This window comes from Bacteroides sp. AR29 (assembly GCF_900217715.1).
Classification (GTDB): Bacteria; Bacteroidota; Bacteroidia; order Bacteroidales; family Bacteroidaceae; genus Bacteroides; species Bacteroides uniformis.
In genome coordinates this window covers 115,343-173,013 of the sequence record NZ_OBMS01000008.1, presented here as the reverse complement: position 1 = coordinate 173,013, position 57,671 = coordinate 115,343, and the positions used below count along the sequence as shown (strand labels likewise).

Here is a 57,671-nt window from a genome sequence, read left to right as displayed (position 1 = left end):
TTGAAAGTTGAGAGTTACTTTACGGCAATTCTCAATTCTCTATTCTCAACTCTCAATTACTTTATAAGGATATTATTAACAATTAAAATAAAAAGATATTATGGCTGTAAGTATGGCTGATATAACCAAGCTCCGCAAGATGACCGGTGCTGGTATGATGGATTGCAAAAATGCTTTGACTGAAGCTGAAGGCGATTTCGACAAGGCAATGGAAATTATCCGTAAGAAGGGACAAGCTGTTGCAGCTAAGCGTTCAGATCGCGAGGCTTCTGAAGGCTGTGTGCTGGCTAAGACTACGGGTGACTTTGCCGTTATCATCGCTCTGAAGTGCGAAACTGACTTCGTGGCTCAGAATGCTGATTTCGTGAAATTGACTCAGGACATTCTGGACCTTGCCGTGGCTAACAAGTGCAAGACTCTGGACGAAGTAAAAGCTCTGCCGATGGGCAACGGTACTGTACAGGATGCTGTAACAGACCGTAGCGGTATCACTGGCGAGAAGATGGAGTTGGATGGTTACATGACTGTAGAAGGTGCAAGCACTGTGGTTTATAACCACATGAACAGAAATGGCCTCTGCACTATTGTTGCTTTCAACAAGGCTGTTGAAGAAGGACTGGCTAAGCAGATTGCCATGCAGATTGCTGCCATGAACCCGATTGCAGTAGACGAAGATGGCGTATCTGAAGAAATCAAGCAGAAGGAAATAGATGTTGCTATCGAGAAGACAAAAGCTGAACAGGTACAGAAGGCTGTTGAGGCCGCTTTGAAGAAGGCTGGTATCAACCCGGCTCACGTGGACAGCGAAGACCACATGGAAAGCAACATGGCCAAAGGCTGGATTACTGCTGAAGACGTGGCAAAGGCAAAGGAAATCATTGCTACTGTTTCTGCCGAGAAAGCTGCACATCTGCCTGAACAAATGATTCAGAATATTGCTAAGGGCCGTCTTGGCAAGTTCTTGAAAGAAGTTTGCTTGCTGAACCAGGAAGACATCATGGACGGCAAGAAGACAGTTAGAGAAGTCTTGAAAGAAGCTGATCCTGAATTGAAGGTTGTTGACTTCAAACGTTTTACTTTGCGCGCTGAATAATTCCGCTTAGAAACGATTCTATAAAAAGAAGTGGCCGTATATGGGGTTGAATTCCTAAACGGTCACTTTTTTTATGCCTCTACAGTTGCAGTGAGACGGATGATGGTTTGGTTTATCCTACGGGCTTAGTTTGCGTGTATCCTTCAGCTTTCAGCAGGTCAATGACACGCTGTTTGAAGTCGCCCTGCACAATGATTTCTCCATCTTTGGCACTTCCACCCACTCCACATTTACTTTTCAGCAATTTGCCCAGTTCTTTCAGGCCATTGTCGGTGCCCACGAAACCGGTGACAAGAGTGACGACTTTGCCGCCCCGGTTCTTGCGGTCCAGCTGCACGCGCAAGCGTTGTTGTGCAGGGGGGAGGGTAGCTTGCTCCTCATCGTCATTCATCTCATATTTGTAGTCCGGGTTGGTGGAATAGACTATATTCAACCGTTCTTTCCAATCATTATTCTTCATACTTTTTTTTAAAAAACTTCCCAAAAGTACGATATTATGTGGAATTATGCAATTAGAAATTATGTTAAGCTTTTGTTGCATCCGTGTTACTGATTAGAAAAAAAGCACTACTTTTGTCAATCGCAATATTGAGAACTTAAATAAGAAACTATGAGCAGTCCGTTACAGAAAAAAGAAACCATGAAGGTGCCGGAACCTACTTTGCGCCGGCTTCCGTGGTACCTTTCCAATGTAAAGTTGCTGAAACAAAAGGGGGAACGATTCGTATCATCCACCCAGATTTCCAAGGAAATCAATATTGATGCTTCACAGATTGCCAAAGACCTTTCGTATGTTAATATCTCGGGCCGTACGCGTGTGGGATATGAGGTGGACACGCTGATAGCTGTACTGGAGGATTTCCTGGGATTTACCAATATACACAAAGCATTTCTGTTCGGTGTTGGAAGCTTGGGAGGTGCTTTGCTGCGCGACTCGGGTCTGAGCCATTTCGGTTTGGAGATAGTGGCTGCTTTTGATGTGAAGCTTGAATTGGTGGGTACGACATTGAGCGGCATCCCCATCTATCATTCGGACGAGTTCAAGCAGAAGATGCAGGAGTACGATGTCAATATAGGCGTGCTGACGGTACCTATCGAAATAGCCCAGCAGATAACGGATTCCATGGTAGAGGGTGGTATCAAGGCCGTATGGAACTTCACCCCGTTCCGTATCCGCGTTCCCGAGAACATTGTCGTGCAGAACACTTCCCTTTATGCCCATCTGGCCGTGATGTTTAACAGACTAAACTTTAACGAAATCAAGTAATGAAGATTATTGCTGTAGGAATGAACTATGCTCTGCACAACAAAGAGCTGGGACATACACACGAGAATAAGGAACCGGTTATTTTTTTGAAACCCGATTCAGCTATACTGAAAGATGGCAAACCTTTCTTTATCCCCGACTTTTCCAACGAAGTGCATTATGAGGCGGAAGTGGTGGTACGCATCTGCCGTTTGGGCAAGAATATTGCTCCTCGCTTTGCCCATCGCTATTACGATGCGGTGACGGTGGGCATCGACTTCACGGCACGCGACTTGCAACGTAAGTTCCGTGAGGCGGGTAATCCGTGGGAGCTTTGCAAAGGTTTCGACAATTCGGCAGCTATCGGTACCTTTGTTCCTTTGGAACAGGTGGGCGGCAATGTACAGAATCTGGACTTTCGTCTGACGATTGATGATAAGGAGGTTCAACGTGGCCATACAGCGGACATGTTGTTCCGGGTAGATGATATCATTGCCTATGTCAGCCGCTTCATGACCTTGAAAATCGGTGACTTGCTGTTCACGGGAACACCCGCGGGAGTCGCTCCCGTCAGCATCGGACAGCACTTGCAGGGTTATCTTGGGGAAGGGAAAGTACTTGACTTCAATATTCGCTGATTATCTTCGTCTTGTTTTTTCTTGTTACCTCGCTTTTTTTCCGTACTTTCGTGTCAACTTAAAGAAGCAACGATATGAAGATACGTGTAGGTTTTGGCTTTGATGTCCATCAACTGGTGGCAGGGCGCGAACTTTGGCTGGGCGGTATCCGCCTGGAACATGAAAAGGGATTGTTGGGGCACTCGGATGCGGACGTGCTCATCCATACTATCTGTGACGCATTGCTGGGAGCGGCGAATATGCGTGACATCGGCTATCATTTTCCTGATACTGCCGGTGAGTTTAAGAACATAGACAGCAAGATTCTGCTAAAGAAAACAATAGAATTGATAGCTACCAAAGGCTATTCGGTAGGTAACATTGATGCCACCATCTGCGCTGAGCGGCCTAAGTTGAAGGCCTATATTCCCGAAATGCAGCGTACGCTTGCCGCGGTGATGGGAATAGACGAGGATGCCATCTCCATCAAGGCCACCACCACGGAGAAACTCGGCTTTACGGGCAGGGAGGAAGGTATATCCGCCTATGCCACTGTATTGATAGTGAAGGAATAATAATATCAACTCAATTTAATCATCCACTTATATGAAGAAAATCTCCTTGGCCTTTTGTCTGGCACTTTTATCCTCCTTGTTCTGCCCGGCACAAGTATCGCCTTTGCAGTTCAACAAGAACGGAGAGTTTAAAATCGTCCAGTTTACAGACATCCACTTCAAGTATGGCAATCCGGCTTCGGATATTGCTTTGAAGCGTATTGGCGAGGTGCTTGATGCTGAGTGCCCCGATTTAGTAGTCTTTACCGGCGATGTGGTTTATGCCGCACCTGCCGATACAGCCATGCGCAAGGTGCTTTCCTATGCTACGGACCGTAAGATTCCTTTTGTCGTAACCTTTGGCAACCACGACAACGAGCAGGGAAAAACACGTGCTGAGCTTTATGACGTTATCCGTTCCATGCCTTTCAATATCCAGCCCGACCGTGGCGGAGTAGAATCTCCCGACTATGTCCTCACACTGAAATCCTCGGACGGCAAGAAGGATGCAGCCCTGCTTTACTGTCTGGATTCCCATTCCTACTCCAAACTACCCGACGTAAAGGGGTACGACTGGCTCACTTTCGACCAGGTGAACTGGTACCGCCAGCAGAGTGCCACTTATAAAGCAAAGAACGGTGGGCAACCTTTGCCTGCACTAGCATTTTTCCATATTCCTTTGCCGGAATATAACGAAGCCGCTTCCGACGAGAACGCCATACTGATAGGTACCCGCATGGAAAAGGCTTGCGCTCCGGAACTGAATACGGGCATGTTCACTGCCATGAAAGAGGCTGGTGATGTGATGGGTATGTTTGTCGGGCACGATCATGACAACGATTATGCCGTAATGTGGAAAGGTATCCTGCTGGCTTACGGCCGTTTCACCGGTGGTAATACCGAGTACAACCATTTGTCCAACGGTGCACGTGTCATTTTGATGAAGGAAGGTGCCCGTACTTTCACCACCTGGATTCGTCTGAAAGGTGGCGAAATTATTGATAAGACGGTCTACCCCGACAGCTATATGAAGGACGATTGGCGTAAGCGTCCGTTGGTGACGGAATAATGGTGAACTTAAAAAGAACGATATGGACAAGATAAGGACCGGATTAGCCGCTTACGGAATGTCGGGACGTGTTTTCCATGCCCCCTTCATCTCCACTAACCCTCATTTTGAATTGACTGCCGTTACGGAGCGCAGTAAGGAACTCTCCCGGGAGAAGTATCCCGACGCTTGTATTGTGCGGAGTTTTGAGGAACTTATCGAAGTGGAAGAGCTGGATTTGGTTGTCATCAACACGCCGGACAGCACTCATTATGAGTATGCCCGCCGCGCCCTCGAAGCAGGTAAGCATGTGGTTGTGGAGAAGCCTTTCACCACCACCGTGGCAGAAGCTGAGGAACTTGTGGCATTTGCCGCAAGCCGGGGGCTGACCTTGAGCGTTTACCAGAACCGCCGGTGGGACTGCGATTTCCTGACAGTTAAGCAAATACTGTCCAAAGGCTTGCTGGGGCATCTGGTGGAGTTTGAATCCACCTTCCCCCGTTATCGTAATTTTATCAAGCCGAATACTTGGAAGGAAACCGGACAAGATGGGGGCGGCTTGACCTATAACCTGGGTGCCCACGTCATAGACCAGGCTGTGCAGCTGTTCGGTATGCCCGAAGCCGTCTTTGCAGATATTGCCACGTTGCGCAAGGACAGCAAGGTAGACGACTATTTCATCATCCATTTGCTACGTCCCTCAAAGGCGCCCGAAGTGAAGATAACGCTGAAATCCAGCTATCTGATGTGTGCGAGCGAACCCCGTTTCGTCCTCCACGGTAGGGAAGGTTCTTACGTGAAATATGGTTTCGACCCGCAGGAAGCCGCCTTGACCGAGGGCGTATTGCCCGGCACTTCGCACTGGGGCGAGGAGGACAAATCCTCTTGGGGACTGCTTTATACGGAAAAAGACGGTAGAATTGTTTATGAACCCTATCCAAGTCTTCCCGGTGATTATGCAGCTTTTTATGAGAATATCTATCGGCATATCCACCACGGCGAACCTTTGCAGAGCGATGCCCGCGAGGTGGTCGGAGTCATCCGCTTGATTGAGGCAGCCTGGGAAAGCAGCCGTATGCAGCGTGTGGTTCGTATCTGATAGAAAATCTTTTACCCGGTAGGGACGTGTAACTTTACATGTGTCAATCGGGTGTATTTCGTACTTCCTATTATATAGGTACGCGCGATGCGTGCCGATGCTATCTTCATTACTTCTCCCATCTGGTAGGCATGTTCCACGGCGGGCAGCTGGCATGATTTCCGGCTTGCCGTGCGTGCATTCAGCCGGATGCTGACGAAGTTGCCGATGGAGTCTTTCAGTTTCAACACTTGGCGTACATAGAAATAAGGAGTGGTCCCTTTGAGCTGCGTCTTGTAGGGGTTGTCTTCCAGTCGCACGCTGAGTACGGTCAGTGTCAGGTTCTCCACTTTTTCCCCTTCCTTCCCCAGGAAACGTCCGCCGGTGGTTTGGTACGTTTTTCTTCGTTGTATGTCGAGGTGGACTGAATGGTAAATCTTGGCAATCTGTACGAAACGTTCCTGCTTGGGGATGCGTGGCTGGAATTTGAAGGCTATCCACGTAAGATAGGCAGGGTCTATACGGAGAATTTCGTGCAGGAAATGTCCGTGGTATTTGCCTATGGAGATAATGTCGTCCCCTTTGCTCTGCATTCTTTTGGCATTGTACTCCACAAGCAGCAGGCTGCGCGGTGAGTAGAAGCATAGCGTGCTTGCCATCCGCAACGTTTCGTGAATGTCGGTGGAAAGGTCGCAAATGTAGAAGATGGACTGTCTCCCGGGCAGTGGAGAGTAAATCCACAAAGTATATTGGAGATACTCAGGCCGGGGCAGTACGATAAGATAGGCCCCTACTTCCTTATAAGAGGCTCTCCCTTGATTGTATGCATTCAGTTTACTATACAATAAGTCTTGTTCAGTCTGCGGTATACCGGGTATGATTGGATTTGCCATAGCTCGGAATAATTTATTCCAAATATACATTTTTGGAATGAAAGAAACAAGGGGAAGCCAAGAAATATCAGAAGCGTACCATCAATTCCAATACTACTTTGTCTTGTTCCGACTCCTTCGCTATGCTGTTTTTGGCATAGAAGTATTTCTCGTAATTCAACCGGAGGTCTGTGCGGAATGCTTTGCTGAGGCTGAAGGTGATGCCGCCCGTTAGGCGTTGGCGTTTGTAGTCGGTCACCGTCAATCTGCCGGTTTCTTCATCGGCGGTTTTGGCGTCGCTCTGGTCGGTCATCATGTCGTAGCGCAGCAGGAAAGACATTTTGTTGAATACTTTCCGTAACGGCAGATCGTAGTTGATGAAGGTGTTGACAGCGTGTACATCTTTGAAAGCGTTGTCGGAATATTGCTTGTACAAATATTCGCCTTCGATATGGAAACGGCCGGTTTCATAGTAGGCACCGATGTCGTAGGATTGCATACGTACTTCTTCCGGCTGGATGCTCTGCACGCTCAGTGTTAGGTTCAGTCCTTTGGTGAAGAGAAATTGGGCTTTGGCGGAGTAGTTCACTTCCTTGTGCCATTCTTTCTGGTTAGTCAGTCCGGAACCGTTGAAAAGTCCTCCTTCCACAGTGATAGGTACACCGGTAGGCAGGGTATATCCTACTGTGAACCCCACGTCCCGTACATTGCCCACTTGCTTGGCGATGAACGAGCGGTTGGGGAAGTATTGCTGGTGCGGTGAGCGGTGGGCGTCGATGGTGAAGGGGACGCGCATTTGTCCGGCGGTGACTGTCAGTCCTTTTGTCGGGAAAAGCCGGGCGTAGGCATCCAGCATCTTGATTTGACCTTCGTCGGAGAGGTCTATCTCGGCTTTGTAGGCTACGCTGGGCAATACGTTACCCGTCACGCTGACGCGGGCATTGCGTACTTCGAAACGTCCTGCACCCATGGTGGTCTGATATTCGTATTTGGCGCGGATGGTTCCGTGGACTTCCGGCAGGTAGTCTTTGGTTTCCATCTTCTCCTTTTCAATCTTTTTTCCGTCCTCGTTGATGGAGGGCGTTTGGGCAATTGCGGCCAACGGCAGCAGGGCAATCAGTACTGTCAATGCACTTTTTTTCATAATCTGTTGTTGTCGAATGATTTGTCGGCGACAAAGTTCGGACATACGTGTTGTGTTTTTGTGTCATATATGTTGCATTGTTGTTACAAAAACTGTTAGAGAGAAGAACTGTGATAGGTGCCGTTTTAATCTTTTTATGGCTTGATTTAGTTTCTTGTTTTTATTAAAACGTTGGTTGTTAGGATTATATGTGCACTGAGCAAAAGTTTCAGTCTGAAATATCAATGAAATATTCCTATCTTTGAAGAAAATATCAAGAACGTTTGTTTTAGAACTCTGATGCTTATGAAAAGACAGTTGTTTTTAGCAGGAATAAGTTTGATGCTGGGGGGCATGTCAATGCTTGCCCAAGATATATCTCCGGTGAATTCCGTTTCTTACGAATGGAAGAGCGTACCGATAGTGGGAGGAGGCTTTGTGGACGGTATTGTTTTTCACCCAGAAGCTCCCGGTATCCGTTATTGCCGCACCGATATGGGAGGGGCCTATCGGTGGGATGCTGCTTCCTGCCAGTGGACGCCCTTGTTGGACTGGATAAGTCTGGATGAAAGCAATCTGCAGGGAGTGGAGAGCATTGCCATTGACCCGCAGAATCCACAGAACGTGTATATTGCCTGCGGTACGTATACCAGTAGCTCCAATGGGGCCATACTCTGTTCTTATGATGGCGGCAGAACCTTTGCTCGCGTTGATGTGCCTTTTACGATGGGTGGCAACGAGAATGGGCGTGGTAATGGGGAACGGATGATGGTGGACCCGCAGAATGGGAATATCATTTATATGGGAACCCGTTTGCATGGCTTATGGCGCAGTACGGATAAGGGGAGGAGCTGGGCACGGGTAGCGTCTTTCCCGAATGTCTCCGAGAAGCTTAATCCCGTCGACCGTGCCGCATGGGGGAATCGCGGCAGTGGTATTGTCTGTGTTGCCTATGATGCACAAGGCACTCGCGACGAGCGTGGCACCCGTGACATTTATGTGGCAGTGTCATTGATGGGCAGGGAAAATCTGTTTGTGAGTCACGACTATGGTGAAAGTTGGCAGCCGGTCGGGGGACAGCCGATGCAGTATCGCCCCACGCATATGGTCTTGACCGGTGACGGGCAATTGGTTCTGACGTATGGAGATACTCCCGGTCCAAGCCAGATGGGGGATGGAGGTGTGTGGAAATACGATATCCGTAAAGGCAAATGGACAGACATTTCTCCCGTCAGACTGCCAGGTGGCGAAAAGGCAGGATTTGGCTATGCAGCCGTATCTGTAGATTCTCGTAATCCGAAGCATCTGATTGCCAGTACACACAGTCTAGGGGGCAAGCACGGTTATAAAAGTGATGAGATGTTCCGTACGACTGACGGTGGCAAGAGCTGGAAACCGATTTTCAAGACGGGATATGAGTATGATTATTCCAAAGCTCCCTATACAAAGGTAGCGCCCCTACACTGGATGTTCGACATAGAGATAGACCCTACCGACGCTGAACATGCCATGTTTACCACCGGTTTCGGTGGCTGGGAAACTTTTAATCTCTCTGCCGTGGAACGCGAGGAACCGGTGAAATGGAGTATCATGTCTGCCGGTATCGAAGAGACCGTGCCTCTCGAACTTTATGCTCCCGAAAAAGGGGCGCGCCTGATTTCCGGTATCGGTGATTATGGTGGCTTTACGCATTTCGACCTCAATCGACCCGATTCGTTGGGCAGCCATGCCAATCCTCATTTCGGAAATACGAATGGAGTGACAGGCGCTTGGCTGAAGCAGGATTTGGTAGTCAGGGTTGGTACACTGTTTGGCCATCAGCCGGATGCAAAGACTATCTCATATTCAGAAGATGGGGGCAGGCACTGGACTATGTGTGCTACCGTTCCAACAGAGAAGTCTCGTAATGGGCATATCGCCGTGGCAGCAGATGGCTCTTCTTGGATTTGGATACCCGACCGCTCGAAGGCTTATCTGACCCGTGATAAGGGGGCTTCTTGGCAAGTTTGCCGTGGTTTGCCTAAGAATATCCGCGTCATAGCAGATAAGGTGAACCCCAAACGTTTTTATGCTGTAGATGCTGTGGCCGAAATATTGTATAGCAGCGAGGATGGTGGGGCGACTTTTCATGCCGACACATTGAATTTAACGGTTAAACGGTCCCAACGCGGTAATGCCGGTGCCGCTGTACGAAGAGGAGATCTGCGTGGAGGGCAAGACCGTATCTATGCTACTCCCGGTCGTGAAAAAGATTTGTGGATTGCAGCTTATGATGGTTTGTACCACTCTGTCACTTCAGAAAAATTTGATTTCCGTGTTTTGGATAAGGTACGTACCATCTATGCTTTTGGCTTCGGCAAGGCAAAGCCGGGTAATGATTATCCTGCCATCTATCTGATAGGCGTAATCAACGGGCAATATGGTTTCTTCCGTTCTGACGATGCGGCTAACTCTTGGGTACGTATCAACGATGATGCCCATCAATATGGCTTGGTATTGCATATCTGCGGTGACATGCAGGAATATGGACGGGTTTATATAGGGACACATGGCCGGGGAATTGTGACGGGAGTACCCGCGTCATAGCTTTTCTTCATGCAGTTCATGTAATCTCCTTTGTGCCTACTTTTCATCAAGTCCGTACATCTGCAGCCTTTATGGGCACTGAGATGATACGGACTTTTAGTTTCTTATATTGTCATTATGTACTGTAGGTTACTGCCGTCATTTCGGTATTTGCAGTCATTACCTCCATAATCTCTTCTCTTACGAATATTGTCTTTTCATTTAGTATAAATTTAGTCAACATCCGTTTGGAAAGTCTTGTGACTGTATGATATATTACTTTTTCAAAGAAAATATTTTTCGTTCGTTTATATTTTAATATATTTGCATTCCAATCTTCCCATCATTTGTTAATAAATGTTGGCTAGTGTTTGATGATGGTATTGCATAACCTTAAATGAAACCTAATGGTACACTTGTATAGATATATCATTTTTATAATTGGCCTTTGCACTACCCAACTGGTTTCCGCATACGGATTAAGATTTCGTGGCGCGGTCAGTCCTATTGATCAAAGAACATCCTATGATGTGTTTGCTCATAGTTATCCTTCTTTCAGAGACTATTTTGACTTGGAGTTCAATATAGCTTTGTATTCTACCGAGAGCGTCGGTTATATCTTGCGTGTTAAGGGGAAGGATGAAGGACAGATTTTCAATCTTTTTTTTGATTTTCGTGGTGATGATATCTTGTTCCGTTTGAATCAAGAGGGGAAGTGTGTGTTGATAGCCTTGCCTGTCAATAAGGCTGGAGCGATGAAATCCCATTGGTTTAGGGTGAAGATAGCCTTTAACTTGAAGCAGGATGAGATTACTCTCAAGATTCATGATCAGGAAAAAGTATGCAAGGGTGTAGCACTTGCCGATGAGTTCAGCCCGAAAATAGTGTTCGGTAAGAGCGACCACATTATTGACGTTCCAGAGATAGCTATTGATAAGTTGGTTGTGCACGCTGACCACACTTACACGTTTCCTTTGGATGAGGCGGAAGGAGAATCGGTTTTTGACCGGGAAGGGATTCTTTACGGTAAAGTGGAAAATCCGGTGTGGCTGATTAATGAGGCCTTTCACTGGAAGCGGGAGGGCGGTTTTGCGTCGGCTTCAGAAGCAGGTTCTTGTTATAATATTGGTAGAAATGAGATTTATTATTTCAATCGTGATTCGTTGTTTGTCTACAATATGGAGACGGGAAATATTTCTGCCAAGGCTTTTACCGAACGGTGTCCTGTGAAGTTGTTTCTTGCCGGTAGTTTCTTTGACAGTGCCAGTGAAAGGTTATATGTCTACGAGGTATATACAGAGAATGGGGATGCGGAGCCTATGATAGCAAGTCTAGACTTGAATACATTGGGCTGGAGAGTAGAGAGTTACAGTCGGCTCAGCATGCAGTTGCATCATCATTGTTCCTATTATGATGCAGTCCGCAAGCGTTACACCATCTTCGGTGGTTTCGGCAATATGTATTACAGTAATAAATTCTATATATTCGATCCGGAAGAAGCGCGTTGGGATACACTTGGTTCTCTATCCGGTGATTTTCTTTGTCCCCGTTATTTCTCTTCGGCCGGTTATTTGGACAGTAACCATTCTGTCTATATTTTTGGCGGTATGGGCAATGAGTCGGGTGACCAGGTAATAGGCCGCCGTTATTTTCACGATCTTTATAAGGTGGATTTGCAAGAGATGCATGTGCAGAAACTTTGGGATATTTCGGAAGGACAGCCCAATGTGGTGCCGGTGCAGGATATGCTGATACAGAATGATTCTTGTTTTTATGTCTTGCGTTATCCCGAGAGTGTGTCTAACTCGTTTTTGCATCTCTACCGTTTTCTTATAAAAGATGGCAGCTGTCAGATATTGGGTGATTCCATTCCCATTTACTCTGATAAAATCACGACAAATGCTCGTCTTTATTATAACGAGCGTTTAAGCAGGCTTTTTGTGACGGTGCAGGAAACACGTGATGACGTATCTTCCAAATTTTCTGTTTATTCGTTACTCTTTCCACCGGTTTCTCTTGAAAAATATATTGCGAATAACAGTGGAGGAAGTGTTTCACGTGTATGGCTAGTGCTGGCGGTCGCGGTTGTAGTTGGTGGAGGCGTATGGATAGTGTACAAGTGGCGCCGAAACTCCGGTAAGGGCGAGGCCGGCAAAGCTGTGAGACAAGACAAGGAACAGCTTCTTGATGCTTCTGATACCACTAAGATGGAGAGGCAGGCAGTAGATGCGGGAACTGCCAACTCCATGTATTTATTCGGTGATTTTTCCGTTTTCGACCGGAGTGGTCGCAACATCTCTTATATGTTTTCCTTGCGTATCAAACAAATATTCTGTCTCATTTTGCGTTATAGCGATGCCGACGGAATTTCTTCCAAACAACTGAGTGACTTGATATGGCCCGACAAGCCAAAAGATAAAGTGAAAAACTCGCGTGGAGTAGCCATCAATCATTTGCGCAAGATTCTGAAAGAACTGGATGGCATAGAACTGGTTTATGAGAAAGGATGTTTTCGTTTCACGCTGTCTTCTGTCTTTTATTGTGATTATCTGCGTTTTATGGCGATAGTTGCTGAAAACCGGGTAGAGAATTGCCGGCAAGAGTTCCTGCATATTGTAGGGCGTGGCAAGTTTGTCGGCTTTATGGACGATCCGTTGTTCGACGGTTTTAAGCAAGATGTGGAGTGCCGCCTGGAAGTGCTTGTTTTACAGTTGATGAAAGAGGCTTTTGAGGCTCAGGATTATTCGGAAGCTGTGAGTTTGGCTGAAGCGGAATTCAATATTGATCCGGTGAACGAAACAGCCTTGTCTTGTTGCATCAAGTCACTTTTCATGCTTAAGCATGAAAATGCTGCTATTGGTACTTATCAAAGATTTGTGGCAGAATACAAAAAACATACGGGGGAAGACTACCCTACTCCTTTCAGCCTTTATTGGAATTAGCTTTCCCGGTATGCTGCATCCGGTATTTTTTGTCTTTGCTTTTTCTTTTATTTTTCTGTCTGCTTTCCTGAAGTTCTTGTTGTTGTTCTTATATGCAATTGAAAAGTATTTATAAAATATTTTTAAGTTTAGGCACATATGTAGGCTATCTCAGTCGTATACTGAGATAGCCCATTATTTCTCCTCTGATAATTAGGCTCCCAAAATCGATGAATTCAATATGGTAAATGAAGACAAATGGGCTGTTGAAAATAAAGATTTAGTAGGACTTATACGATAATTGTTTTATTCGCGGCACTACTTTTGTGGCTTAAAGTGTTAGGCGAAGTCTGTACTTTCTTTTATGGGTTAAAATGATCTGGATTAATGTTTTTTTTATGCCATTATACCCAAATTAACCCTAAAATTAACCCATGTGGAATCAATTTTGCAAATAAGGGGGCGGTTTGCAACACCCTGAGGCTGATGTGGGCGATTGGCATCGGCTCCTTTGTTATATTAACTTCTAATTAATAATTTAAGCTATGAAACAGTTGAAAAAGCTGAAAGTTTTTGGACTGATGGCCATGCTTATAAGTATGGTCATCATGGCGAGCTCTTGTTCGGACGATGATACGGGCGGAAGGGCTTTATCTTATGGAAAGGTGACGGGTGTCGTCACGGATGATTTATCTTCCCCTCTTGAAGGGGTCACAGTTTTAGTCGATGGTTCCGGTATAACGGCTGCACCGGACGGTCCTCAGACCACGACAAATTCGCAGGGTGTATATACACTCGAAAATATTTCAATAGGTACACATATAATTACATTTACGAAAGCCGATTACCAGACGGTAAGTGTTACCGTTGTGGCAGGAAAATTCAATGAAGAACAAGTGGCTGAAGTTAGCCCTAAAATGGAGTATGCAGCCGCAAAAATCAAAGGAAAAGTAGTTGATGCAGGAAAGGGAAATACTCCGTTGGAAGGAGTGACGGTCAGCATCAGTTCCACACAGACTGCCACCACCGGAAGCGATGGTACATTTGAAATTGGTAATTTGCCATTGGCAGACTACACCGTTACTTTTACCAAAGCAGGCTATGCTTCCATTGCGAAGAAGGTAGCTATAGCTGACTTTGTGGATGGCATTGCCACTATAGAGGTTCGCATGGGTGGGACAGAAATATTGCGCGGACTAACTCTTGATGATTTGAAAGCTGCAGAAAAATGGTATTATAACGAATACCGTGGCGGACGAAACGCTGAAAGCTATCCCCACTGGGATTGGGCTTGCAACTACATGTGTACGATGGACTTCCGTGGCGACTGGGAAGAGCAGAACGAAGGAACCACTCTCCGCATTCGTAACAATGAAGAGGACCGCAAGAATCCTGCTGACTTGGAGATATTCGATTCCTTTGTATTCGGAAGCAAGCTGATTACAGAAGATAACTACATGATGACCCTCCAGATCCGTACGCACAGTGCCGACGAAGCTGCTCCGGTATATTATGGCGTGCAGGTGGTAGACCTGACTGCTACCGATCCGAAGGCTGAGATGGTGGGTGATGTCAGAACCTATGCCTCGGAAAATTACATTTCTGTTCCAGTAGACTTGAGCAAATACATCGGTAAGGAAGTAATCATTGCCATCGGTACATTCCGTGCCCAGACTGGTGATTACTGGAAGCAGTTGGTATTGCGCCGCATCGCTTTTGCTAAAGAAGCCGTTGAAGGATGGGGCTGGTTGCCCGGAACATCGGTCGAAGAGTTGGATGGTTGGGAGATGACCCGGGAAATGGTACGCTCTACCATGCCGCAAATGAAGTCGAAGTTCACTGGCTTGAGTCCGGTTGAGGGAAATCGCGATAACTATGTGGACGCCTATCGTGCATGGCGCGAGGTGGACCATATTTGTGCCGAGTGGTCGTATATGCCGCTCAGTAAAGATCCTGAGGTATTCCCTTCCGAAGGCTATCTGATAAAGACACGTAGTGGAAACAACGTAAGTACCACCGTTCCCGAATCTTATTTCTATGCCAAATTCTCCATTGCGTCTGGGTGTGATAGGATGACATTGAAGACTCGCAACTTCAGTGGAACGAATGCTACCTTCTTCAAGGTGACAGCTATCCGTATGGACGGAACTGTCGTACACTTGGCACCTGCATCCCATACGGCTCAGTTTGCTGAGGCTGCTGCCGACGGTTGCTGGAAATTTATCCATCAGGCCGGAGGAAAGGGGGATCCGGAGGCATATGCCGATTTTGTCTATGATTTGTCTCAGTTCAACGGAGAAGATGTAATGTTGACTATTGGTGTCTTTAAGGGAGAAGAGAACGGCGACGAGAACAAACTGGTGCTGCGTGACATCACAATGGAGTGACAAACTGCTGATATTTAATTTTTTTTGTTTTTCCCTCTTTATCTCCTTTTGCATCTTGTGAGGGGAGAGACGGGGACTGAAGAAACTAATTGTATGAATATAATGAAAAATTTATTTACTTTATTGACTTTGCTCTTATTGACGTTAGTGGCTTGCAGTAATGACTCTGCTGTTGATGAAAAGCCGGACAACGGAGGTACGTATGTTCCAGGTAATCTGCCGGTGCAGAATGTGGCACGTGCCATAGAGCTGATTGACAATGCTGTAGAGTGCTATTTTACGGGTACGGGCATGGCTATGTCACGTTATTATAACCCTTATACCGGAAACCGTTCCAGTGAGTTGGGCAGTGTGTGGATGTACACTAGCTCCATTGAGGCCGTGAATGCTGCGATGAAAGCCATGAAGACCGGGAAGACAAAGGGAGAGACGGCTCTTTATGACTCTCACTTTAACCGCTACAAGGAACTTTTAGCTCAACTTTATGACAATCTGGAGTTTTATGCAGGTACTTTTACGCTGACCTCTTATACGCAGACCAAACAGTGGACGGTATACGGCGTAAACCGCGGCAACGGCAAGGGAGCTGCACAAGTGGAAGGTACCCTCAATGTTTACGATGACCAGATGTGGCTGGTGCGTGAACTGTTGGAATCCTATCATATTACTGGTGAACAGCGCTATCTGGAAAAGGCAGAATACCTGACAGAATACGTGCTTGACGGTTGGGACTGCACCCTTGATGAGCAAGGTAGTCCATTGGGAGGCATCACATGGGGACCGGGGTATATCACCAAGCACTCTTGCAGTAATGGCCCTATTGTCAGTCCTCTGGTGTGGCTGCACGAAATTTACAAAGGAAAACCTGACGAAGTGACCTATGGCTACGTGGCTGCCGACAACAGTCGCAAGCTACGCACTGAGAAGAAATCTGACTATTACTTGAATTTTGCCAAAGCTGTTTACGATTGGCAGAAGAAATATTTGCTGAGACCAGACGGGGTGTACGACGATATGATGGGTGGTTATGATTCACCGGACATAAAATATGTTACCATTGATGGTGAACACTACCGGACTGGTTCCAAACTGCGTGATCGTGTAGGTCCGGCCATCACTTACAATAGTGGTACGATGCTTTCCGGTGCTGCCGACCTTTTCAGAGTTACAAGCGATGCGACTTATCAGACGGACTTGGCGGAATTGACCGATAATAGTTTTGCTTACTTTGCCAAACCTGAAGCTGCCAAACCGGGCTGTTATACATTTGATGTCAGCGGATTCTGCAACTGGTTCAACGGTGTACTGATGCGTGGGTATGTGGATGCTTATTCAACCCACACTGCTGCCGCAAGCTGTATCGAGGCATTCCAGAATAATCTGGATTATGCCTACGAAAACTATCAATACAAACATATGCTTCCCACCAATCTGCTGGTGGGGTGGTACAAAGCTGAAAAGAACAAGAACAACGTGGAAGGAATGTTCACTTTTGCTTTTGCCGCCGAATATGCAGTGTTGGCGAATTATGAATGGAGCAAGAAATAATTTTAAAATTAATGGACTATGAAGAATTTTAGCAAGATGCGACAAGGATTATCCTACATGGTAATGGCATTCCTTCTGATGCTGATTCCGGCAGGTGTTTTCGCACAAAACTCTATTTCCGTTTCAGGAATAGTTATGGATGACACCAATGAACCTGTCATTGGCGCTGCCGTTATGGTGAAGGGCACCACTATAGGTGTCATTACCGACATTGACGGACGTTACACCATCAGTACTCCTGCAGATGGTATTCTCAGTTTCTCTTATGTGGGATTGAAGGACAAGGAAGAGAAAGTGAACGGACGTACCACTATCAACATCATTATGCAGACTGACTCCAAGATGATAGACGAAGTAGTGGTGATAGGTTACGGAACACAACGCCGCGGATCGGTGACGGGTGCCGTTTCTGCCGTCAAAGGGCAGGATATGATAAAGACCAAGAACGAAAATCCGCAGAATATGCTGACAGGACGTATTCCTGGTTTGCGCGTATGGCAGAAGAGTTCTGAGCCCGGAACTTTCAATAACAGTTTCGATATTCGAGGTATGGGATCTCCATTGATTATCATCGATGGAATTCCTCGGAGTACGGAAGAATTCCAGCGTTTGAATGCAATGGATATCGATGATATTTCTGTGTTGAAAGATGCTTCTGCCGCTATTTACGGTGTACGTGCAGCCAATGGTGTAGTGTTGGTGACCACCAAAAAAGGAGGAGCTGGAAAAACGGAATTCTCTTACAATGGTTCCTACACTTTCCAACAACCTTCACGTATGCCTGAACTGTGTGATCCTTATGAATCTATGACGCTGTTCAACGAAATGTCGATGAATAACATCAATGGCGGTTCATGGGTCTTCAGCGAAGAGAGCTTTGAAGCATTCCGTAACGGTACGCGCCGTACGACGGACTGGAATGACTTGATTATCTCTAATGTGGCTCCACAGACACAACACGACATCAGCATTTCCGGTGGCAACGAGAAGACGAAGTTCTATATCAGTATGGGCTACTTTTACCAGGAAGGTATCTTCCGTTCGGGAGACTTGAATTATAATAAGTTCAACCTGCGTTCCAACATTTCAACTGAAGTTGCTAAAGGTATAAAATTCGAACTTGGTGTAAGTGGCATCTCCGACGAACGCAATACGCCTTACAGTAGCGCACAGGATATCATTCGTAACTATTGGCGCCAAGGTGTACTTTATCCTGCATACGCTGATCCTGAAGGGACGATGTTGAACTACAACGGTTTGGACATGGAACAGAATACTGTGGCTATGATGACGGCCGATATTTCCGGTTACAAGAAGTACAAGCAGAAATATTTCCAGTCTTCGGCTACTTTGACGGTAGATTTCAGTGAATACACACCGGTATTGAAGGGATTGACTGCCAAAGCTATGTTCAGTTACGATTATCGTGCTGACAACAACGAGGCTTTCCGCAAAGAGTACTACCAGTATGCTTATGACGAGCAGACCGGTACCTACAATCAGAAGGTTTATAACGAAAGTTCGCCCAGCAACATGCGTCGCGAGTTCTATGACAAATCACAGATGTTGGGACAATTCACAGTGAACTACGACCGCACTTTTAACGATGTCCACCATGTGGGTGGTGTTGTCGGTTGGGAGGTACAGAAGCGCAACGGTGACAACTTCTACGCTGTCCGCGACCTGGCATTCTCTATGCCTTACCTGCTGGCTGGTGTGACTGAAGGACAGATCGGCGCCATGCAGACTGGTAATAATGATTTGTATGAACAAGCTAACGAAGCTTTGATAGGTCGTGTCAACTATTCGTTTGCCGACCGATACCTGCTGGAAGCACAGTTTCGTTACGACGGTTCCAGCAAGTTTGCCAAGGGGCATCAATGGGGTTTCTTCCCTTCAGTATCGGCTGGGTGGAGAGTATCCGAAGAACCTTTCTTCAAAAGCATAGATGCTTTGAAGTTTGTCAATCAGCTGAAGCTGCGTGCCAGCTACGGTGTGCTGGGTGATGATGGTGACTTGAATTATGACTGGGCTATGGGGTACACTTATCCTGCAACCAGCGGTAACATGTCTAATGGCGACTATAACGGTTATTCACCGGGCTATATCTTCGGTGGCAAATTCATCAGTGCAGCAAGCCCGATGGCATTACCTAATGAGAACATCACTTGGTTCAAGTCGAAGACATTCGACGTGGGTTTCGATTTTGAAGCTTGGAACGGTCTGCTGGGTGTTTCGTTCGACTATTTTAATCGTCTGCGTACTGGCCGTTTCGCTCGCCGTACCGGTGATTTGCCTACGGTGGTAGGTGCTTCTGCTCCGCGCGAAAATTTGGACAGTGACCGCCAATTCGGTATGGAATTGGAATTGACCCACCGCAACAAGATTGGACAAGTGGCCTATAATCTGAAAGGTATTGCTACCGTTACCCGTCAGAAATACCTGACTGCTTCGGAAAAAGGTCCTTGGGCCAATTCCTACGATCGTTGGCGTAATGACAACTTGACGAACCGTTATCAGGGAGTACAGTTCGGTTATACTTCTGCCGGACGCTACACCAGCTGGAATGATATTTGGAGCTATCCTGGCTACAAGGAACGTGACATTCTGCCGGGTGACTACAAATATGAAGACTGGAATGGTGACGGTGAGATTAACGGTCAGGACGAACATCCGTTTGCCTTTGACCAGACTCCATGGTTGCAGTTCAGTTTAAATGCCGGCTTGCAATGGAAGAACTTAGATTTCAACATGCTGTTGCAAGGCTCTGCGCTGGGTTCTATGGAGTACAAAGAGCCTTTGCATGAAATTTGGGGTAAGAACGGTGGCGGTGCATTGACACAGTTTCTTGATCGCTGGCATCCCGTAGACCCGAAGGCCGATCCCTATGACCCTTCTACTGTCTGGACTTCCGGTCACTACGCCTACACAGGTCGTTGGGCGAAAAACAATTCAGCTTTCAATCGTGTAAGCACCGCTTACCTTCGTCTGAAGAGTATCGAGCTGGGTTATACATTCCCGAAATTGAAACAGATTCCCAATGCCAGTCTGCGTATTTATGCCAATGCTTACAACCTGCTGACATTTACGGGTGTGAAATTTGTAGACCCTGAGCATCCCGATGATGATTTGGGACGCATGTATCCGTTGAACAAGACCTATACATTGGGAGTTTCCCTTTCTTTCTAATTAATGATATAAACCTAAAAAATAATAAATATGAGACATAAACTGATATCCGCGATGTTGTGCATGACTCTTGCCACTTCATGTGTCGATATGGATATTGCTCCCAAAAATATCGTGACTTCCGAGTCGTTGCTTTCCAATGAGTCTGGTATGGACATCTATATGGCACGTTTGTATAGCAATATGCCATGGGAAGACTTTAAATACCTCTCACAATGGGGGGTGAACTTTAATGGTTGGTTGAATGCCATGGGTATTGACGGTACTGGTGAAGCCATGAACAGGGACGGTATTTGCTGTGCGTTTACCGGTGAAGACAATGCTTACTGGGGCAAGGCTTTTGAATTGTTGCGCGATGCCAACTTCCTGCTTGAGAACCTGCCGAAATATCAGAGTTCCTATGCAGAAATTACTTACAACCACTATTTGGGCGAAGCCTATTATGTGCGTGCCACAGTTTTCTATGCCATGGCCCGTCGTTTTGGAGGTATCCCTTTGGTGACAAAAGTCATCCAGTATCCTGGAGACGGAAATTTGGAGGTTCCCCGTGCCAGTGAGGAAGAAACATGGAACCAGGTTTTGGCAGATTATGACAAGGCCATTGAATTGATGATGTCTAGTAGCCCCAAGAGTGGTTACAGTAATAAGTATGTAGCATTGGCTTTCAAGTCAGAAGCAATGCTCTATGCCGGTAGTGTAGCTAAGTATAATGAAACGGTAACTGGACGTTTGACCGGTTTGGGTACCAAGACGGGAGTACGCGTGATCGGATTCGATGAGGACCGCTGGCAAGAGGCTTCCAAGAAGTATTTCACTGAAGCCTACAAAGCCGCTTCCGAGGTGATTAAAAGCGGTGTATACTCACTTTACAAGAAGAAATGGGCCGCTAATGATCCGGAAGCACAATATCAAAATATGGTGGATATGTTCTCCGATCTTAGCAATAATCCTGAGAACATCTATGTGAAGGAGTACGTTTACCCCACCAGTACTCATGCTTACGATTCTTACAACTTACCGCTCACCTTTAAGGCTCCGCTGAACTGTGGTGTTTGCCCGACAGCCGACTTTGTTGAGTTGTTTGATGGTTTCGACCGTTATCCCGACGGTACCTTGAAGGTGACGACAGGCAATTCTTGTACCGAAGGTAATTACGTTATGTATGATAGTCCCATGGACTATTACAAGAATGCTGAACCTAGATTGCGTGCTTACGTCATCTTCCCTGGTGATGTGTTTAAGGGTAAGGAAATTGAAATTTATGCCGGTGTTTATACGGGGGCCGCGCCTGTCAAACCGCTTCTTAGTGACTATTCGTATGGTGCTGCCACTACCAAGTACAATCATCTGAGTGCTTATAAAGAGAAGCCCAAAACGCTTTATCTCAGTCCGAAACCTGAAGATCAGCAGGAAATTGTAACCCTGCCTGATGGCTCTACGATGAAGGCTGCTGGCCAGAACGGTCCTTTCTATGAAGATGGTGGAAGTGCTATGACCGGTCTGCTGGCACGTAAATGGTTGAACCCTGATCCTGCATTTGTTCCTCGGGAAGGCAATAGTGCACAACCTTTTATTTTGATGCGTTATGCCGAAGTGCTGCTGAATGCAGCCGAGGCTGCTGTGGAACTTTCGTTAGCGGGCGTCTCTTCTCCTGATGGTACAGATATGTTGAGTGTGGCAACGAAAGCCATCAATGATATTCGTGAGCGTGCCGGTGCCCGGTTGTTGACTGCCTCGTTGACTGGTACAACAGACAGCCGTGATATCGTCCGCAAGGAACGTCGCAAGGAGTTGGCCTTCGAACATAAGACCAAATGGGACTTGCGTCGCTGGCGTGTGAATCACTATGAAGGTCGCGATGGATTCTGGGGTGAGCAACGCAATAAGGACCGTTTCAGCAACACGACTCGTTATCGTTTCCGTGGTATCTATCCGTTCTATTCGACGGCGACCGGCAAGTGGTTCTTTGATGTTTGTTTCAACTATACGACTGCCGGTGACAAGGACTTCGGTTACACTCCGGTGGACTATTATTTCTCGATTCCGGGTGGTGAGGTTTCTAAGAGTCCTGTGATTGACCAGCAGCCTAATCGATAAAACTCAATAATTAAAAAACTTAAAACGTATGAAAAAGACAATATTTTATAGCTTATTCAGCGCCTTGTTCATGTTAACCTCATGCAGCATGTTCGAAATAGACAACTATGAGGAACCGGCAGAAACAATTTGGGGCGAAGTGGTAGATGAAGCAACTGGTAAGCGTGTATTGACCGACCAGGGCAGTGAGGGTATCCGTGTCCGTCTGACCGAATTGAGTTGGGGTGACAATGTGCAACATAATCCCGATTTTTACTGTATGATGGACGGTACATTCCAGAACACGAAGCTCTTCAAAGGTGAGTATAATGTCCGTATCGACGGCCCGTTCATTCCATTAGTGCGTGAAAATACAGACGGTACCTTGCTCCATGATGGTTCCGTCAATACTGAAATCAGTGGTACGACGAAAGTGAAATTTGAAGTACAGCCCTTTCTGAACGTTGAGTTTGTAGGTGATCCGCAGGTGAGCAATGGGGTCATCAAGGCACAAGTACGCGTGACACGCGGTGTGTCGGATGAAGTTTTCCGTGAAAAAATCCAGCCGATGGGCAATTGGAAAGACGAATACTTGAATGTAACTGACATCCAGTTCTTCGTCAGCTACTCAAACACAGTAGGCTACCGGGCACGCGACGAGCGTTGGTCGAGCAGCATCAGCTATGAAGGTAAGAGTTTCGAAGATTTACTGGGTAAGGAAGTTATTGTCCAGTCTAACGGCAGTATACCTTCGGGCCGCAAAGTGTTTGTACGCGCTGCCGCACGTATTAACTACGACACACCTGTAGGTAGCGGCACACGCCGTTGGAACTACAGTGAGCCGGTAGAAGTACTTATTCCGTAGCTTGATGGCATACAGCCGAGGCTTTGCTGCTATAGTGCCAAAGCCTCGGCTGTTGAGCAATCTTTTGCCATTATAGTGGTAAGGACAATGATTAATACCATAAAAACAAGAAACCAATATGAAGCAAAAACATTTTTTGATAAGTTTGACTGTCTTGGCAATAGGCATCTCTGTAGATGCTCAGACCAAGGACAATGTTAAAACCACTTTTCAAACCTCACGCGAGTGGAAGCCTTCTATAGACAATAGGGCCGATGCGGTGATGGTGTATGGAGTAGGGGGAAATCCTTCGGATAAATCACGCAAACTATCTTTTGAGGAACGGGTGAAGTCCTGGAAAGAGCGTGGATATATCATACACTTTATGACCGGTATTGCTTGGGGTGAATATCAGGACTATTTTACCGGACAATGGGACGGGAAATGGCATTTGGATGAGGGACAAGTCACACAGACTGGAGATACGATATGGCACGGTCACATGGTGCCCTATATCGTACCGTCGGAGAATTTTTTAAGTTATCTGAAAGAGAGACATGTGAAGAGGGTAATCGACGCCGGTGTGGATGCCATCTTCATGGAAGAGCCTGAATTTTGGGCAAGAGCCGGTTACAGTGATTCTTTTAAGGAGGAATGGAAAAAATACTATGGCTTCGAGTGGAGACCGCAACACGAGTCTCCGGAAAATACTTACTTGTCGAGCAAACTCAAGTATTACTTGTACTATCGTGCACTGAATGAAGTTTTCACCTTTGCCAAAGAATATGGTAAAAGCAAAGGGATGGACGTGAAGTGCTACGTTCCCACCCACTCGCTGGTGAACTATTCGCAATGGCAGATTGTCAGTCCAGAAGCAAGCCTTGCCTCACTTCCTTGTGTGGACGGTTACATTGCTCAGGTGTGGACCGGAACTTCGCGTGAGCCGAATTTCTTTGACGGTCGCAAACGTGAGCGTGTGTTCGAGACTGCCTATCTGGAGTATGGCTCTATGGAGTCAATGACTGCTCCTACTGGTCGCAAGATGTTCTTTCTGACCGACCCTATCGAAGACTGGCCGCGTGACTGGGCAGATTATAAGAAAAACTATCAGGCTACCTTTACTGCACAATTACTCTATCCCAATATAGCCGATTACGAAGTGATGCCTTGGCCGGAACGTATCTACGAAGGACTATATCGGACAAGTGCCAATAGCGACAAGAAAGAACGTATTCCCCGTTTCTATTCCACACAGATGCAGGTGATGATTAATGCCTTGAACCGTATGCCTCTGACTGATAAAGAACTGACCGGAAGCAAAGGATTCAGCGTACTGATGGCAAACTCCTTGATGTTCCAGCGTTTCCCTACGCACAACGGATATGAAGACCCACAATTGGCGAATTTCTACGGTCAGGCGTTGCCTTTGCTCAAACGAGGGGTACCCGTCAAGACCGTCCACATTGAGAACCTCGGCTATAAGGAAGCGCTGGCTGACACAAAAGTGTTGTTGATGACTTATGCGAACATGAAACCGCTTGAGCCTGAAGCGCACAGCCACATAGCCGATTGGGTGAAGAAAGGGGGAGTATTGATTTATAGTGGAACGGACAACGACCCTTTCCAGAATGTAAGGGAATGGTGGAATACCAACGGGCATAACTATGCTACCCCTTCCGCACATCTTTTTGAGCAGATGGGGCTTCCTGCCTGGCCGAATCAGGGAGAATATAGTTACGGTAAGGGAACTGTATGTGTTATTCGTACCGATCCTAAAGATTATGTCCTGCATGAGGGTGGTGACAAATATTTTTTGTATCTTGCGGCCCGGATGTACGAGCAGAACGCGAAAGCGGGAAAGCTGGAGTTCAAAAACAACTTCTATCTGCAAAGGGGAGATTACGACTTGGCTGCTGTGCTTGAAGAGAGTGTGAGCGACGAGCCGTTTACTGTGGAAGGATGTTTGATTGACCTTTTTGATCCCAAATTACCGATATACACTTCCAAGCGGATAAATCCGGGTGAGCAAGCCTTGTTGCTGAATGTAGAACGTGTAGCCGGTAAGAAGAAGCCTCAAGTGCTGGCTTCGGCAAGTCGCGAAGAACAGGAAGAACGCGGAAAAGGCTGGTATTCCTATGTGGCGAAAAGTCCTGCCGAGACTTCAAACGTATCGCGGGTACTGTTGCCGAGTTGTCCTAAGAGTGTGACAGTCGATGGCAAAGAAGTATTCGATACCAAGCGTTGGCATGCAGCAAGTCATACCTATTTGATAGAGTTTGAGAATAATCCTGACGGAGTGTCGGTGAAGTTTTGCTGGTAATCTCAGACCTTTTATTTTTTAGCATTTAACAACATAAACAATTATATTATATAAACGATATGAGAAAAAAGCTTTTATACCCCTTGTTGGCATCATGCCTTTTTGCGTGCAGTGACAAGGATACGTCTTATGAAGTCGTCAAGAATGACTTGAGAGCTCCAGCCTACCCGCTTGTTACCATCGACCCTTATGCCAGTGCATGGTCCATGAGCGATAACCTTTATGACAGCCCCGTTCGCCATTGGACGGGTAAGGATTTCCCTCTGATTGGCGTGGTGAAGGTAGACGGTGTTTCCTACCGTTTTATGGGGACTGAAGAATTGGAGATGAATGCAATCGTGCCCACCTCTCAGCAAGGGGAGTGGACTGGACGGTATATCACAGACAAGCCCGCTGGCGACTGGACATCTGCCGATTACAATGATTCCGGATGGAAGTCGGACCGTGGTGCCTTTGGTACCAAAGAAAATGAGCCTACAGCCAAGACCCAATGGGGAACCCGCAATATCTGGGTGCGCCGTACGGTAAATATCGACCGCGATTTGACCGGCATACCTGTCTATCTGGAATTCTCCAATGATGATGATGCCGTATTCTATATCAACGGAGTGAAGATACACAGTACGGGAACCACATGCAATAAGAACAAGGTCGTGAAACTTTCCGATGAGGCTTTGGCTGCTTTGAAACAAGGAGACAACATCATTGCCGCCGAGTGTATCAATCCGGTCGGCAACGGTCTGCTCGACTTCGGCCTGCAGATTCCGAAACATCAGGAAACCGTGTTTGGCAACACAGCTGTGCAGACCTCTGCTGACGTGCAGCCCATGCAGACACACTACGCTTTTACCTGTGGTGATGTCGACTTGAAAGTCACTTTCACGGCACCTCTTTTCATGGAAGACCTGAAGCTGTTGAGCCGCCCCGTGAATTACCTTACTTACAGTGTTGCTGCCCGTGATGGCAAGGAACACGATGTGGAGGTGTACTTTGAGGCCTCGCCGCGCTGGGCGCTCGACCAGCCTTACCAGCAATCTGCAAGCGAGGGATATGAAGCTGACGGGCTGCTTTACTTGAAGAGCGGAAGCAAAGAGCAGAATATCCTGGCTAAGCAGGGCGATGACCTTCGCATTGACTGGGGATATTTCTACATGGTTTCCGGTAAAGAAAACACAGCATACAGCATCGGCAACAGTACCGAACTGCGCAAGAACTTCGTGAACGGCACCTTTAATTCAGCTTCGCTTGCGGGTGAGGACAGCAACGGGAATATGGCCTTGGTGCGTGACTATGGTAAAGTGAGGAAGGTTACCGACAAGATAATGCTGGGATATGACGACATCTATTCCATCCAATACTTCGGTACAAACTTGCGTTCTTACTGGAACTCGAGAGGCGACCGTACCATCGAGTCGGAAATGCTGGCCGCCTACAATGAGTATGACGAGTTGCTGGCACGCTGCTATGCCTTCGATAAAAAGTTAATGGAGGATGCTTCTGCCGTAGGCGGCAAGGAATATGCCGAACTCTGCGCGTTGGCCTACCGTCAGTCCATTGCCGCCCACAAGCTGGTGGAAGCTCCCAACGGTGACCTTTTGTGGCTGTCGAAGGAAAACAACAGTAACGGCTGTATCAATACGGTGGACCTGACCTACCCCTCGGCTCCCCTCTATCTGATCTATAATCCTGAACTGGAGAAAGGCATGATGAACGGTATCTTCCATTATAGTGAAAGCGGCAAATGGACCAAGCCCTTCGCCGCCCATGATTTGGGTACCTATCCTCTTGCCAACGGACAGGTTTACGGAGGCGATATGCCGGTTGAGGAGAGTGGAAACATGCTGATTCTTACGGCTGCCATTGCTGCCGTAGAAGGCAATGCCGACTATGCTGCCAAACATTGGGAAGTGCTCACCACCTGGACCGACTATCTGGTGGAAAAGGGACTCGATCCTGAGAACCAGCTCTGTACCGACGACTTCGCCGGACACTTTGCCCATAACACGAATCTTTCCATCAAGGCAATTTTAGGGGTGGCCTCTTATGGCCGGTTGGCCGAAATGCTCGGCAAGAAGGATGTTGCCGAAAGCTATACAACGAAGGCCCGTCAGATGGCGGCTGAGTGGGAACGTATGGCCAACGACGGCGACCATTATCGTCTGACCTTTGACAAGCCGGGTACCTGGAGCCAGAAGTACAACCTTGTCTGGGATAAATTGCTCGGACTGAACATCTTTGACACAAAAATTGCAGAAATGGAGATACCTTATTATCTGACGAAGCAGAATATTTATGGTTTGCCTCTGGACAGTCGTGAGACTTATACCAAGACCGACTGGATCATGTGGACTGCTACAATGGCTCCTGACCTGGCCACTTTCCGTGAATTCATCGTTCCTCTGCATAAGTTCATGAACGAAACGATAGACCGCGTGCCTATGTCCGACTGGGTGTTTACCGACAAGCCCAATTGGCGTGGCTTCAAGGCCCGCTCGGTAGTAGGCGGATATTACATGAAAATGCTTGAAGGCAAGCTGATTGGAAATAAACAATGACAAAATCTATTAAACGAATGAAAAGACTTTTTGCATGGGGAACCGCCCTCCTTCTTGTAGGCGGTATGCAGGCGGCCTTACTGCCGGTTGACGAGCCGATTACTCCTGTTGATTACGTCAGCACCTTGGTTGGCACGCAATCCAAGCATGCCCTTTCTACGGGCAACACTTATCCTGCTGTGGCAATGCCTTGGGGTATGAATTTCTGGACACCACAGACCGGTACTATGGGGGATGGATGGGCTTATACTTATGATGCCGACAAGATTCGCGGATTCAAGCAGACACACCAGCCCAGTCCGTGGATTAACGATTACGGACAGTTTGCCATTATGCCTATCACCGGAAAGGTGGCTTTCGACCAGGACGAGCGTGCCAGTTGGTTTTCTCATAAAGCCGAGACCGCCACTCCTTATTATTATAAAGTCTATCTTGCCGACCATGATGTGACGGCGGAGTTTGCTCCTACCGAGCGTGCCGCTGCCTTCCGTTTCACTTTCCCTGAAACGGAGGAAGCCTATGTGGTGGTCGATGCCATGGACAACGGTTCTTTTGTGAAAATCATTCCGGCTGAAAAGAAAATCATAGGCTACACCACCAAGAACAGTGGTGGTGTGCCAAGCAATTTCAAGAACTACTTTGTATTGCAGTTCGATAAGCCTTTTACTTATACTGCTGCCGTGAAGGACGGAAAGATTGCCCCCCGTACCACCGAGGCAAGTGCCAATCATGCCGGTGGCATCATCGGTTTTCATACCCTCCGTGGCGAGCAGGTGAATGTACGTGTGGCTTCCTCGTTCATCAGTCACGAGCAGGCCGAGTTGAACTTGAAGGAACTGGGTGACCGGACGCTTGAAGAGGTGGCGAAAGCCGGGCGTGACGAATGGAACCGGGTACTGGGCCGCATTGAAGTGCAGGATACCGACCTCGACCGTCTGCGTACTTTCTACTCTTGTTTCTACCGTTCTGTGCTTTTCCCGCGCAGTTTCTACGAGATAGATGCGCAAGGTCAGGTAATGCACTACAGCCCCTATAATGGTGAGGTGCTGCCCGGCTATATGTTTACCGACACCGGTTTTTGGGACACTTTCCGTTGTCTCTTCCCCTTTCTCAACCTGATGTATCCATCCATGAATGCCAAGATGCAGGAAGGATTGGCCAACACTTACAAGGAGAGCGGTTTCCTGCCCGAATGGGCCAGTCCGGGACACCGTGGTTGCATGGTGGGCAACAATTCCGCCTCTGTGGTGGCGGATGCCTGGCTGAAAGGTCTGCGTGGCTACGACATCGAGACATTATGGAATGCTGTGAAGAGCGGTACGGAGAATGTGCATCCCGAGGTTTCCTCTACCGGACGCCTGGGACATGAGTATTACAACAAGCTGGGTTATGTGCCCTATAATGTGGGTATCAACGAAAATGTAGCCCGTACGCTGGAGTATGCTTATGATGATTGGTGCATCTACCAGTTGGGACTTTCGCTCGGCAAGTCGAAGAAAGAACTGGCTCCTTTTGCCAAACGCGCGCTGAACTACCGGAATCTTTTCGACCCTGCCCATAAGTTGATGCGCGGCAAGAATGAAGACGGTACGTTCCAATCGCCTTTCAACCCCTTGAAGTGGGGTGACGCCTTCACCGAAGGAAACAGTTGGCATTATTCGTGGTCGGTTTTCCACGATCCGCAAGGACTCATTGACCTGATGGGTGGCAAGGACTCCTTCAACCAGATGATGGATTCCGTGTTTGTGTTGCCGCCTGTGTTCGACGAAAGTTATTATGGCAGTGTCATCCACGAAATTCGGGAGATGCAGATCATGAACATGGGCAACTACGCTCACGGCAACCAGCCCATACAGCACATGATTTACCTCTATAACTATTCCTCCCAGCCGTGGAAGGCGCAGTACTGGCTGCGTGAGGTTATGGAGCGTATGTACAGTGCCAATCCCGACGGCTATTGCGGTGATGAGGACAACGGCCAGACATCTGCTTGGTACGTGTTTTCAGCTTTGGGATTCTATCCCGTCTGTCCGGGTACAGATCAGTATGTGCTGGGTGCTCCTCTTTTCCGTTCTGTGCGTCTGCACTTGGAAAATGGCAAGACTGTGACGATTGAAGCTCCTGAGAATAGTCGTGCCAACCGCTACGTGCAGAAACTTACAGTGGATGGCGTTGACTATACACGCAACTTTCTGACACACGAGCAACTGACGAACGGCTCCTCGCTGCGCTTCACTATGGACAATGTGCCCAACAAACTGCGTGGGACAGGAGAGGAGGATGCTCCTTACTCCTTCTCGAAAACGCTTAAAAAGAAGAAGTGACCTCAAAGCCAAAACCATAGCAATTAATGATGAGGGTGTGCCGAATGTCTGACGGAGTGATAGCTGAAAAACGTTTTGACACACCCTCTCTCTCTTACGATAAATCACTGTTTGAAAACCCTATTTACCATGAAACTTAAGAAACTTACTATTTACTGCTTGGCATTGTTTTGCTCCTCTTCTTCTGTTTATGCGCAATCTGGTGAAGAAGTTCAAAAGAAACGTAGCGGCAATCCGATTTTTCCCGGTTGGTATGCCGACCCTGAGGGAGTAGTGCTGGACGGGAAGTTCTGGATTTATCCTACATATTCCGCTCCTTATGATGAACAGACTTTTATGGATGCCTATTCTTCGCCCGACTTGGTGCATTGGACCAAACATCCACGCGTGCTTTCAAAGGAAAATATCCCATGGTTGCGCCGTGCTTTGTGGGCGCCGGCTGTTATCGAGGCCAATGACCGCTATTATCTTTTCTTCGGAGGGAACGATATACAGAACAACTCTGAGATTGGCGGTATCGGTGTGGCTGTGGCAGACAATCCGGCAGGTCCTTTCAAAGATGTGCTGGGCAAGCCCCTGATTGATAAAATTGTGAATGGCGCACAGCCCATCGACCAGTTTGTGTTCCGTGATGACGATGGCACTTACTATATGTACTATGGCGGATGGGGGCATTGCAACATCGTGAAACTGTCTTCCGATTTACTTAGTGTCGTTCCTTTTGATGATGGCACAGTCTATAAAGAAGTGACTCCTCAGGACTATGTGGAAGGTCCTTTCATGTTGAAACGTAACGGAAAGTATTACTTCATGTGGTCGGAAGGCGGTTGGGGAAGTCCCGACTACCGTGTGGCCTATGCCATTGCCGACTCTCCTTTCGGGCCGTTCCATCGCGAGGGAATCATTCTTCAGCAGGATGCCGATGTGGCTACCGGTGCCGGACATCATTCAGTGGTGCGTGGAAAAGGTAAGGACGAATGGTACATCATTTACCACCGTCGCCCGTTGGGAGAAACGGCAGCAAACAGCCGTGCCACCTGCATTGACCGGATGTACTTTGACAAAAAAGGAAAGATAAAGCCGGTGCGCATGACTTTCGAGGGAGTGAAAGCTACCACCCCTCCACTTGACTAATAGCAATTTTCAATTCAAATTTATATAGAAGAAATATGAGTCTTAATTCCAAAAAGATTTGTTTCAGCCTTGTCCTGGCTGCGGCTGCCGGGATGGTTCAGGCTGTCAATAGTAGCTGCCTTCTTGCCGATGCGGGCTTTGTAGCCGTGCAGGATAATACGGTATCTGCCGGTAACTATACCTCTAACCGTCCTAAAGAGAAACAACGACTTTTCCGTTCCACTGCCGTGGAGAAAGAGATTGTCCGTGTACAGATGCTTTTGAAGAACCGCAAGCTTTCCTGGATGTTTGCCAACTGTTTTCCAAATACGCTGGATACTACTGTGCACTTCCGCAAGGGCAGCGATGGAAAGCCTGATACTTTTGTATATACGGGTGACATCCATGCTATGTGGTTGCGTGACTCAGGGGCGCAAGTATGGCCATATGTGCAGCTTGCCAATAACGACCCGAAACTGAAAGAGATGCTGGCCGGTGTTATTCTACGCCAGTTCAAATGTATCAATATCGACCCATATGCGAATGCTTACAACGATGGTGCGCTGCCCGATGGGCATTGGATGAGTGACCTTACTGACATGAAGCCCGAACTGCATGAACGTAAATGGGAAATCGACTCGCTTTGTTATCCTTTACGGTTGGCTTATCACTACTGGCAGGTGACGGGTGACACTTCGGTTTTCGGTGCTGAATGGCTGGAAGCCATCCGCAATATTTATACTACTTTTTGTCAGCAGCAGCGCAAAGAGGGTGCCGGTCCCTACAAATTTCAACGCAAGACGGAGCGTGCGCTCGATACGCTGAACAATGATGGTCTGGGTGCTCCTGTCCGTCCGGTGGGACTTATCGTGTCCTGCTTCCGCCCGTCGGACGATGCCACAACGCTTCAGTTCCTTGTGCCTTCCAACTTCTTTGCTGTCACTTCCTTGCGTAAGGCTGCCGAGGTTCTGGAAACAGTGAACAAGGAGACTGCTTTGGCTGCCGATTGCCGTGCCTTGGCCGATGAGGTGGAAATGGCTTTGAAACGCTATGCAACCTACAATCATCCTGAATTTGGTACCATTTATGCTTTCGAGGTTGATGGTTTCGGTAATCATTTGCTGATGGACGATGCCAATGTGCCTAGCTTGCTTGCCATGCCCTATCTGGGAGATGTAGACGTCAATGACCCTATTTATCAGAATACCCGCCGTTTTGTGTGGAGCGACAGCAATCCTTATTTCTTCTGCGGCAAAGCCGGTGAAGGTATCGGCGGACCGCATATCGGCTATGACATGGTGTGGCCTATGAGCATTATGATGAAAGCTTTCACAAGCCGGGATGATGCCGAAATCAAAACTTGCATCAAGATGCTGATGGATACGGATGCCGGTACGGGCTTCATGCACGAGTCGTTCCATAAGGATGATGCAACTAACTTCACCCGCCCTTGGTTTGCTTGGCAGAACACCCTTTTCGGTGAGTTGATATTGAAGTTGGTTAATGAAGGGAAGGTGGATTTATTGAATAGCATTGATTAAGATATAACATGAAGAACTTATATACATGGGTGGCTGCCTTCCTTTTCGTGGCATTGGCAATTTCGGTTATGGCTTGTACTTCTGCCTCTTCTGCTGGTACGGTGACGGTGGTTGACCGGCCGGATATACATGCTGTCAATACTAATTATATGGGTTACCGTGCCCCGCTTCGTCCATTGAACTTTATAAAATTGCCAGTAGGCAACATCCGTCCCGAGGGGTGGGTAAGGAAATTTCTGGAGTTGCAGCGCGACGGCCTGACCGGACATTTAGGGGAAATCAGTGCTTGGTTGGAAAAGGATGACAACGCTTGGCTTACGACCGGTGGGGACCATGGTTGGGAGGAAGTTCCCTATTGGCTCAAAGGGTATAGCAGTTTGGCATATATTCTGAATGATCCGAAGATGATAGAAGAAACCAAATACTGGATCGAAGGCGTATTTGCCAGTCGCCAGCCGGACGGTTATTTCGGCCCGGTCAACGAACGCAATGGAAAACGCGAACTTTGGGCACAGATGATTATGCTCTGGTGCCTGCAATCTTATTACGAGTATTCTCAAGACCAGCGTGTCATAGACCTGATGACAAACTACTTTAGATGGCAGATGACGGTTCCCGACGACCGACTTCTGGAAGACTTTTGGGAGAATAGTCGTGGAGGCGATAATATCATTAGCATTTACTGGCTTTACAGTCATACGGGAGATGCTTTTTTGCTCGAATTGGCCGAAAAGATTCATCGCAATACTGCGGACTGGACTCAGTCGACCTCTTTGCCCAACTGGCACAACGTAAACATTGCCCAATGTTTCCGTGAGCCTGCTACTTATTATATGCAGACCGGTGATTCTGCCATGCTGAAAGCCTCTTATAATGTCCATCGACTGATTCGTCGTACTTTCGGGCAAGTGCCCGGTGGCATGTTCGGGGCAGATGAGAATGCCCGTTTGGGATATATCGACCCCCGCCAAGGGGTGGAAACCTGCGGGCTGGTTGAGCAGATGGCTTCTGATGAAATTATGCTTCGCATAACGGGCGATCCCTTATGGGCCGAGCATTGCGAAGAAGTTGCATTTAACTCTTATCCGGTTGCCGTGATGCCGGATTTTAAAGCGTTGCGCTACATCACTTGCCCGAACCATGTCGTCAGTGATTCCAAGAATCATCATCCGGGCATTGACAACCGCGGACCGTTTCTTTCGATGAATCCTTTCAGCAGTCGTTGCTGTCAGCACAATCATGCACAAGGCTGGCCCTACTTTGCCGAGCATCTGGTTTTGGCAACTCCCGACAATGGAGTGGCAACGGCTCTTTATGCAGCTTGCAAAGCTGTGGTGAAAGTAGCTGATGGAAAGGAAATCACTTTGCACGAAGAGACGAATTATCCTTTTGAGGAAGACATCCGTTTTTCTGTCTCTACCGAGGGAAAAGTCGTCTTCCCGTTCTATTTCCGAATCCCTTCATGGACTCAAAAGGCGAAAGTGTGCGTGAATGGTGAGGAAGTGGATGCGGTTCCCGTGGCAGGGAAGTATCTCTGCATCCATCGCGAGTGGTCGGATGGTGACTGTGTGGAATTGACGTTTCCGATGTCTTTGTCCATGCGCACCTGGCAGGTCAATAAAAACAGCGTAAGTGTGGATTACGGTCCTCTCACGCTCTCTCTTAAGATTGCTGAGAAATATGTGGAGAAGGACAGCCGCGAAACGGCCATCGGTGATTCTAAATGGCAAAAAGATGCTGACCCTCAAAAATGGCCCACTACTGAGATATATTCCGGCAGCGCGTGGAATTATTCGCTGGTGTTGGACAAGACAGAACCCTTGAAACACTTCGAGGTAATCCGTAAATCATGGCCGGCCGACGACTACCCTTTTACGGTGGCCAATGTACCTTTGGAGGTGAAGGCTGTCGGCCGATTGGTTCCCGAATGGGAAATAGATGAAACCGGGTTGTGTGGCGTGTTGCCCGAAGAGGATGCAGCGAGAGGCGACAAAGAAGAAATCACACTCATCCCTATGGGAGCTGCGCGGTTAAGGATATCTGCGTTCCCGAATACAAGAGAATAAATTGATGAATGATGCGGACAGTAGTGAAGTGCTGACATCTTTAACTCCTGACTTGCATAAATAGAAAACTTAAAATAAAATGAAACGTATTGCTTTTTTGGATTACGTGCGCGTGTTTGCGTGCTTCTTGGTCATGTTGGTTCATGCCAGTGAGAATTTTTATGGAGCTGCCGGCTCTACAGATATGGTAGGACCGCAGTCTTTCCTTCAGAATGAGGGCGATAGGTTGTGGGTATCAGTTTATGATGGTTTCTCTCGTATGTCTGTGCCTCTGTTCATGATTGTTTCGGCTTATCTGCTTGCACCGATGAAGAAAGGACAAAGCTGTTGGCAGTTTTACCGCAAACGTTTCCTGCGCATCATGCCGCCGTTCGTCTTTTTCATGGTACTATATAGCACGTTGCCCATGTTGTGGGGACAGATAGACGGCGAACAATCTCTGAACGACCTTTCACGTATCTGGCTGAACTTTCCTGCGCTTGCCGGGCACTTCTGGTTTATGTATCCGTTGATAAGTCTTTATCTGTTCATTCCGGTCATTTCACCGTGGCTGGAGAAGGTTTCGGCCAAAGAAGAACGTTTCTTCATCGGATTGTTTCTGATTTCTACTTGTATACCTTTCCTCAACCGTTGGTTTGGTGAAGTATGGGGACAGTGTTTCTGGAACGAATATCACATGTTATGGTATTTTTCGGGTTATTTAGGCTATCTTGTGCTGGCACATTATATCCGCGTGCATCTTACTTGGGGGCGCTCCTTGCGTCTGCGGGTCGGTTTCTTGCTTATGCTGGTCGGCGCGGCGGCTACCATATGGTCGTTCTATGTCCAGGCTGTTCCAGGAGTGGTTCATTCTACACCGGTCATTGAGGTGGGATGGGCTTTCTGTACCCTTAATTGCGTGGCGTTGACGGCAGGCACATTTTTGTTGTTCGGCTGTATCAGCATTCCGCAGCCTCCGCGCATCATTGCCGAAATGTCTAAACTCAGCTACGGCATGTTTCTTATGCACATTTTCTGGCTTGGCTTGTGGGTGTCGGTGTTTAAGTCTACATTGGGATTGCCCACTGTGGCTGCCATTCCGGTTATAGCGGTATGTACGTTTATCAGTTGTTTCGTGGCAACCAAGCTCATCTCGTTGATACCGGGCAGTAAATGGATTATCGGGTAAAAACCTTGTATTCGCTTTCCCGTTGAAGGCTCGGGAGCTGTCAATTGCCTGCTGCTAACCTCACTGTAGTAGGGGCGTAGCGTCACTGCAAAATGGTTGCATTCTTTTTGCACTGATTATCTGCTGATTCATAAATGGTTATGCTAAGAGGAAAGGAGGTGTAATCAAAGACAGATGCGTAATTGATAAGAAAACGCCGGAACACCTATGAGGTGCGGTAGTGCGAAGGAAAGAGGTCTTACCGGAAAAGCCGATGAATAGGAAGGTTGAGGAAGAAGGTGAAGGCTGTGGAGGATGAAAATACTCTCTCTTTAGCTGAAAAGCTGTGTATTCTGCTTGAAAACGTGTACTTTTGCAGATTATATGAATGAATGGCAGAATATGAACAAATCCGAAAAGCGAGTATTAGTGGGAATGAGCGGAGGTATAGACAGTACCGCCACTTGCCTGATGTTGAGGGAACAGGGCTATGAGATAGTCGGCCTCACCATGTGGGTGTGGGGAGACGAACCGGTGGAAGCCCGCAACCTTGCCGACAGTATGGGAATTGAACACCATGTGGCAGATGAGCGTGAGGCTTTCCGGCAGATTATTGTTCAGAACTTTATCGATGAATATCGTCGGGGGCGTACTCCCAATCCTTGTGTGATGTGTAATCCGTTATTCAAGTTCCGTATCCTGACGGAGTGGGCGGACAGGTTGGGGTGTGCGTTCATTGCTACCGGGCACTACACCCGTCTGGAGGAACGGAACGGGAAGGTTTACATTGTTGCCGGGGATGATGATAAGAAAGACCAGTCCTATTTCCTCTGGCGACTGGGGCAGGAGGTGTTGAAGCGATGCATCTTCCCGTTGGGAGCATTCACCAAGATGCAGGTTCGCGAGTATCTTCGTGATAAAGGATATACGCTCAAGGCGGAAGAAGGGGAAAGCATGGAAGTCTGTTTCATCAAGGGAGACTACCGCGACTTCTTGCGCGAGCATTCCTCGGAGATAGACAGTGAAGTGGGGCCGGGATGGTTTGTCAATTCGGAAGGCGTCAAACTGGGGGAGCACAAAGGATTTCCTTACTACACTATCGGACAGAGGAAAGGCCTGGAGATAGCTTTGGGCAAACCTGCCTATGTGCTGAAAATTAATCCGCAGAAGAATACCGTGATGCTGGGCGATGCGGAACAATTGAAGGCCGGATATATGCTGGCCGAAGAGGAGAATCTGACGGATGAAGACGAATTCTTTGGATCGGAAGAACTCACCGTGCGCATCCGTTATCGCAGCAAACCTATTCCTTGCACCGTGAAGCGCCTGGAGGACGGGCGTCTGCTGGTGCACTTCTTGTCGGAGGCTTCTGCCATTGCTCCAGGACAGTCTGCCGTGTTCTATGTCGGCCGGCGTGTGGTTGGAGGCTCATTCATCGCTTCCCAACGGGGCATCGGGATGTTTCTTTAATTTTTAATTTATAATTTCTAATTGTGAAAAGACTTGTACTTCTTTCAGCCTTTGTCCTGTTTGCGGCGGGAGCATCGGCACAACAAGATACTTTGAAGTATCGTATCAGCCTGAAGGATAAGGCTGCCACCACGTATTCGCTGGAACATCCGGAAGCGTTCCTTTCTGAAAAGGCGATTGAGCGTCGCCGGAAGCAGAATCTTCCGATAGACTCGACAGACCTTCCGGTATGCCGTAAGTATGTGGATGAGATTCGCAGGCAAGGCGCGAAGATTGTCGTTACCGGCAAATGGGAGAATTTTGTTACAGTGTCCTGCAACGACTCTGCATTGATAGAGCGTATTGCCGCCCTGCCTTTTGTTCGGAAGACGGAAAAGGTCTGGATAGCTCCCGGAGGTGACGGGCCGTTCATGGCGACAGAGCGCGACTCTCTGATAAACCGCCCAAGCGTGCATCCCGACAGCATTTATGGATTGGCTGTCGACCAGATACGGCTGAGCAATGGCGATAAGCTGCACGAAGAAGGCTTCAAGGGACAAGGAATGACGATTGCCGTTATCGACGCGGGTTTCCACAATGCCGACAAGATAACCGCCATGCAGAATATCCGCATCCTGGGTACGAAGGATTTTGTGAATCCCCAATCGGATATATTTGCCGAAAGCAGCCACGGCATGGCGGTGCTCTCGTGCATCGCCATGAATCGCCCCGGTGTCATGACCGGTACAGCTCCCGAAGCTTCTTTCTGGTTGCTGCGTAGCGAAGACGAATACTCCGAGCATCTGGTAGAGCAGGACTACTGGGCTGCTGCTGTGGAATATGCCGATAGCGTGGGAGTGGATGTGCTTAATACTTCATTGGGATATTACGCTTTCGATGATAAATCCAAGAATTATAAGCTCCGCAATCTGGATGGGCACTATGCGCTGATGTCACGTCAGGCATCGCGCATAGCCGATAAGGGCATGGTATTGGTATGCAGTGCCGGAAATTCGGGCACCGGTTCTTGGAAGAAGATTACGCCTCCGGGCGATGCCGAAAATGTGCTGACGGTGGGTGCTGTCGACAAGGAAGCTGTTCTGGCTCCTTTCTCGTCTGTAGGGAATACGGCAGACCATCGGATAAAGCCGGATGTTGTAGCCGTCGGGCTGGGTGCCGACGTTATACGTACGGACGGCAACCAGGGAAGGGCGAACGGTACCTCTTTTGCCTCACCCATTATGTGCGGCATGGTGGCTTGCTTGTGGCAGGCTTGTCCCGAACTTACGGCAAAAGAAGTGATAGAATTGGTGCGCCGTTCCGGTGACCGTACGGATTATCCTGATAATATCTATGGCTATGGCGTGCCCGATATGTGGAAGGCGTATCAGGATTATCAGTCCGAAAGAAACAAATAACGAGAATTTCTGTTGGCTTGCCAATAGTGTATTGTCACTTTATCACGAATAAAGTACCGCTTTATTACGGATAAAATTTTATAAAGTTATAACTGGTTGAATGATAGCTATATGGAAGCCTTGTCTTTACAAGAGTTGAATGCCCTTGTGCGCCGTAGTCTGGAGCAGTGTCTCCCCGATGAGTTTTGGGTGCAGGCAGAGTTGAGCGATGTGCGTACCAACAGTACAGGGCATTGCTATCTGGAATTTGTGCAGAAAGATCCCCGTAGCAATAGTCTGGTAGCTAAGGCGAGAGGCACCATCTGGGCAAATGTGTTTCGGTTGCTGAAGCCCTATTTTGAGGAGGCTACGGGGCAGGCATTTGTTTCGGGCATCAAAGTGCTGGTTCAGGTCACTGTCAGTTTCCACGAACTTTATGGATATAGTTTGACAGTGCAGGACATAGATCCCACCTATACGTTGGGCGATATGGCGCGTCGCCGCAGGGAAATATTGAGGCAGCTTGAGGAGGAGGGAGTCCTCACTCTTAATAAAGAACTGGATATACCCCGCCTGCCGCAACGTATTGCCGTCATATCTTCACCGACGGCGGCGGGCTATGGTGACTTCTGTCATCAGCTGGAAAACAATTCCCGGGGGTTCTACTTTTATACGGAGCTGTTTCCTGCCTTGATGCAGGGTGACCGTGTGGAGGAGTCTGTCCTTTCTGCTCTCGACCGGGTGAATGCACGCTTGTCCGAGTTTGATGTGGTTGCCATTATTCGCGGTGGAGGCGCCACGTCCGACTTGTCCGGTTTCGATACCTATCTGCTTGCTGCTGCTTGTGCACAGTTTCCGTTACCTATCATAACGGGTATCGGTCACGAGCGGGACGACACGGTGCTGGATTCTGTGGCACATACCCGTGTAAAGACCCCTACGGCCGCTGCCGAATTCTTAATAGAGTCCATGGACAGCGCTGCTGATGAACTGGAAATGCTTGCTTCCCGCTTGCATGAGGGTGTCAAGAATCTGTTGCAGCAGGAACAGCGCAGACTCTCTGGTTACAAGAACCGGATTCCTTCTGCCGCATACCATCGTATATCTGATGCAAAAATGGCTTTGCTGACTGTGCGGAAAGATGTGATGCAGGCTGTGACTTCCTCTTTGTTCCGCCATCGCCATCGCCTGGAATTGTTGCAACAACGATTGGCAGATGCTTCACCGGAAAAGTTGTTGGCTCGCGGTTACAGCATTACGTTGAAAGATGGGAAAGTAGTGAAGAATGCAGATGAACTGCAGGAGAATGATATGATAACAACCCGTCTGCAGAATGGTGAAGTGGTTTCAATAGTACATATTTAACTCTCATTCATGCAGTGTTTTGCAAATCTCTGTATTTTATGAATATTGCTTAAATCATTTAAAATGAACAAAGATGAAAACACAAAATTTGTTTTTTATGCTGATACTGATAAGTATGGCATTTAGTTTTATTTCATGTACGGATGAGGATGATAAGGTCGAAATTCCTCAACTGGTAGGTAAGTGGATTGTGAAAGAACCAGTCCTGCAGGACGATTTTGTGACCTGCTATACGTTTAATGCAGACAAGACCTATGAAGTTTATACCGGAAGCCCGTTATCTAACGGAGTCCCTTTTCGTGGAACTTATATCATAAGTCTTGATGAAAAATTGATTACGTTGTATGATAAAGAGGGACATTATACTGAACAATATCATATTTTGAAACTGACGTCCAAGGATATGAAGTGGGAGAACGCATCGTCCAAAGACGGGAATTCTGACAAACGGCTTGAGAAGTACAACGATTAATTAATTTCAATTATGCCGGTAACCAAGAAAAAAGAGACCTACTCCGAAGCCATGGCGCGTTTGGAGAAAATTGTCAGCCAGATAGACAACAACGAACTGGAGATAGATGTACTTGCCGAAAAGATAAAGGAGGCAAACGGAATTATAGCATTTTGCAGCGATAAATTGACCAAAGCCGACAAGGAAATTGAAAAATTACTGTCGGAGAAGCGAGAATCTGAAGAATAAAAGCTATTTTTGTTGCAAATTGTACGTAATGCAGTAACTAATACTTTGAGATATGAAAGAACTTGATTGGGCTAATCTGCCGTTCGGATATATGAAGACAGATTACAATGTGAGAATTTATTATCGTAACGAACAATGGGGTGAACTGGAAGTTTGCAGTGAGGAAACCATTCCTATGCACATGGCTGCCACTTGTTTGCACTACGGTCAGGAAGCATTTGAAGGTTTGAAAGCTTTTCGTGGTAAAGACGGTAAGGTGCGCATCTTCCGTTTGGAAGAGAATGCGGCGCGTCTGCAGTCCACCTGCCGGGGTATCTTGATGCCGGAGCTTTCTACGGAGCGTTTCAAAGAAGCCATTTTGAAGGTGGTGAAGCTGAACGAGCGTTTCATTCCGCCTTATGAATCGGGTGCTTCTCTGTATATTCGTCCGTTGCTGGTGGGTACCGGTGCACAAGTAGGTGTGCATCCTGCCAGCGAATATCTGTTTGTGGTGTTCGTGACCCCGGTAGGTCCTTACTTTAAGGGTGGATTCTCAACCAATCCGTATGTCATTATCCGCGAATTCGACCGTGCTGCACCGTTGGGTACCGGTACTTATAAGGTAGGTGGTAACTATGCAGCCAGCTTGCGTGCCAATAAGAAAGCGCACGATTTGGGTTATGCCTGCGAGTTCTATCTGGATGCCAAAGAAAAGAAATACATGGACGAGTGTGGTGCTGCCAACTTCTTCGGCATCAAGGACAATACGTATATCACTCCGAAATCCACTTCCATCCTGCCCTCCATCACCAACAAGAGCCTGATGCAGTTGGCAGAGGACATGGGTATGAAGGTAGAGCGTCGTCCGGTTCCTGAAGAAGAGTTGCTGACTTTCGAGGAAGCGGGTGCCTGCGGTACGGCTGCCGTTATCAGCCCCATCGAACGTATTGACGACGTAGAGAACGGTAAGTCATACGTTATTTCCAAAGATGGAAAACCAGGACCGGTATGTACGAAGCTCTACAACAAGCTGCGTGCTATCCAGTATGGCGATGAGCCGGATACTCATGGCTGGGTGACTATCGTTGAATAATTAGAGATTCTCTTGTGTCGTGAAAGTTTCCCGAAACCAAGATGGCACACAGATGACACAGATTAAACGGATGACCACAGATAAAGAGAAAAAAAATAATCTGTGAAAATCTGTCTAATCTGTGTCATCTGTGTGCACTTCTGTTTTCGGGGCATAGCATATATATATATAGGACCAAGTAATTATGGGAAAAAACAAGTTAGAGAAGTTTGCTGATATGGCGAGTTATCCGCATGTTTTCGAATATCCGTATTCTGCGGTAGATGATGTACCGTTTGACATGAAAGGGAACTGGCACGGGCAATTTTTCAAGAACGACCATCCTATTGTCCTGGAACTGGGCTGTGGTAGGGGAGAATATACTGTCGGATTGGGACGCATGTTTCCCGACAAGAACTTCATCGGAGTGGATATAAAGGGAGCCCGTATGTGGACGGGAGCTACCGAGTCGCTGCAATCGGAAATGAAGAATGTGGCCTTTCTGCGTACGAATATCGAAATCATCGACCGTTTTTTTGCTTCGGATGAAGTGAGTGAAATCTGGCTTACTTTCTCGGATCCGCAGATGAAGAAGGCTACCAAAAGGCTTACTTCCACTTATTTCATGGAGCGCTACCGCAAGTTTCTGAAGAATGACGGCATAGTCCATCTGAAGACGGACAGCAACTTCATGTTTACCTATACCCGGTACATGATTGAAAGAAACCGGTTGCCGGTGGATGTGATGGCGGAAGACTTATACCATTCCGGCATGGCTGATGAAATACTCAGCATCAAGACCTATTATGAACAACAATGGCTGGATCGTGGTTTGAATATCAAGTACATCAAGTTCCATCTTCCGCAAGCAGGCGAGTTGCAGGAGCCGGATGTGGAGATAGAACTGGATGAGTACCGCAGTTATAACCGTAGCAAGCGTAGCGGACTGCAAGCCAGCAAGTGATGCGAATCAGTAGTAGTTTAAGCCACTGATTCGCATAAAAATAGTAAATAGTAAATTGTCAAATAGTAAATGCAATGGCATTATATCCAAAATTAATCCTTGATGCATTGGCAACAGTGCGTTATCCCGGCACCGGAAAGAACCTTGTCGAGGCAGAGATGGTAGCCGATAATATGCGAATTGACGGGATGAAGGTCAGCTTCTCGCTGACGTTTGAGAAACCGACCGATCCTTTCATGAAGTCGATGGTGAAAGCTGCCGAGACAGCTATACACACATATGTCTCTCCCGAAGTGGAGGTTGTGATTACCACAGAGAGCCGCCAGGCGGCGCGACCGGAAGTAGGCAAACTTTTGCCTCAAGTGAAGAATGTTATCGGAGTGTCTTCCGGAAAAGGTGGTGTGGGCAAGTCTACGGTTGCTGCCAACCTTGCTGTATCTTTGGCAAAGTTGGGTTACAAGGTAGGGCTGCTGGATGCAGATATTTTCGGGCCTTCCGTTCCTAAGATGTTCCAAGTGGAAGATGCCCGTCCTGTGGCGGAGAACATTGGTGGACGTGATTTAATTGTTCCGATAGAGAAGTATGGCATCAAGCTGCTTTCCATCGGTTTCTTTGTCGACCCCGATCAGGCCACCTTGTGGCGTGGAGGCATGGCAAGCAATGCTTTAAAGCAACTGATTGGTGATGCCGACTGGGGAGAACTGGATTATTTCCTTATTGACCTTCCTCCCGGAACGAGTGACATTCACTTGACCGTGGTGCAGACCTTGGCGCTGACGGGGGCTATCGTTGTCAGCACACCGCAGGCTGTGGCACTGGCAGATGCACGCAAAGGCATCAATATGTTCACCAATGACAAAGTGAATGTGCCTATCCTCGGTTTGGTAGAGAATATGGCTTGGTTTACACCTGCCGAACTGCCGGAGAATAAATACTATATTTTCGGTAAAGAAGGAGCCAAGAGGTTGGCGGAAGAGATGAATGTACCGTTGCTGGGGCAGATACCTATTGTACAGAGCATCTGTGAGAGTGGTGATAAGGGCACTCCGGTTGCTTTGGATGAGAATACAGTGACCGGGCGTGCGTTCCTGCAACTGGCTGCTGCCGTAGTCCGTCAGGTAGACCGCAGAAATATGGAAATGGCGCCGACACGGATTGTGGAAGTGCATAAATAAACATGGATATTTTCCTTATGAAAAAGGAGCAATTGCCCGTCGCCGGGTAACTGCTCCTTTTTCATTTAAACTTGTTTAGAGAGAAAATTAGTTTATTTAGTTGGAGTAACAGTGGCATTCTGGACAGCAGGGTTTTTCTCCGGTTCTTGCAGACGGAACATGATGGGGACTGTATATTTTACGTTTACAGCTTGTCCTCTTTGCATGCCGGGCTTCCACTTGGGCATGATGGTAGTCAGACGGATTGCTTCAGCGTCCAGCAGTGGGTCGGCACCACGGATTACTCTGGGGCATATGATGTTCCCTTCTTTATCCACTATAAACTGTATGACCACTCTTCCCTGAATCTTAGCTTTTTGTGCAGCTACCGGATATTTGATGTTTTTACTGATGAATGCCATCATTGCAGACATGCCGCCGGGATATTCCGGCATTTTTTCTACGACTTCGAAAACGGTTACTTCCTCCGGGTAGGTTGTCTCTTCGGGAGCGTAACCCACTACTACCATTTCATCTATCTTGTTTTCAATGGGAGCATACTTAACTTGTGTATTGTCTTCTGTCAGACGGAACATCACGGGAACTGTATATTTTACTCGTACGGCTTCTCCTTTTTGTGTACCGGGTTTCCATTTGGGCATGACACTGACTACGCGCACGGCTTCTTTGTCCAAATCAGGGTCAACACCACGAAGCACTTTCGCATTGGCGATGCTACCGTCTTTTTCCACCACGAATTGTACGGTTACCCGCCCTTGTGTACCTTTCTTCATGGCTGCTTCCGGATACTTGATGTTCTTTTTCAAATATTCCATCAGTGCTGACATTCCTCCGTCGGGGAATTCGGGCATGTGTTCTACTACCTCGAAAATACCATTCGCATCGGGGGCGAGTGTAGGTGGGGTGTACTGATGCTCATCCATGTTGATGGTGCGTGTGGTTTCTCCTTGAGAGAGAACAAAAATGAAGTTGTTCCCGGTTTGGGAGGTGGCATACATCGTGGCATGTTTCAGTCCGTTCATGTCTAAGGTGATGTCGGTCTTTCCATCTCCTCCGGTCTTGAAGTTCAGTTGCTTTCCCGCCAGCGTGGTTTGGATTTTTACGTTCGGCACAACTTTCCCTTGCTTGTCTATTATGGTGACGTGGAAGGTCGTTTCGCCTTTCTGTTCAGGATTTATAATACTGAGGGGCAGCTCTTCTATTGCCGTTAGGGTGGGCATCCATATCTCGGAAGTCCGTGCCACGGTTTCGATATTGCTGACAATCATAAGTAAGGCCGCTAAAGGAAGGAACATCAAATATTTGGTTCTTCCTATTTCTTTTGTTCTCTTTTTGTTCATCATCTTGATGCGTTTTTTTAGAGGTAAAACATTGAAACTGTTATAGATAGTTGCTGCAGCCTTTTGATGTGACAATCCTAGCAGATGGTACTGGTAGGTTTTGGAGTCATAGCCGTTCTCCAATACGCGGGCATCGGCCATATATTCCAGATTGGTGCGGATTTCCCGTTTCATGAGCCAGGCAAAGGGATTGCACCAGCAAAAAATGCACACTAGTTCACTGATGATGACATCAATGGAGTGCCATTGCCGGGCGTGTGTCTGCTCATGGGTCAATATTTCGTTGAATTCCTCTTCCGTATGCGAGGACGGATGGATAAAAATCCAGTGGAAAAAGGAGAAAGGCCCGTCTGCTTTGGGAAACAGATGTATATTTGTGTTGCCTATTTGTACCTTGCGGCATCGGCATGCCAGGTGGATGATGCCCGCCAGTTGCATGATGAGGCGTATCATCAGCAATGCCACTATTCCCCAATAGGCGATATTGGCATATTCTGAAAGGATGCTTTTCCAGTCGGTAGGAGCCGCTTCGGTGCCTATTGTGAGTTCCGGTAGCACAACGCTGGCATAGAGGTCTGCCATGGCCACCATCGGTTCCTGCTCCGTAATCCACGTTTGTATGTTCAGCAGAGGTACGGCGGCAGAAACGGCAAAGAAGCAGAGCAGTGCGGTTCTGCGCCAGCCGAAAAACGTGTCTTTGTAGAAGAACAGCCGATAGAATGCATAAAACAGTACTATCGCTACATTCACTTTCAGAAAATAGGCTAACATGTTTACTCCTTTCCTTTCTCTATCATGTCTATAATGTCTTTCAGGTCATTGGCCGAAATCTTCTGGTCTTTGGCGAAGAACGAAACCATTTCCTTATAAGAATTTTCAAAGTAGTTGCGCACAAAACCGCTCATAAAGGTACGTTTGTATTCGCTTTCGCGTATAAGCGGGGTATACTGGTAAGTGTTGCCTACACGTGCGGCACGGATATACTGCTTGCGCTCCAGGTTTTTCACAATAGATGCTACTGTTGTGTAGGGAGGCGCCGGTTTGGGGTATTTGGCAACAATGTCTTTTACGAAGCAACTGCCCAGTTCCCAAATGTACAACATTGCTTCTTCTTCTTGTATCGTTAACTTTTCCATGGATAAAGTATTTAAATGAATTCAATGCAAATCTACGAATATTTCGTAAAGTAGCATCAAACAGTGAGTTAATTAATCTAAATGCGTTTACTGTATGTATATTCTTTTGTCTGATTGAAAAGAACATGGCTGTTGATAATCTTCTTTTGGTTAAGATTATCTATCTTTGTTGCAATTAATTCTTTTACCTTAAATAAAGCAGAAATATGGGAACAGTTAAATCGTTGTTGCTGGGAATGTGCTTCGTATTGGGTGCATGCACAAGCCAGACTTCTACTGTGCAAACCACAGAGAAGGGAACTCAATGGGAATGGCAGAATGGTACCATTGTTGTCAAAACTCCCGAGCGTCCGGCAGGACAGAAGAGTGTATTGGGACTGACTACTCCGAAGTTGGAGGCAGTCCGTGTGGGTTTTGTTGGTTTGGGTATGCGTGGCCCCGGAGCAGTGGAGCGTTTCACTTATATTCCGGGTACGCAGGTAGTGGCTCTTTGTGATTATGAAGAGGCCCGTGCAGATAAATGTCAGGAGCTCTTGAAGAAGGCATCCATGCCCAAGGCCGCCGTCTATTCCGGTGACAAAGGATACGAGGAACTCTGCAAACGTGATGATATAGATTTGGTTTATGTTGCTGCAGACTGGCTGCATCACTTCCCCGTTGCCAAGTGTGCGTTGGAGAATGGAAAGAATGTAGCGATAGAAGTGCCTTCGGCCATGAATCTGCAGGAATGCTGGGATTTGATTAACTTGAGTGAATCTACCCGTAAGCATTGCTTCATTCTGGAGAACTGCTGCTATGACTGGTTCGAGATGAATACGCTGAACATGGCGCAGCATGGCGTGTTCGGTGAAGTTATCCGTGCGCAGGGTGCTTATATACATAATTTGAGCCCGTTTTGGGACCATTATTGGAAGAATGGAGAAAATGACAAGCTGGGCTGGCGTTTGGACTACAACATGAAGCATCGTGGTGACGTGTATGCCACCCATGGCCTTGGCCCGGTGGCGCAAGCACTGGATATTCACCGTGGTGACCGTATGGAAACGTTGGTAGCCATGGATACCAAGTCTGTAGTGGGCAAGGAGCTGGTAGAAAAAAGAACCGGCGAGGAGTGCAAGGAATTCCGTAACGGTGACCATACCACGACCATGATTCGTACAGCCAATGGAAAGGTGATTGAGATTCAGCACAATGTAATGACACCACAGCCTTATAACCGTTTGTATCAGCTTACGGGTACCAAGGGATTCGCCAACAAATATCCGGTAGAAGGGTATGCGCTTGACGCTGACCAGCTGAGTGCATCGGGCGTTCAGCCCAAAGTGGATGATTTGAATTCACACGGTTTCCTGCCGGAGACGGAGATGGAGGCACTCGTGGAGAAATACCAGCATCCCATTTTAAAGAAGTACGGTGAGATGGCGAAGGAAGTAGGAGGTCATGGTGGCATGGACTTCGTGATGGACAGCCGTCTGGTATATTGCCTGCAAAACGGTCTTCCTTTGGATATGGATGTATACGACCTTGCTGAGTGGTGCTGCCTTGCAGAATTGGGAGAACTTTCTATGGACAACGGTTGTGCGGCTGTGGCATTCCCCGATTTCACCCGTGGTGAATGGAATGTGGTGAAGGGCTACAAGCATGCATATGCAACTCCGGAAGAGGAAGCGGCTGCTATGGAGAAGGCAAAGGCATTTACTGCTAAACTGAAAGAGCAGGGAGCCAAGGAATGGGCTGAAAAGTAATAGCGGTATACTGATAAAACAAAAAAACAGCAGGTGATAAGCCTGCTGTTTTTTTGTTTTATCAGTTTGTCATTTAGTCACTTTCAGCAACTCTTCCTTCATCTTCTCTACTCCCGGAAAGCCGGTTTGTCTGAACGTGGTGTTTCCTTCGCGGTCTACAATCAGATAAGTCGGTACCCCTTCTATCTTGAATGCATCCGATAGGTATTTCCATTGGGCATCCGTCAGGCGGAAGTGTTCGCCGTGGATGTCGGGAATCATATTCTCCCAGGTCTTCAAGGGGGAGGTTTCACCGGTGATGTACAGATATACGATATCCTTGTCTTTCAGTTCCTCCTTCATGGGGGCCATCATCTTGTTTGCCATACGGCATGGACCGCACCAAGTGGCCCAGAAATCTACTAACAATACTTTTCCTTTGAATTTGCTGATGATAGAAGTGAACAAATCTTCGTTGCTGACGTTGGCGTCCACTTGGTTGATGGTATAGCCCGTCTTTTTCTTGTTGGCTTCGAGTTGTGCCAGCAGTTCGTCATTGGCGGCAGTCAGCATTTCACGGTATGCGGCGGGCATGGCGGCAACGGTGGCCTTTTGCTCGTCGGTGAGCGGGGTGAAGTTCTTGATACCCCGGTAGAGGGTGACATTGCGGGCTATGTCGAAGAAGATACCTTTGTCGGTTCCCCAGGCTTTGGCCAATTCTCCACTCCGTTCGACATTCCTTGAAGCCATTTGTACATACTGGTTGGACAAGACTGCCTGCGGCACATTCAATATACTCATATCTTCGTCGGACACGTAGTTGGCGGGTACTTTCCGGGCAAGTTCCTGATAGTAGTTGTTTGCTTCCTCCCGTTTGATGAGATTGGCGTGTAGGGCAGCCGATGTCAAGATGCTGGCAACGGAAGACAGCATGGCATTTGTAATCAGTTTGTTATTGATAGTCAAAAGTTGTCGGGTAGAAGCACTATAAGGCAACTTGTCTATTGCTTCTTGTGTTTCGTCGGATATTTGAAGTACGTATGCTTTGGCTGCATCAATATCCTTGCCAGCCAGTGCAGCTATGTTTTGATAGAGCTTGTCTTGCATGTCGATGCCGAGGTGGTTTCCGTTCAATTCTTGTGCCACGGTTTCCAGCGGTCCGTTGATATATACCATTTCTCCATAGGGTTTCCCTTCGCTGTGGAATTTAGACTTGCGCCGGGAAGCTTCGCGTAGATTGACGTATATTTCTGTTGTCTTGCCGGGTTCCATGAAGAACTGGAGCATATGCTCTCTACCCAAATATATGGTACATGGGGTAGTGCCGGGCAATGTTACTTCTTTGGTGAAACTGCCGTCAGGCTGGATGTCGAGTGGTATGTCCGTGATGTCTCCTTTGATATTCTCCCACACGGCAATACTGATTGGCATTCCCATATTGGGGCGTGAATCCAGGAGTTTTCCTTTCAGCATGGCTTTTCCGTATTGGATGACCGGTTCGGGAAGTTCGGCATTAGGGTCGGCTTTGTGTACTACGGCGTTCTGGGGAAGTGCCAGTTCCGGCAGTTTCTTGCTTTTCAGTTGTATTCCCCAGATGCTGAATCCGTTTTCCACCTTTTCGCCTTCGGTGAAGTCGAAGGAGGTAGCATTGTCGGATAGGGGAGGAAAGACCAACTGGAATTCCGCTTCGCCCGATTCGGGCATCCAAAATTCTTTACCTGGTATGATGCCTATACCGGAACGCAGTTGGTAGGTTTCTCCGTTATTGTCTGTCAGGTAGCTGTCGGGTGCAATCTGTATCCAGTACTTGGGACGATACTTGGCATAGATGTGGAGCACGGTTGCCGTGTCACTGATGACTACTTTACTCACTTCGATGGAAGTCGTGTTTCTTACGATAAACGCTGGTTGGTCAATCACACGGTTTTTGGCTTGCAGGGTACAGCAGATGCACAGTAGGAAGCCTGCTAAGAGTAAATGAATGTGTCTCATATAAATTGTTTTTTGCGAAATTACGAATGTTTCGTAAAGAAACAAGTATGTGGGAGTTAATTGATGTAAAATACTTCCATTTCTTCGTTTTTCAAAGAAACCTTGTATCTTTGCCATCTGATACTTAACACTTAATATCTTGTCATATGAGAACCAGAATTCTTTTGATGGGCTTGTTGTTGGCCGCTGTTGCCAATGCCCAGACTATCTATCATGATGCTTCCGCCTTCCCCCTTCTGGGCAAAGCAACAGAATCTACCCTTACCCGCTATGAGCGTCTGCCGGACTCTCTGCAGAACATCTCCCGCAAGCCATTGTGGGACTTAGGCCGCAACAGTGCCGGACTCGCCGTGCGCTTCCGTTCCAACTCTACAAGCATTTCTGCCAAATGGGAAGTAAGGAACAATATGAGTATGAACCACATGACACCGACCGGCATTAAAGGCCTCGACCTCTACTGCTTGCAAGACGGTAAGTGGATATTTGCCGGTAGCGGACGTCCGCAGGGCAAAATCAATAAGGCGACTATCGTAAGCAATATGTTGCCCGAGGAGCGCGAATACCTTTTGTACCTTTCTTTATATGATGGGGTTACCTCGCTTTCCATCGGCGTGGATTCTTTATCCGCCATTACCCCGCCGGCAGTAGACTTGCCGAAACGTGAGAAGCCGGTGGTATTCTATGGTACCAGCATCTTGCAGGGAGGCTGCGCTTCCCGTCCCGGCATGGCGCATACCAATATTCTGGAACGTTGGCTCAATCGTGAGTGCATCAATCTGGGATTTAGCGGCAATGCCTTGCTCGACCTGGAGATTGCCGATGTCATAGCCGGTGTGGACGCTTCTATGTTTGTCCTCGACTTTGTGCCCAATGCTACCGTGGAGCAAATGAGAGAGCGTGCCGATAAATTCTATACCACTATCCGCAGCAAGCATCCCGATACGCCTGTCCTTTTCGTGGAAGACCCTCTCTTTACCCACTCTCCTTTTGACACCAGGATTGCCAAGGAGGTAAAGGACAAGAATGAGACATTGAATGCCTTTTTCCGTTCTTTGAAGCAACGTGGAGAGAAAAACATCTATTTCCTTGCTTCCCGTGACATCATCGGCCACGACGGGGAGGCTACAGTAGACGGCATTCATTTTACCGATTTGGGCTTTATGAGGTATGCTGAGATACTTTACCCGATATTGGAGAAACACATGCGACCGTAATTAGGTATTACAGCCCCGTTTGTCTGTTTGCTGCCTTGCCGATGCTGTAGGGCAACTATTTGTTTCCTTTAACAAAACAGTCTGTTTCCTATAAGGGAACAGACTGTTTCAATATGGCGAACAAACTGTTTTTATATATTGGAACAAATTGTTCTGATACGCTGAAACAAAGTGTTCAAACGCATGTGAACACTTTGTTTCGTAGGCTTGGAACAATGTGTTACGCTTCTATACTCTTATGCTTCTTATACTCTTCAATCACATGTTTCCTGCTCTGCAATATCTGCCAGCGATATACCAGGCACGTGGTGATGAAGTAGAAGCCCGTTTGTATCCATAGTGCTTGGTACTCGAAAGAGACTTCATTGAGTGTGGCTCCCATGCTGTTGATGCGTACGTAGCCGTTGATGCCGAAGGTAGAAGGGAAGATGTACGAGAAGTACTTCCAGAAAGCGGGCATAGCAGCTCCCGGCCATGAAATGCCGGAGAGGAACAGCAGCGGCACGGAGGTGAACACGAACAGCAGCATGCACGTTTCGCGGTTGCGGATGGCAATGGATGCTGTCATGGCAAAGAAAATACAAGCGGCCAGGTAGGGCAGGATGAACAGAGTCAGGACACCGGGTATCGCTATTTGGTTGAGGCTGAAAAGCCATGGAACCACACACAGTATATATACCGATACCAGTGAATATACCATGAAGTAGCTCAGCCCTTTTCCCATCACAATGCGTAGTGTGCCGTTGTAGTGGCGGTTGATAGGCACCAGGTCGCGGAAGCGGTTCTGTTCGCGTGCCGTCCCGGCAGACAAGCCGATGCCGAGTAGCAGCGTTTGCTGGATAATCAATACCAATACTGCCGGAATCAGGAAAGCGGCAAATCCGTTGGTTGGATTATAGAGGGCGACATCCTCATACTCTATCGGGTAGGCGGTAATTTCGTCCTGGCGGTCGGTGGTATTGGCGCTTCGCTCCACTTTGATGTCTGCGTTCATGGCGAGCGACACGTTGGTGTTGGCAGTCAGCAAGGCTTTGTAATACAGCAGTCCGCTCATGTCGCAGAAGATGCTGACCTGCGTCTGCTTACCGCGTACAATGTCGTCGCTGAAGGTGGAGGGAATGTAGATAATACCGTATGCCCTGCGGTCCTTCAACATCAGTTTGGCTTCTTCCATATCAGCGCAGTAGCTCACGAGGCTCACTTCGGGACTGGAGTCCACTTTCCGCAGGTATTCGCGGCTCAACGAGGAGCGTGAGTCATCCACCACGACAGTGGGCACTTCGTGGATAGTTTCGTTGGTATAGATGAAAGCGTATATCAACGGATAGACCAACGGAACGAGCACGAAGAAGATGAGCACGCCCTGGTCGCGGAAGGTGGTGCCGAATTCCCGTTTCCATATATAGAACAAGTCATGAATGCCTTGTATCACTTTCTGTCTGAACGTCAGGTCTTTCATTAGGGCATGTATTTATAGTAAACCAACGCTCCTTTCAGCCTATGGGCTATAAGGAACGGGAGCATCATGAAAATAAGCAGCGCTACGTAGTTGACCCACGAGTAAATCATGGGGTATCCATTCAGTGCCTGGTCCACATAAATCAGGAAATAGTGGCGCAGGGGGAACAGATTTGCCAATGCCTGCAATACGGGGTGCATGCCCATGGCGGGGAATGACAATCCGCACATGGAGAAAGAGAGTACGCCCCATAGGGAAGCGAAACTGAGTCCCAGACGCAGGGTAGGCAGGGTTCCTATCATCAATATTCCCATGCCTTGCGATGCCAGCACCAGGCAAAGGGTGGCAAGCAGCATCGGCAGGATGCCGCTGTTGCAGGGAAAATGGAGGAAACCGTAGAGGTATACATTATATAATATTCCCATCAGGAAGAAGATGGCGGTATGCGGCAGCAGTTTGCCGGCAAGGGAAATCCAGATGGAGTTGTTGCCCATGCGCAGCCATTCGCGGGCGGTGCGGTCTTTTATCTCGACTCCGATGGAATAGACGGTTACCATGAAGATAAGCAGCATCAATACACCCGGTGCAAAGGTGTTGCACAGATATACGGAGTAGTTCAGCCACGGGTTATTGAGTGGATGCGTATCTATGACGATGGGTTGGAGGAAGGCCATCGCTTGTTCCTCGGTAGCTCCTTTGGCATATAGGGTGCTACGTGCTGCGGCACCGGATGCCAATTCGCTCATCATCTTCATGTCCTTGAAGAGGAGTGAACCTGCGATGAGCAGGGTATTGTTTGTATAGAAAGAGAGTTTGGGCTGCCGTCCGGCCTGCGCTTTGGCAGAGGTACCTTCGGGAATGTAGAAGAAACCGTAAATCTCTCCGCGCTGCATGGCGGTACGGGCTTCGTTGATGGTAGGGTAGCGGGCGACGACGGCTGTCTGCTCAAAAGCGTCCAAGTTACGTATCAGCTGGCGTGAAGTGGCACTCATGTCTTGGTCCACCACACCTACGGGCATGTCCGTAGGAAGCCCGGAGTCCATCAGCGTGGTGAAGAATATGTAGCAGAACAACGGTGCTATCACCATACAGAACAGATAGAGCGGGCGGGAAACAAGACGGCGGCATTCGCGTCTTGCTACATTCCACAAAGCCGTATGTTTCTTATTTCTTTCCATCATCCTCTCCAATAACTCATAACTCCTTTACTTCTTCAATACAACACTCATTCCCGGACGCAGTCCTTCCACCTTCTCTTGCGGAGCGGCTTTTACTTCGAATGTTTTCAGGTCGAACTGGCCGGTAGTCTTGGTCGCTTTCCAGGCGGCATATGTGCCGAGGTCTTTCATATAGTACACTTTCAGGCGGATATTCTTATCGAGTGCAGGGATGAACGCCTCGAATTCGGTATTCATACCCAACCCTTGCAGCAAGTCCTCGCGTACATTGAAGGTTACCCACATATCGTCCAGAATGGCGATGTTCATAATGGGAGCACCCGTGCCCACGAGCTCGCCTACTTTGGGGAATATCTCGGATACCTCACCGGCAGTCTGTGCAATCAGGTAAGTTTCCTTGATGTACGATTCAACTTCGGCCACAGCTCCTTTGGCACGTTCCACCAAGGCAGCGGCAGCGGCTTTGTCCTCGCGTTCCGCACCGTTCTTGGCCATATCATACTGGGCTTTGGCGGCTTTCTCCGTAGCCCGGGCTGCATTGCGTTGGGCGGTAACTTCGTCAAGCTTTTGTGTAGACATCACGCCTTGGTCGTGCAGGTTCTTCACACGCGTGTAGGATTTTTCGGCAATTTCCAGTCCGGCCAGTGCCTTTTGCCACATTTCATAGGCAGCTTGTATCTGTTCCCGACGGGCGCCTTTCAGAGCTTTTTCGTTCTGGGCTTGGGCTGCCGATTCGGCGGCGCGTGCTTGTTCCAGTTTGGCCTGCACGTCCGGAGCCTCCAAAATGGCAAGGGTGTCTCCGGCTTGTACGCTTTGTCCCTCTTTTACACGAAATTCCAGAATACGTCCCGGCACTTTGCTCGATACTCGATACTCCGTTACTTCTGCTTGTCCTTGCACAATTTCCGGCCCTTTACGCAACATGAAGAAACCTACAAGGGCAACGATGGCAATCACTCCCGTCAGCGTGAGGAATGCCAACAACATGTTACTGTTTTGTGATTTTGTATCCAACATATTATTTACTATTTGACTGTTTACTATTTACGATTGAAGAAACTATCAATTATCAATTGTCAATTCCCCCGTTGCCTTTCTCAGATAGATTTCCGTCAGTTTTACGTCAATCTGTGCGTCTATCTTTTCCGATTGGGCAGAAAGCCATGCGGTGTGCGCTTCGAGCACATTGCTGGCAGGTATAACGCCTTCCTCAAAGCCAAGTGTGGCGTATCTCAGGTTCTCGTTGGCTTTTTCCAGGTTCTTTTCGGCCATGGTCAGTTTCTTGGCAGCTTCGTTCACTTGGAAAGCCGACTGGTTGACCTGCAGCTCTATCTTTTCTTTGGCGTCATCCAACTGGTATTGGGCGATGCGTGCTTCCGATTTGGCTGCTTTTACTTTATAGATGCCTTCGCCCCAGTGCCAGATGGGTACCGACACCATGACACCCACATTCCACATCCCCTTGAACTTTTTCTCGAAACTGTTGAAGACGGAAGGGTTGGTTGCCATATAGCTGCCCATTAGTGCTATGGAAGGAAGATATTCCGAACGGGTGACATTTACTTTCTGCTTATAAATCTGCGTGGCAAGTTCCAGGCTACGCACTTCGGGACGGGTAGCATAAACATTGTTGATGTCGATGGCACCGTTTTCCGGAGTAGTGGGAGCCAGGTCTTCCTTCTGTTCGTCTGTGAGCATGACGGGAGTGGAAAGGTCGAGACCACACAATTGGCACAGCAGCATCCGGGCAAGGCTCAGGCCATCGGTTACTTTGGTCAGGGTCATTTCGGCCTCATTCACTTTTACTTTGATGGAGAGTCCGTCTGCTTTGGTGGCAACGCCTTCGGCAATCATTTTGTCAACGTCGCTGTCGAGCTTCTGCAGTAGTTTCAGATAACCTTCTGCCAGCTTCTTTTTATGGGCAAGGGACACTACCTGCCAATATGCCTGGTCTGTACTCAGGATTACTTCCTGCATACCGGTGTTGTGCTGCTGGCGGGCCAGCTCTTCGGCGTATTTGGTAATTTTGTTGTAGGCACGTATCTTGCCGCCCATATATAGGGGTTGGGTCAAGGTCAGTGCGCCCGCATACATGTTGCGGGTGTCTGTACGAAAGGCGTCAACCAAGGATTGGCCTGCACCGTCGAGGGCACCTACCAGGCTTTGTCCTAAAGCCGGCAATTGGCCTGCCAGTTCTGGATGAAGCTGTGCGATGACTTGGGCAGCCTGCTGTAACGGTCCGCTGAGACTTGTACCCAATCCGGACAAGGCTCCTTTCTGAGCGTCGCTGAGGATGGACAACTCTTTTTGACTGCGCATATATCCGCCGCTGGCCGAAATGTTGGGAAGGTAATTAGTAAATGCCGCTTTCCTTTGATAGTGGGCAGCGTTGATTTTTTCCTGGCTTATCAGCAGTTCTTTGTTGTTGGAGATTGCCAATGCACGGCAACTATCCAAGCTTAATGCTTCCTGGGCCTTCATGGGGAAGGATAGGTATGCCAAACAGATGAAACAGAAGAACTTTTTCATTGGGCTATACATTAATTAAGGTGATGAATCTGTTGTTTATACAGCAACAATAATTGCATAAACAACGATGCAAATGTATAGGCTTTCAATGATATTGCAAAATAATTTAGATTTTTTTGTATTAATTCAAGCTGAATGATTGCGAACCGATAAGGGTACCGTCAGCAAAAATGTCTACGCGGTAGGTGCCTGCATAGAGGTATTCTTCTACATCCCAATATACGGTGACGGCTTGCTCTTCTCCGTTGTATTCTATATACTTCTTGATGGAATATACCAGTTCCCGGTTCTCGTATGGGAAGGTGTTCGAGGAACTTTTGGTCAGCACGTCATTGTCCGGTTTGGTGATGCGGATGTAGAGGGTACGTTCGCCGGTCTCTGCAGTGATGTTTTTCACGATGGAGAAGTTTATTTTGAACTTCACGATGTCTTTCACCTTCTTGGCAGTCTTGCCGCGTTTGTTTGTGGGCTGCACAGAGATGTTGGTGGCGTCCAGTTGGGCGGCAAGTGTCACGGTCTTGGTAAGGTTCTTCTTCTCTTCGGACAAGTTGCTGATTTGCCGGGAAGCGGCGTTGTACTTCTTGGTGACATCGGCTATGATTTCCTTCTGTTGAGCAGTCAGGCGGTTCAGCGAGTCAATCTGGTTGATATAGCCTATCATGACTTTGCGGAGAGAGGCCAGTTCCTTCTTCAGACGGCGTATCTCGGTGGCATTGCTGCTCTTCACGGTGCGGAGTTCTTCCAATAAACGTTGGGTCTTCAATTGTTCCT

The 57,671-nt window shown here is 47.8% G+C and carries 41 protein-coding genes (1 of these 41 cut by a window edge); 30 read left to right on the top strand and 11 right to left on the bottom strand.

Translation table 11 applies throughout. The annotated features are described in order from the left end of the window. Nucleotides 1–100 precede the first annotated feature (100 nt). Nucleotides 101–1,093, top strand: coding sequence for a translation elongation factor Ts (tsf, locus tag CSD97_RS07470; RefSeq protein WP_005829605.1), 993 nt, complete (start codon nucleotides 101–103; stop codon nucleotides 1,091–1,093). 112 nt (nucleotides 1,094–1,205) lie between these two features. Here tsf and CSD97_RS07465 read toward each other — a convergent pair whose 3' ends face one another. Continuing rightward, complete coding sequence (locus tag CSD97_RS07465; protein WP_061411216.1) at nucleotides 1,206–1,553, bottom strand: translation initiation factor; 348 nt, start codon at nucleotides 1,551–1,553, stop codon at nucleotides 1,206–1,208. Nucleotides 1,554–1,703: 150 nt separating this feature from the next. On the opposite strand from CSD97_RS07465, the gene CSD97_RS07460 reads away from it, so the two are divergent. The 5 genes from CSD97_RS07460 (at nucleotide 1,704) to CSD97_RS07440 (ending at nucleotide 5,657) form a co-directional block, all read left to right on the top strand. Further along, nucleotides 1,704–2,360, top strand: a complete 657-nt coding sequence (locus tag CSD97_RS07460) for a redox-sensing transcriptional repressor Rex (protein ID WP_061411218.1) — start codon at nucleotides 1,704–1,706, stop codon at nucleotides 2,358–2,360. Beyond that, nucleotides 2,360–2,977 carry a fumarylacetoacetate hydrolase family protein gene (locus CSD97_RS07455; RefSeq protein ID WP_061411220.1) on the top strand — a complete coding sequence of 206 codons (618 nt, stop codon included), beginning with the start codon at nucleotides 2,360–2,362 and terminating at the stop codon, nucleotides 2,975–2,977. Before CSD97_RS07460 ends, CSD97_RS07455 begins: the two co-directional genes overlap by 1 nt. Nucleotides 2,978–3,051: 74 nt before the next feature. Further along, nucleotides 3,052–3,531 (top strand): 2-C-methyl-D-erythritol 2,4-cyclodiphosphate synthase, encoded by a 480-nt coding sequence (gene ispF, locus CSD97_RS07450; protein ID WP_005829658.1) that lies wholly within the window; start codon nucleotides 3,052–3,054, stop codon nucleotides 3,529–3,531. Nucleotides 3,532–3,562: 31 nt separating this feature from the next. Then, nucleotides 3,563–4,579, top strand: coding sequence for a metallophosphoesterase family protein (locus CSD97_RS07445; RefSeq protein ID WP_098032195.1), 1,017 nt, complete (start codon nucleotides 3,563–3,565; stop codon nucleotides 4,577–4,579). Between the two features lie 22 nt (nucleotides 4,580–4,601). Beyond that, nucleotides 4,602–5,657 carry a Gfo/Idh/MocA family oxidoreductase gene (locus CSD97_RS07440; RefSeq protein ID WP_057097605.1) on the top strand — a complete coding sequence of 352 codons (1,056 nt, stop codon included), beginning with the start codon at nucleotides 4,602–4,604 and terminating at the stop codon, nucleotides 5,655–5,657. Nucleotides 5,658–5,668: 11 nt separating this feature from the next. On the opposite strand, the gene CSD97_RS07435 is transcribed toward CSD97_RS07440, so the two are convergent. Beyond that, a complete protein-coding gene (locus CSD97_RS07435; protein WP_061411225.1) occupies nucleotides 5,669–6,529 on the bottom strand; it encodes a hypothetical protein in 861 nt (286 codons plus the stop codon). Nucleotides 6,530–6,596: 67 nt separating this feature from the next. Next, nucleotides 6,597–7,652 (bottom strand): porin, encoded by a 1,056-nt coding sequence (locus tag CSD97_RS07430; protein WP_061411227.1) that lies wholly within the window; start codon nucleotides 7,650–7,652, stop codon nucleotides 6,597–6,599. 285 nt (nucleotides 7,653–7,937) lie between these two features. On the opposite strand from CSD97_RS07430, the gene CSD97_RS07425 reads away from it, so the two are divergent. The 22 genes from CSD97_RS07425 to CSD97_RS07320 all read left to right on the top strand — a co-directional run bounded on the left by CSD97_RS07425 (nucleotide 7,938) and on the right by CSD97_RS07320 (nucleotide 44,328). Beyond that, nucleotides 7,938–10,217 (top strand): exo-alpha-sialidase, encoded by a 2,280-nt coding sequence (locus tag CSD97_RS07425; RefSeq protein WP_227203983.1) that lies wholly within the window; start codon nucleotides 7,938–7,940, stop codon nucleotides 10,215–10,217. Nucleotides 10,218–10,726: 509 nt separating this feature from the next. Beyond that, nucleotides 10,727–13,138, top strand: coding sequence for a hypothetical protein (locus CSD97_RS07420; protein WP_232058988.1), 2,412 nt, complete (start codon nucleotides 10,727–10,729; stop codon nucleotides 13,136–13,138). A 524-nt stretch (nucleotides 13,139–13,662) separates the two neighbouring features. Further along, nucleotides 13,663–15,504, top strand: coding sequence for a carboxypeptidase regulatory-like domain-containing protein (locus CSD97_RS07415; protein WP_098032192.1), 1,842 nt, complete (start codon nucleotides 13,663–13,665; stop codon nucleotides 15,502–15,504). 93 nt (nucleotides 15,505–15,597) lie between these two features. Then, the gene (locus CSD97_RS07410) at nucleotides 15,598–17,052 is read left to right on the top strand and encodes a glycoside hydrolase family 76 protein (RefSeq protein WP_098032191.1); all 1,455 of its coding nucleotides are present in this window, start codon (nucleotides 15,598–15,600) and stop codon (nucleotides 17,050–17,052) included. Between the two features lie 18 nt (nucleotides 17,053–17,070). Beyond that, a complete protein-coding gene (locus CSD97_RS07405) occupies nucleotides 17,071–20,241 on the top strand; it encodes a TonB-dependent receptor (RefSeq protein ID WP_098032190.1) in 3,171 nt (1,056 codons plus the stop codon). A 30-nt stretch (nucleotides 20,242–20,271) separates the two neighbouring features. After that, entirely contained in the window at nucleotides 20,272–22,338 is a 2,067-nt protein-coding gene (locus CSD97_RS07400; RefSeq protein ID WP_098032189.1) for a RagB/SusD family nutrient uptake outer membrane protein, read from the top strand. A 28-nt stretch (nucleotides 22,339–22,366) separates the two neighbouring features. Next, nucleotides 22,367–23,182 carry a DUF3823 domain-containing protein gene (locus CSD97_RS07395; protein ID WP_098032188.1) on the top strand — a complete coding sequence of 272 codons (816 nt, stop codon included), beginning with the start codon at nucleotides 22,367–22,369 and terminating at the stop codon, nucleotides 23,180–23,182. Nucleotides 23,183–23,300: 118 nt separating this feature from the next. Continuing rightward, a complete protein-coding gene (locus CSD97_RS07390) occupies nucleotides 23,301–25,481 on the top strand; it encodes a hypothetical protein (protein WP_098032187.1) in 2,181 nt (726 codons plus the stop codon). 59 nt (nucleotides 25,482–25,540) lie between these two features. Beyond that, on the top strand, nucleotides 25,541–28,036 hold the full coding sequence (locus tag CSD97_RS07385) for a DUF4965 domain-containing protein (protein ID WP_098032186.1): 2,496 nt from the start codon (nucleotides 25,541–25,543) through the stop codon (nucleotides 28,034–28,036). A 17-nt stretch (nucleotides 28,037–28,053) separates the two neighbouring features. Beyond that, entirely contained in the window at nucleotides 28,054–30,360 is a 2,307-nt protein-coding gene (locus tag CSD97_RS07380) for a GH92 family glycosyl hydrolase (RefSeq protein ID WP_098032185.1), read from the top strand. A 129-nt stretch (nucleotides 30,361–30,489) separates the two neighbouring features. Next, the gene (locus CSD97_RS07375; RefSeq protein ID WP_098032184.1) at nucleotides 30,490–31,494 is read left to right on the top strand and encodes a glycoside hydrolase family 43 protein; all 1,005 of its coding nucleotides are present in this window, start codon (nucleotides 30,490–30,492) and stop codon (nucleotides 31,492–31,494) included. 35 nt (nucleotides 31,495–31,529) lie between these two features. Continuing rightward, on the top strand, nucleotides 31,530–33,014 hold the full coding sequence (locus CSD97_RS07370) for a glycoside hydrolase family 125 protein (RefSeq protein ID WP_098032183.1): 1,485 nt from the start codon (nucleotides 31,530–31,532) through the stop codon (nucleotides 33,012–33,014). A 68-nt stretch (nucleotides 33,015–33,082) separates the two neighbouring features. Further along, nucleotides 33,083–35,080, top strand: coding sequence for a beta-L-arabinofuranosidase domain-containing protein (locus CSD97_RS07365; protein WP_229104717.1), 1,998 nt, complete (start codon nucleotides 33,083–33,085; stop codon nucleotides 35,078–35,080). 79 nt (nucleotides 35,081–35,159) lie between these two features. Continuing rightward, nucleotides 35,160–36,248: an acyltransferase gene (locus CSD97_RS07360; RefSeq protein WP_098032181.1), complete on the top strand. Its 1,089-nt coding sequence runs from the start codon at nucleotides 35,160–35,162 to the stop codon at nucleotides 36,246–36,248. A 381-nt stretch (nucleotides 36,249–36,629) separates the two neighbouring features. Next, nucleotides 36,630–37,697 carry a tRNA 2-thiouridine(34) synthase MnmA gene (gene mnmA, locus CSD97_RS07355; protein WP_098032197.1) on the top strand — a complete coding sequence of 356 codons (1,068 nt, stop codon included), beginning with the start codon at nucleotides 36,630–36,632 and terminating at the stop codon, nucleotides 37,695–37,697. A gap of 23 nt (nucleotides 37,698–37,720) precedes the next feature. Then, a complete protein-coding gene (locus CSD97_RS07350) occupies nucleotides 37,721–39,094 on the top strand; it encodes a S8 family serine peptidase (RefSeq protein WP_098032180.1) in 1,374 nt (457 codons plus the stop codon). Between the two features lie 111 nt (nucleotides 39,095–39,205). Beyond that, nucleotides 39,206–40,438: an exodeoxyribonuclease VII large subunit gene (xseA, locus tag CSD97_RS07345; protein WP_098032179.1), complete on the top strand. Its 1,233-nt coding sequence runs from the start codon at nucleotides 39,206–39,208 to the stop codon at nucleotides 40,436–40,438. 73 nt (nucleotides 40,439–40,511) lie between these two features. After that, a complete protein-coding gene (locus CSD97_RS07340) occupies nucleotides 40,512–40,910 on the top strand; it encodes a lipocalin family protein (RefSeq protein WP_005833412.1) in 399 nt (132 codons plus the stop codon). Between the two features lie 12 nt (nucleotides 40,911–40,922). Further along, a complete protein-coding gene (xseB, locus tag CSD97_RS07335; RefSeq protein WP_016273138.1) occupies nucleotides 40,923–41,138 on the top strand; it encodes an exodeoxyribonuclease VII small subunit in 216 nt (71 codons plus the stop codon). Nucleotides 41,139–41,190: 52 nt separating this feature from the next. Beyond that, nucleotides 41,191–42,210, top strand: a complete 1,020-nt coding sequence (locus CSD97_RS07330; protein ID WP_016273137.1) for a branched-chain amino acid aminotransferase — start codon at nucleotides 41,191–41,193, stop codon at nucleotides 42,208–42,210. Nucleotides 42,211–42,394: 184 nt separating this feature from the next. Beyond that, on the top strand, nucleotides 42,395–43,153 hold the full coding sequence (gene trmB, locus CSD97_RS07325) for a tRNA (guanosine(46)-N7)-methyltransferase TrmB (protein ID WP_098032178.1): 759 nt from the start codon (nucleotides 42,395–42,397) through the stop codon (nucleotides 43,151–43,153). Nucleotides 43,154–43,227: 74 nt separating this feature from the next. Continuing rightward, the gene (locus CSD97_RS07320; protein ID WP_016273135.1) at nucleotides 43,228–44,328 is read left to right on the top strand and encodes an Mrp/NBP35 family ATP-binding protein; all 1,101 of its coding nucleotides are present in this window, start codon (nucleotides 43,228–43,230) and stop codon (nucleotides 44,326–44,328) included. A 92-nt stretch (nucleotides 44,329–44,420) separates the two neighbouring features. On the opposite strand, the gene CSD97_RS07315 is transcribed toward CSD97_RS07320, so the two are convergent. Next, entirely contained in the window at nucleotides 44,421–46,439 is a 2,019-nt protein-coding gene (locus tag CSD97_RS07315) for a M56 family metallopeptidase (protein ID WP_098032177.1), read from the bottom strand. Between the two features lie 2 nt (nucleotides 46,440–46,441). Next, nucleotides 46,442–46,804 carry a BlaI/MecI/CopY family transcriptional regulator gene (locus CSD97_RS07310; RefSeq protein ID WP_005829755.1) on the bottom strand — a complete coding sequence of 121 codons (363 nt, stop codon included), beginning with the start codon at nucleotides 46,802–46,804 and terminating at the stop codon, nucleotides 46,442–46,444. A gap of 206 nt (nucleotides 46,805–47,010) precedes the next feature. Here CSD97_RS07310 and CSD97_RS07305 point away from each other — a divergent pair, with 206 nt between their 5' ends. Then, complete coding sequence (locus CSD97_RS07305) at nucleotides 47,011–48,549, top strand: Gfo/Idh/MocA family oxidoreductase (protein ID WP_009037849.1); 1,539 nt, start codon at nucleotides 47,011–47,013, stop codon at nucleotides 48,547–48,549. Nucleotides 48,550–48,618: 69 nt separating this feature from the next. Here CSD97_RS07305 and CSD97_RS07300 read toward each other — a convergent pair whose 3' ends face one another. Further along, nucleotides 48,619–50,520 (bottom strand): TlpA disulfide reductase family protein, encoded by a 1,902-nt coding sequence (locus CSD97_RS07300; protein WP_098032176.1) that lies wholly within the window; start codon nucleotides 50,518–50,520, stop codon nucleotides 48,619–48,621. A 146-nt stretch (nucleotides 50,521–50,666) separates the two neighbouring features. On the opposite strand from CSD97_RS07300, the gene CSD97_RS07295 reads away from it, so the two are divergent. Beyond that, the gene (locus CSD97_RS07295) at nucleotides 50,667–51,734 is read left to right on the top strand and encodes an SGNH/GDSL hydrolase family protein (protein ID WP_005833392.1); all 1,068 of its coding nucleotides are present in this window, start codon (nucleotides 50,667–50,669) and stop codon (nucleotides 51,732–51,734) included. A 220-nt stretch (nucleotides 51,735–51,954) separates the two neighbouring features. On the opposite strand, the gene CSD97_RS07290 is transcribed toward CSD97_RS07295, so the two are convergent. The 5 genes from CSD97_RS07290 to CSD97_RS07270 form a co-directional block, all read right to left on the bottom strand. Further along, the gene (locus tag CSD97_RS07290; protein ID WP_035450106.1) at nucleotides 51,955–53,193 is read right to left on the bottom strand and encodes an ABC transporter permease; all 1,239 of its coding nucleotides are present in this window, start codon (nucleotides 53,191–53,193) and stop codon (nucleotides 51,955–51,957) included. After that, nucleotides 53,193–54,371 carry an ABC transporter permease gene (locus CSD97_RS07285; RefSeq protein ID WP_009037852.1) on the bottom strand — a complete coding sequence of 393 codons (1,179 nt, stop codon included), beginning with the start codon at nucleotides 54,369–54,371 and terminating at the stop codon, nucleotides 53,193–53,195. Before CSD97_RS07285 ends, CSD97_RS07290 begins: the two co-directional genes overlap by 1 nt. A gap of 27 nt (nucleotides 54,372–54,398) precedes the next feature. Next, nucleotides 54,399–55,388 (bottom strand): HlyD family secretion protein, encoded by a 990-nt coding sequence (locus CSD97_RS07280; protein WP_035450104.1) that lies wholly within the window; start codon nucleotides 55,386–55,388, stop codon nucleotides 54,399–54,401. A gap of 45 nt (nucleotides 55,389–55,433) precedes the next feature. Continuing rightward, the gene (locus tag CSD97_RS07275; protein WP_008664221.1) at nucleotides 55,434–56,900 is read right to left on the bottom strand and encodes a TolC family protein; all 1,467 of its coding nucleotides are present in this window, start codon (nucleotides 56,898–56,900) and stop codon (nucleotides 55,434–55,436) included. A gap of 121 nt (nucleotides 56,901–57,021) precedes the next feature. Beyond that, nucleotides 57,022–57,671 carry the 3' portion of a hypothetical protein gene (locus CSD97_RS07270; RefSeq protein ID WP_005829777.1) on the bottom strand. 229 nt of this gene lie beyond the right edge of the window, so 650 of the gene's 879 nt are visible here — the last part of the coding sequence; the start codon falls outside the window, past its right edge; its stop codon occupies nucleotides 57,022–57,024.

What these genes read in the sequence shown, in the direction of transcription:
- tsf (WP_005829605.1), top strand. Translation starts at nt 101, where the DNA reads ATGGCTGTAAGTATGGCTGATATAACCAAGCTCCGCAAGATGACCGGT.
- CSD97_RS07465 (WP_061411216.1), bottom strand. Translation starts at nt 1,553, where the DNA reads ATGAAGAATAATGATTGGAAAGAACGGTTGAATATAGTCTATTCCACC.
- CSD97_RS07460 (WP_061411218.1), top strand. Translation starts at nt 1,704, where the DNA reads ATGAGCAGTCCGTTACAGAAAAAAGAAACCATGAAGGTGCCGGAACCT.
- CSD97_RS07455 (WP_061411220.1), top strand. Translation starts at nt 2,360, where the DNA reads ATGAAGATTATTGCTGTAGGAATGAACTATGCTCTGCACAACAAAGAG.
- ispF (WP_005829658.1), top strand. Translation starts at nt 3,052, where the DNA reads ATGAAGATACGTGTAGGTTTTGGCTTTGATGTCCATCAACTGGTGGCA.
- CSD97_RS07445 (WP_098032195.1), top strand. Translation starts at nt 3,563, where the DNA reads ATGAAGAAAATCTCCTTGGCCTTTTGTCTGGCACTTTTATCCTCCTTG.
- CSD97_RS07440 (WP_057097605.1), top strand. Translation starts at nt 4,602, where the DNA reads ATGGACAAGATAAGGACCGGATTAGCCGCTTACGGAATGTCGGGACGT.
- CSD97_RS07435 (WP_061411225.1), bottom strand. Translation starts at nt 6,529, where the DNA reads ATGGCAAATCCAATCATACCCGGTATACCGCAGACTGAACAAGACTTA.
- CSD97_RS07430 (WP_061411227.1), bottom strand. Translation starts at nt 7,652, where the DNA reads ATGAAAAAAAGTGCATTGACAGTACTGATTGCCCTGCTGCCGTTGGCC.
- CSD97_RS07425 (WP_227203983.1), top strand. Translation starts at nt 7,938, where the DNA reads ATGAAAAGACAGTTGTTTTTAGCAGGAATAAGTTTGATGCTGGGGGGC.
- CSD97_RS07415 (WP_098032192.1), top strand. Translation starts at nt 13,663, where the DNA reads ATGAAACAGTTGAAAAAGCTGAAAGTTTTTGGACTGATGGCCATGCTT.
- CSD97_RS07410 (WP_098032191.1), top strand. Translation starts at nt 15,598, where the DNA reads ATGAATATAATGAAAAATTTATTTACTTTATTGACTTTGCTCTTATTG.
- CSD97_RS07405 (WP_098032190.1), top strand. Translation starts at nt 17,071, where the DNA reads ATGAAGAATTTTAGCAAGATGCGACAAGGATTATCCTACATGGTAATG.
- CSD97_RS07400 (WP_098032189.1), top strand. Translation starts at nt 20,272, where the DNA reads ATGAGACATAAACTGATATCCGCGATGTTGTGCATGACTCTTGCCACT.
- CSD97_RS07395 (WP_098032188.1), top strand. Translation starts at nt 22,367, where the DNA reads ATGAAAAAGACAATATTTTATAGCTTATTCAGCGCCTTGTTCATGTTA.
- CSD97_RS07390 (WP_098032187.1), top strand. Translation starts at nt 23,301, where the DNA reads ATGAAGCAAAAACATTTTTTGATAAGTTTGACTGTCTTGGCAATAGGC.
- CSD97_RS07385 (WP_098032186.1), top strand. Translation starts at nt 25,541, where the DNA reads ATGAGAAAAAAGCTTTTATACCCCTTGTTGGCATCATGCCTTTTTGCG.
- CSD97_RS07380 (WP_098032185.1), top strand. Translation starts at nt 28,054, where the DNA reads ATGAAAAGACTTTTTGCATGGGGAACCGCCCTCCTTCTTGTAGGCGGT.
- CSD97_RS07375 (WP_098032184.1), top strand. Translation starts at nt 30,490, where the DNA reads ATGAAACTTAAGAAACTTACTATTTACTGCTTGGCATTGTTTTGCTCC.
- CSD97_RS07370 (WP_098032183.1), top strand. Translation starts at nt 31,530, where the DNA reads ATGAGTCTTAATTCCAAAAAGATTTGTTTCAGCCTTGTCCTGGCTGCG.
- CSD97_RS07365 (WP_229104717.1), top strand. Translation starts at nt 33,083, where the DNA reads ATGGCTTGTACTTCTGCCTCTTCTGCTGGTACGGTGACGGTGGTTGAC.
- CSD97_RS07360 (WP_098032181.1), top strand. Translation starts at nt 35,160, where the DNA reads ATGAAACGTATTGCTTTTTTGGATTACGTGCGCGTGTTTGCGTGCTTC.
- mnmA (WP_098032197.1), top strand. Translation starts at nt 36,630, where the DNA reads ATGAACAAATCCGAAAAGCGAGTATTAGTGGGAATGAGCGGAGGTATA.
- xseA (WP_098032179.1), top strand. Translation starts at nt 39,206, where the DNA reads ATGGAAGCCTTGTCTTTACAAGAGTTGAATGCCCTTGTGCGCCGTAGT.
- CSD97_RS07340 (WP_005833412.1), top strand. Translation starts at nt 40,512, where the DNA reads ATGAAAACACAAAATTTGTTTTTTATGCTGATACTGATAAGTATGGCA.
- xseB (WP_016273138.1), top strand. Translation starts at nt 40,923, where the DNA reads ATGCCGGTAACCAAGAAAAAAGAGACCTACTCCGAAGCCATGGCGCGT.
- CSD97_RS07330 (WP_016273137.1), top strand. Translation starts at nt 41,191, where the DNA reads ATGAAAGAACTTGATTGGGCTAATCTGCCGTTCGGATATATGAAGACA.
- trmB (WP_098032178.1), top strand. Translation starts at nt 42,395, where the DNA reads ATGGGAAAAAACAAGTTAGAGAAGTTTGCTGATATGGCGAGTTATCCG.
- CSD97_RS07320 (WP_016273135.1), top strand. Translation starts at nt 43,228, where the DNA reads ATGGCATTATATCCAAAATTAATCCTTGATGCATTGGCAACAGTGCGT.
- CSD97_RS07315 (WP_098032177.1), bottom strand. Translation starts at nt 46,439, where the DNA reads ATGTTAGCCTATTTTCTGAAAGTGAATGTAGCGATAGTACTGTTTTAT.
- CSD97_RS07310 (WP_005829755.1), bottom strand. Translation starts at nt 46,804, where the DNA reads ATGGAAAAGTTAACGATACAAGAAGAAGAAGCAATGTTGTACATTTGG.
- CSD97_RS07305 (WP_009037849.1), top strand. Translation starts at nt 47,011, where the DNA reads ATGGGAACAGTTAAATCGTTGTTGCTGGGAATGTGCTTCGTATTGGGT.
- CSD97_RS07300 (WP_098032176.1), bottom strand. Translation starts at nt 50,520, where the DNA reads ATGAGACACATTCATTTACTCTTAGCAGGCTTCCTACTGTGCATCTGC.
- CSD97_RS07295 (WP_005833392.1), top strand. Translation starts at nt 50,667, where the DNA reads ATGAGAACCAGAATTCTTTTGATGGGCTTGTTGTTGGCCGCTGTTGCC.
- CSD97_RS07290 (WP_035450106.1), bottom strand. Translation starts at nt 53,193, where the DNA reads ATGAAAGACCTGACGTTCAGACAGAAAGTGATACAAGGCATTCATGAC.
- CSD97_RS07285 (WP_009037852.1), bottom strand. Translation starts at nt 54,371, where the DNA reads ATGGAAAGAAATAAGAAACATACGGCTTTGTGGAATGTAGCAAGACGC.
- CSD97_RS07280 (WP_035450104.1), bottom strand. Translation starts at nt 55,388, where the DNA reads ATGTTGGATACAAAATCACAAAACAGTAACATGTTGTTGGCATTCCTC.
- CSD97_RS07275 (WP_008664221.1), bottom strand. Translation starts at nt 56,900, where the DNA reads ATGAAAAAGTTCTTCTGTTTCATCTGTTTGGCATACCTATCCTTCCCC.